Annotated in this window: 39 protein-coding genes and 1 pseudogene (1 of these 40 cut by a window edge); 18 read left to right on the top strand and 22 right to left on the bottom strand. The window is 63.4% G+C overall.

Annotated features, from left to right (window positions below; genetic code table 11):
- The 7 genes and pseudogenes from B0T39_RS14380 to kdpF form a co-directional block, all read right to left on the bottom strand.
- Positions 1–349, bottom strand: a pseudogene (locus B0T39_RS14380) (transposase); the annotation flags it as partial.
- A 200-nt stretch (positions 350–549) separates the two neighbouring features.
- Positions 550–1,245 (bottom strand): two-component system response regulator KdpE, encoded by a 696-nt coding sequence (gene kdpE, locus B0T39_RS14375; RefSeq protein WP_081547756.1) that lies wholly within the window; start codon positions 1,243–1,245, stop codon positions 550–552.
- Positions 1,246–1,264: 19 nt separating this feature from the next.
- Positions 1,265–3,973, bottom strand: a complete 2,709-nt coding sequence (locus tag B0T39_RS14370; protein ID WP_081547754.1) for a sensor histidine kinase — start codon at positions 3,971–3,973, stop codon at positions 1,265–1,267.
- 178 nt (positions 3,974–4,151) lie between these two features.
- On the bottom strand, positions 4,152–4,727 hold the full coding sequence (gene kdpC, locus B0T39_RS14365; RefSeq protein ID WP_081547752.1) for a potassium-transporting ATPase subunit KdpC: 576 nt from the start codon (positions 4,725–4,727) through the stop codon (positions 4,152–4,154).
- A gap of 20 nt (positions 4,728–4,747) precedes the next feature.
- Positions 4,748–6,859: a potassium-transporting ATPase subunit KdpB gene (kdpB, locus tag B0T39_RS14360; RefSeq protein WP_081547760.1), complete on the bottom strand. Its 2,112-nt coding sequence runs from the start codon at positions 6,857–6,859 to the stop codon at positions 4,748–4,750.
- Positions 6,860–6,881: 22 nt separating this feature from the next.
- A complete protein-coding gene (kdpA, locus tag B0T39_RS14355) occupies positions 6,882–8,705 on the bottom strand; it encodes a potassium-transporting ATPase subunit KdpA (protein WP_081547750.1) in 1,824 nt (607 codons plus the stop codon).
- Between the two features lie 2 nt (positions 8,706–8,707).
- Positions 8,708–8,797 (bottom strand): K(+)-transporting ATPase subunit F, encoded by a 90-nt coding sequence (gene kdpF, locus B0T39_RS26505; protein WP_019103745.1) that lies wholly within the window; start codon positions 8,795–8,797, stop codon positions 8,708–8,710.
- 90 nt (positions 8,798–8,887) lie between these two features.
- Here kdpF and B0T39_RS25110 point away from each other — a divergent pair, with 90 nt between their 5' ends.
- Together B0T39_RS25110 and B0T39_RS14345 are read left to right on the top strand one after the other, a co-directional pair.
- Positions 8,888–9,121, top strand: coding sequence for a hypothetical protein (locus B0T39_RS25110; RefSeq protein ID WP_141111232.1), 234 nt, complete (start codon positions 8,888–8,890; stop codon positions 9,119–9,121).
- Between the two features lie 632 nt (positions 9,122–9,753).
- Positions 9,754–10,524 (top strand): sulfite exporter TauE/SafE family protein, encoded by a 771-nt coding sequence (locus B0T39_RS14345; protein ID WP_081547748.1) that lies wholly within the window; start codon positions 9,754–9,756, stop codon positions 10,522–10,524.
- Between the two features lie 417 nt (positions 10,525–10,941).
- On the opposite strand, the gene alaS is transcribed toward B0T39_RS14345, so the two are convergent.
- The 4 genes from alaS to recA form a co-directional block, all read right to left on the bottom strand.
- Positions 10,942–13,575: an alanine--tRNA ligase gene (alaS, locus tag B0T39_RS14340; protein WP_081547746.1), complete on the bottom strand. Its 2,634-nt coding sequence runs from the start codon at positions 13,573–13,575 to the stop codon at positions 10,942–10,944.
- Between the two features lie 76 nt (positions 13,576–13,651).
- A complete protein-coding gene (locus B0T39_RS14335; RefSeq protein ID WP_081547744.1) occupies positions 13,652–14,110 on the bottom strand; it encodes an SRPBCC domain-containing protein in 459 nt (152 codons plus the stop codon).
- Positions 14,111–14,112: 2 nt separating this feature from the next.
- Positions 14,113–14,568, bottom strand: a complete 456-nt coding sequence (gene recX, locus B0T39_RS14330; RefSeq protein WP_081547742.1) for a recombination regulator RecX — start codon at positions 14,566–14,568, stop codon at positions 14,113–14,115.
- A gap of 8 nt (positions 14,569–14,576) precedes the next feature.
- The gene (recA, locus tag B0T39_RS14325; RefSeq protein ID WP_043591738.1) at positions 14,577–15,629 is read right to left on the bottom strand and encodes a recombinase RecA; all 1,053 of its coding nucleotides are present in this window, start codon (positions 15,627–15,629) and stop codon (positions 14,577–14,579) included.
- A 306-nt stretch (positions 15,630–15,935) separates the two neighbouring features.
- Between recA and hrcA the strand changes: the two genes are divergently transcribed.
- The 6 genes from hrcA to recR all read left to right on the top strand — a co-directional run bounded on the left by hrcA (position 15,936) and on the right by recR (position 21,657).
- Entirely contained in the window at positions 15,936–16,958 is a 1,023-nt protein-coding gene (gene hrcA / locus B0T39_RS14320; RefSeq protein WP_081547740.1) for a heat-inducible transcriptional repressor HrcA, read from the top strand.
- 230 nt (positions 16,959–17,188) lie between these two features.
- Positions 17,189–18,199 carry a lytic murein transglycosylase B gene (gene mltB, locus B0T39_RS14315; RefSeq protein WP_081547738.1) on the top strand — a complete coding sequence of 337 codons (1,011 nt, stop codon included), beginning with the start codon at positions 17,189–17,191 and terminating at the stop codon, positions 18,197–18,199.
- A 73-nt stretch (positions 18,200–18,272) separates the two neighbouring features.
- A complete protein-coding gene (gene dnaX / locus B0T39_RS14310; protein WP_081547736.1) occupies positions 18,273–20,177 on the top strand; it encodes a DNA polymerase III subunit gamma/tau in 1,905 nt (634 codons plus the stop codon).
- A gap of 7 nt (positions 20,178–20,184) precedes the next feature.
- Complete coding sequence (locus B0T39_RS14305) at positions 20,185–20,523, top strand: YbaB/EbfC family nucleoid-associated protein (protein ID WP_081547734.1); 339 nt, start codon at positions 20,185–20,187, stop codon at positions 20,521–20,523.
- Positions 20,524–20,593: 70 nt separating this feature from the next.
- The gene (locus B0T39_RS14300) at positions 20,594–21,049 is read left to right on the top strand and encodes a hypothetical protein (protein ID WP_081547732.1); all 456 of its coding nucleotides are present in this window, start codon (positions 20,594–20,596) and stop codon (positions 21,047–21,049) included.
- A gap of 5 nt (positions 21,050–21,054) precedes the next feature.
- Positions 21,055–21,657, top strand: coding sequence for a recombination mediator RecR (recR, locus tag B0T39_RS14295; protein WP_081547730.1), 603 nt, complete (start codon positions 21,055–21,057; stop codon positions 21,655–21,657).
- A 251-nt stretch (positions 21,658–21,908) separates the two neighbouring features.
- Here the strand turns inward: recR and hcnC are convergent, their stop codons facing one another.
- The 4 genes from hcnC to B0T39_RS14275 form a co-directional block, all read right to left on the bottom strand.
- A complete protein-coding gene (gene hcnC / locus B0T39_RS14290) occupies positions 21,909–23,180 on the bottom strand; it encodes a cyanide-forming glycine dehydrogenase subunit HcnC (RefSeq protein WP_081547728.1) in 1,272 nt (423 codons plus the stop codon).
- A 2-nt stretch (positions 23,181–23,182) separates the two neighbouring features.
- The gene (locus B0T39_RS14285) at positions 23,183–24,580 is read right to left on the bottom strand and encodes an NAD(P)/FAD-dependent oxidoreductase (RefSeq protein WP_081547726.1); all 1,398 of its coding nucleotides are present in this window, start codon (positions 24,578–24,580) and stop codon (positions 23,183–23,185) included.
- Positions 24,577–24,855, bottom strand: coding sequence for a (2Fe-2S)-binding protein (locus tag B0T39_RS14280; RefSeq protein ID WP_269473801.1), 279 nt, complete (start codon positions 24,853–24,855; stop codon positions 24,577–24,579). Before B0T39_RS14280 ends, B0T39_RS14285 begins: the two co-directional genes overlap by 4 nt.
- Before the next feature lie 539 nt (positions 24,856–25,394).
- Positions 25,395–26,090, bottom strand: coding sequence for a GntR family transcriptional regulator (locus B0T39_RS14275; protein ID WP_081547724.1), 696 nt, complete (start codon positions 26,088–26,090; stop codon positions 25,395–25,397).
- 374 nt (positions 26,091–26,464) lie between these two features.
- Between B0T39_RS14275 and B0T39_RS14270 the strand changes: the two genes are divergently transcribed.
- The 8 genes from B0T39_RS14270 (at position 26,465) to uhpC (ending at position 36,039) form a co-directional block, all read left to right on the top strand.
- Positions 26,465–27,466 (top strand): 4-hydroxyproline epimerase, encoded by a 1,002-nt coding sequence (locus tag B0T39_RS14270; RefSeq protein ID WP_081547722.1) that lies wholly within the window; start codon positions 26,465–26,467, stop codon positions 27,464–27,466.
- Between the two features lie 2 nt (positions 27,467–27,468).
- Positions 27,469–28,713: an NAD(P)/FAD-dependent oxidoreductase gene (locus tag B0T39_RS14265; protein ID WP_081547720.1), complete on the top strand. Its 1,245-nt coding sequence runs from the start codon at positions 27,469–27,471 to the stop codon at positions 28,711–28,713.
- Between the two features lie 64 nt (positions 28,714–28,777).
- Positions 28,778–30,181, top strand: coding sequence for a Na+/H+ antiporter NhaC (gene nhaC / locus B0T39_RS14260; protein WP_081547718.1), 1,404 nt, complete (start codon positions 28,778–28,780; stop codon positions 30,179–30,181).
- 44 nt (positions 30,182–30,225) lie between these two features.
- Entirely contained in the window at positions 30,226–31,101 is an 876-nt protein-coding gene (gene dapA, locus B0T39_RS14255) for a 4-hydroxy-tetrahydrodipicolinate synthase (RefSeq protein ID WP_081547716.1), read from the top strand.
- Positions 31,102–31,113: 12 nt separating this feature from the next.
- The gene (locus tag B0T39_RS14250) at positions 31,114–32,595 is read left to right on the top strand and encodes an aldehyde dehydrogenase (RefSeq protein WP_081547714.1); all 1,482 of its coding nucleotides are present in this window, start codon (positions 31,114–31,116) and stop codon (positions 32,593–32,595) included.
- 75 nt (positions 32,596–32,670) lie between these two features.
- Positions 32,671–33,804 carry a branched-chain amino acid ABC transporter substrate-binding protein gene (locus B0T39_RS14245; RefSeq protein WP_081547712.1) on the top strand — a complete coding sequence of 378 codons (1,134 nt, stop codon included), beginning with the start codon at positions 32,671–32,673 and terminating at the stop codon, positions 33,802–33,804.
- A 12-nt stretch (positions 33,805–33,816) separates the two neighbouring features.
- Positions 33,817–34,617 carry an inositol monophosphatase family protein gene (locus B0T39_RS14240; protein WP_081547710.1) on the top strand — a complete coding sequence of 267 codons (801 nt, stop codon included), beginning with the start codon at positions 33,817–33,819 and terminating at the stop codon, positions 34,615–34,617.
- A gap of 72 nt (positions 34,618–34,689) precedes the next feature.
- Complete coding sequence (gene uhpC, locus B0T39_RS14235; protein WP_081547708.1) at positions 34,690–36,039, top strand: MFS transporter family glucose-6-phosphate receptor UhpC; 1,350 nt, start codon at positions 34,690–34,692, stop codon at positions 36,037–36,039.
- Positions 36,040–36,045: 6 nt separating this feature from the next.
- Here the strand turns inward: uhpC and B0T39_RS14230 are convergent, their stop codons facing one another.
- The 7 genes from B0T39_RS14230 to B0T39_RS14200 form a co-directional block, all read right to left on the bottom strand.
- Positions 36,046–37,440 (bottom strand): PLP-dependent aminotransferase family protein, encoded by a 1,395-nt coding sequence (locus B0T39_RS14230; protein ID WP_166451801.1) that lies wholly within the window; start codon positions 37,438–37,440, stop codon positions 36,046–36,048.
- 113 nt (positions 37,441–37,553) lie between these two features.
- Positions 37,554–38,915: a cytochrome c oxidase accessory protein CcoG gene (gene ccoG / locus B0T39_RS14225; RefSeq protein ID WP_081547704.1), complete on the bottom strand. Its 1,362-nt coding sequence runs from the start codon at positions 38,913–38,915 to the stop codon at positions 37,554–37,556.
- 288 nt (positions 38,916–39,203) lie between these two features.
- Positions 39,204–39,833, bottom strand: coding sequence for a MarC family protein (locus tag B0T39_RS14220; protein WP_081547702.1), 630 nt, complete (start codon positions 39,831–39,833; stop codon positions 39,204–39,206).
- A gap of 147 nt (positions 39,834–39,980) precedes the next feature.
- Positions 39,981–41,114, bottom strand: a complete 1,134-nt coding sequence (gene dapE / locus B0T39_RS14215) for a succinyl-diaminopimelate desuccinylase (RefSeq protein WP_081547700.1) — start codon at positions 41,112–41,114, stop codon at positions 39,981–39,983.
- Positions 41,111–41,461: an arsenate reductase gene (locus B0T39_RS14210; RefSeq protein WP_081547698.1), complete on the bottom strand. Its 351-nt coding sequence runs from the start codon at positions 41,459–41,461 to the stop codon at positions 41,111–41,113. Before B0T39_RS14210 ends, dapE begins: the two co-directional genes overlap by 4 nt.
- 7 nt (positions 41,462–41,468) lie before the next feature.
- Positions 41,469–42,596 (bottom strand): PilT/PilU family type 4a pilus ATPase, encoded by a 1,128-nt coding sequence (locus B0T39_RS14205; RefSeq protein ID WP_254894561.1) that lies wholly within the window; start codon positions 42,594–42,596, stop codon positions 41,469–41,471.
- A gap of 131 nt (positions 42,597–42,727) precedes the next feature.
- On the bottom strand, positions 42,728–44,410 hold the full coding sequence (locus B0T39_RS14200; protein WP_081547694.1) for a long-chain-fatty-acid--CoA ligase: 1,683 nt from the start codon (positions 44,408–44,410) through the stop codon (positions 42,728–42,730).
- 312 nt (positions 44,411–44,722) lie between these two features.
- Here B0T39_RS14200 and rimP point away from each other — a divergent pair, with 312 nt between their 5' ends.
- Together rimP and nusA are read left to right on the top strand one after the other, a co-directional pair.
- Positions 44,723–45,148, top strand: coding sequence for a ribosome maturation factor RimP (gene rimP, locus B0T39_RS14195; protein ID WP_081547692.1), 426 nt, complete (start codon positions 44,723–44,725; stop codon positions 45,146–45,148).
- A 52-nt stretch (positions 45,149–45,200) separates the two neighbouring features.
- On the top strand, positions 45,201–46,041 hold the 5' portion of the coding sequence (gene nusA / locus B0T39_RS14190; protein WP_081547690.1) for a transcription termination factor NusA. The gene runs 638 nt beyond the window's last position; only the first 841 of its 1,479 coding nucleotides appear in the window; it begins with the start codon at positions 45,201–45,203; the stop codon falls past the right edge of the window.

Below are 46,041 nucleotides of genomic sequence, written 5' to 3'. Positions count from 1 at the left end.
CTTCACGCTTTGTGCGTCCACGATCAAAAAGCTGGTCGAGGATTTGCGCCCCAGTCTGATACGGGCCTCTCCAACCAGATTTTTTGAGGGCCCGCTCCAAGATGCTGACACCATCCTGGCCGGGCTCACTCCAGCGACTAAAGTAGGCATGTACCGTTCGCCACTTGGGAAACTCACTGGGTAACATTCGCCATTGGCAGCCGCTCTTGAGCAAATAGAGCACAGCACACCAGACCTCGAACAGGTCCACTGTCCTTGGCTTGGTTTTCTTGCGCAGGCTTTCCAATAGCGGTCTGATCTGTTCGAACTGTTCACGACTTACGTCGCTTGGATAATGGCTTCTTCGCATTCGGCAATTATCTCAGGACGAAAAGATCGTGAACAGGCTCTAAGAACCTGTTTACGATCTGCTGCGCGTAGTGAGACGTCACACGGTGAGTCCCGCTTCGAAATGCTCATGTTCCACGCGTACATTCCGCTTTCTCAGCCGCAACGCCTTGTCTCGCTCTGGCTCGCGAGACTTTGAACAGGCTCTAAGCGGCGGCCCGCTCAACCCTCCACCAGCCGATAGCCGACCCCGGTCTCGGTGAGGATGTGGCGCGGCATCGCCGGATTGTCTTCCAGCTTCTGCCGCAGATGGCCCATATAGACGCGCAGATACTGGTTGTGCTCGGAGAACGACGGCCCCCACACCGCCAGCAGCAGCTCGCGATGGGTGATCACCTTGCCGGCGCTGCGTATCAAGGTGGACAGCAGCCGATATTCTATCGGCGTCAGATGTACCGCCGCTTCCGCCTTGGCCACCTGGCGGTTGACCAGATCCACCTTGATGTCGCCGAACTGGAACACCTGCTGCGCCGCGGCGCTGCCGTGGATGCGGCGGCGCAGCAGCACGCGGACGCGCGCCAGGCATTCGGCCACGCCGAAGGGCTTGGTCAGGTAGTCGTCGGCGCCGGCGTCCAGCGCGGCAACTTTTTCGGTTTCCTGAGTACGCGCGGACAAGACCAGGATGGGCAGGTCGGTCCATTCGCGTAGCTGCTTGATGGTGTCCTGGCCGTTCATATCCGGCAGGCCCAGGTCCAGTATCACCAGATCCGGCTTGCGGGTGGCCACTTCGATCAGGCCCTGCTTGCCGGTTTCCGCCTCGTGGACGGTCAGGCCTTCCTCTTCCAGCGCCGCGCTCAGAAAGCGGCGGATCGGTTTTTCGTCTTCGATGACGACGATGCTGATCGGTGTGTCTTGCATGATAAGGTTTCGCTCAGGTTTAGGCTCGCGGTTCGGGGAGTTCTTCCGGCAGCGCCGGCGCTTGTCCGGCCGGCAGGCTGAAGCGGAATTCCGCGCCGTGCGGCGAGCGGTTGCGCGCGCTGATGCGGCCGCCGTGGATTTCCACGATGGAGCGGCAGATCGCCAGACCCAGCCCCACGCCGGGGGTGCTGGACTCCGCCGCGCCGCGCGAGAATTTATCGAAGGCGCGTTGTTCCATATTGGGCGGCAGGCCGGGGCCGTCGTCGCTGACCGACACCACCACCTCCGCGCCCTCGCGCCGCGCCGACAGTGTGATATGGCTGCCGGGCGGTGTGTATTTGCCGGCATTTTCCAGCAGGTTGACCAGCACTCGCTCCAGCAGCACCGCGTCGTATTCCAGCACCGGGAGGTCCGGCGCCAGCTCCAGCGTCAGCTCCCGGCCGCGCAGGCCGCGTTCGGCGGCGCGCAGCGCGCTGCCCACCACCTCGTCCAGCATCTGCCATTCCTTGTTCAGCTTCACGCCGGATTGCAGGCGTGCCATGTCCAGCAGATTGGTCACCAGCTTGTTCATGCGCAGCGCCTCGTCCTGGATGGCGGCGGCGATCTCGGCCCGCTGGCTGTCGTCCACATTGGGCGAGCACAGCCGCTCGGACAGGCCGGCCATGGTGGTCAGCGGCGTGCGCAGATCGTGAGACACCACCGACAGCACGCTGTTGCGCAGCCGCTCGGATTCCATCGCCACAATGGCATCCTGCGCCACCTCCACGTAATGCACGCGTTCCAGCGCCAGCGCGATCTGGGCGGCGCAGGTTTCCAGCAGTCGCTGTTGCTCCGGCAAGAAGACCTGATCGGTGACGTCCGGCAGCAGCGCGATCACGCCGCGGTTGCGCATCGGCGCGCGCAACGGCACGTAAAGCGCGGCGTTGGCGGGTAGGGTGTTGGTGCCCAGGCCGGCCGGCTGCTGATGGTCGTAAACCCATTGCGCGACGCCGATATCGGCATCGCCGCGGCCCTCGCCGGCCGGGCGTAGCTCGTCGCCGCTATTGGGCAGGAACAGGCTGACCTTGGCGGCGAACAGCGGTTCCAGCCGGCTGACGGCGGTGTCGACGATCTGCGCGGCGGTCAGCGCGCCGGCCAGTTCGCGGCCCAGGTCGTACAGCGCGCGGGTGCGGCGTTCGCGGTAAGTGGAAATATTGGCTTCGAAGCGCAGCCGGGCGGTGAGCTGGCTGATGATGGAGGCCACCACCAGCATCACCACGAAGGTCATCAGATACTGGGTGTCCGATACCGCGAACGACATATGCGGCGGCACGAAAAAGAAATCGAAGGAGGCCACCGACAGCAGGGAGGCCAACATGCCGGGACCGCGGCCATAGCGCACCGACACTAGCACCACCACCAGCAGGTAGATCATGATGTCGTTGGCCAGCGCCACGTGCGGGATCAGCAGGCCGGCCAGCGCGGTGGTCAGCAGGCAGGCGACGAAGGCGGCGAGGTAGCCGAAGCGCGAGCGCGGGCTGTCCTGGTCTTCGAACAGCAGGCTGCCGCCGGTTTTGGCGTCGGCGGCGGCGGAGGCGGAGGCGTCTTCCTGCTCGTAGGCCACCACGTAGAGATCGACGTCGCTGGAACGGCGGCTCAGTTCGCCGGCCAGCGGGCGGCGCCACAGCCGCGACCAGCCGCCGCGCGCGGATTTGCCCAGCACCAGCTTGGACACATTGCGGCTGCGGGCATAGGCCAGCAGGGTGGGCGCCAATTCGCTGCCGCCCAGCACCGTGGTCTCCGCGCCCAGTTCCTGCGCCAGCTTCAGACCTTTGAGCACGCGGGCGCGCTGCTCCTCGGACAGTTTGCGTTGCTGAGGCGTTTCCACATAGACGGCGATCCAGTCCGCGTCCAGGCTGGCAGCCAGGCGCTTGGCGCTGCGGATCAGCTTGTCGATGCCGGCGCTGGCGCCGACGCAGACCAGCAGCCGCTCGCGCGCATGCCACACCGGATTGATGGCTTGATCGGCGCGGTAGGCGCGCATCTGAGCGTCCACGCGGTCGGCGGTGCGGCGCAGCGCCAGTTCGCGCAGCGCCAGCAGATTGCCCTTGCGGAAGAAGTTTTTCACCGCGCGTTCGGCCTGTTGTGGCAGGTAGACCTTGCCGGCGGCCAGGCGGCCCAGCAATTCATCCGGCGGCAGGTCCACCAGCGCCACTTCGTCGGCGCGGTCGAACACATGGTCGGGCAGGGTTTCGCGCACCACGATGCCGGTGATCTGGCCGACCACGTCGTTCAGGCTTTCCAGGTGCTGGACATTCAGGGTGGTGTAGACGTCGATGCCGGCGGCCAGCAGCTCCTCCACGTCCTGCCAGCGCTTGGGGTGGCGCGAGCCGGGCGCGTTGGAGTGGGCGAATTCGTCCATCAGGATCAGCTGCGGCCGGCGTTCCAGCGCCGCGTCCAGATCGAATTCAGCCAGTTCGTGGCCTTTATAAGCGATCTGTCTTGGCGGCAGGACTTCCAGATCGGCCAGTTGTTCCTGGGTTTCCTTGCGGCCGTGGGTTTCCACCACGCCCACCAGCACCGTCGCGCCGTCCTGGCGCTTGGCGCGGGCCGCCGCCAGCATGGCGTAGGTCTTGCCGACGCCGGCGCAGGCGCCGAAGAAAATCTTCAGCCGGCCGCGCTGGGCGTCCAGTTCTTCGCGTTTGAGCTCATCGAGCAGAGCGTCCGGATCGGGACGGGAGTCGGTCATAGGCGAGCTTTGTTTAAACCTGTTTATGATCTGCTGCGCGTCGGCGATACGGCGCTGAGAACGGTTTGTCTCGCCTTAGCCCGCGAGATCGTAAACAGGCTCTTAGGGTCTGTACGGCTTCATTCATCAGCGCCGGGGGCGGCGCGAGTCCTGCTCCGCCCCCGGCGCCGAAGGTTGATCAGGCTTTGGCGGCCTGGTCCAGCGCCAGGTTCAATTCCAGCACATTGACGCGCGGCTCGCCAAGCAGGCCGAAGGTTTCGCCGGTCACCCGGCTTTCCACCAGCTTGCGCAGCGCGGCCGGCTCCATCTTGCGGGCGGCGGCGACGCGTTCCAACTGGTAGAAAGCCGCGGCGGCGGAAATCTCCGGATCCAGGCCGCTGGCCGAGGCGGTGACCAGGTCCACCGGCACCGGGCCGCTTTGTGCCGGGTGGGCGGCGCGGAGGCGAGCCACATTGGCTTTCACCGCGTCCAGCTGCGCCGGGTTGGTGGGGCCCAGGTTAGAGCCGCCGGACCCGCCGGCATTGTACGGCATTGGGCCGGTGGCGGATGGGCGGCCCCAGAAATATTGCGGGCCGGTGAAGTTCTGGCCTATCAGCCGCGAGCCGACGACCTTGCCGTCGCGTTCGATCAGGCTGCCATTGGCCTGGAACGGAAACAGCGCCTGGGCGGCTCCGGTGGTGAGCAGCGGGTAGGCAAGGCCGGTGATCAGACTCAGGCCGCCGAACACCACCAGCAGGGGACGTAACAGTTTCATTTGGGTTTTCCTTTCGGTGCTCATACCAGGCCCAGCGCGCCCAGCAGCATGTCGATCAGCTTGATGCCGGCGAAGGGCACCAGCAGGCCGCCCAGGCCGTAGACCAGCAGATTGCCGCGCAGCAGCTCCGCCGCGCTCTTGGCTTGGTATTTGACGCCCTTTAGCGCCAGCGGGATCAGGAACACGATGATGACGGCGTTGAAGATCACCGCCGACATGATGGCCGAGGCCGGGCTGTTCAGGCCCATCACGTTCAGCGCGTTCAATTGCGGATAGGTGCTGGCGAAGGCGGCCGGAATGATGGCAAAGTATTTGGCCACGTCGTTGGCGATGGAGAAGGTGGTCAGCGAACCGCGCGTCATCAGCATCTGCTTGCCGATTTCCACAATCTCGATCAGCTTGGTGGGGTTGGAGTCCAAGTCCACCATATTGCCGGCTTCCTTGGCCGCCTGGGTGCCGGTGTTCATCGCCACAGCCACGTCGGCCTGAGCCAGCGCCGGCGCGTCGTTGGTGCCGTCGCCGGTCATCGCCACCAGCTTGCCCTCGGCCTGATGGCTGCGGATCAGCTTGAGCTTGGCTTCCGGCGTGGCTTCGGCCAGGTAGTCGTCCACGCCGGCCTCGGCGGCGATGGCGGCGGCGGTCAGCGGGTTGTCGCCGGTGATCATCACCGTCTTGATGCCCATCTGGCGTAGCTCGGCGAAACGCTCCTTGATGCCGCCCTTGACGATGTCTTTCAGCTCGATCACGCCCAAGGCGCGATTGCCTTCCGCCACCAAGAGCGGGGTGGAGCCGCGGCGAGCCACTTCATCGGCGCTCTTGGCCAGCGCGTCCGGGAACTGGCCGCCCTGATCGGCGATATGGCGGCGAATGGCGTCGATGGCACCCTTGCGGATCTGGCGGCCGTCGTAGTCTATGCCGCTCATCCGGGTTTGCGCGGTGAAGGGGATGAATACGGCTTCATGGCTGGCCAGTTCGCGCTGGCGCAGATTGAACTGCTTCTTGGCCAGCACCACGATGCTGCGGCCTTCCGGGGTTTCGTCGGCCAGCGAGGCCAGTTGCGCGGCGTCCGCCAGCGCCTGCTCGCTGACGCCGGGTGCCGGGATGAAGGTGGAGGCCTGGCGGTTGCCCAGAGTGATGGTGCCGGTCTTGTCCAAGAGCAGCACGTCCACGTCGCCGGCGGCTTCCACCGCGCGGCCGGAGGTGGCGATCACATTGGCGCCCATCATCCGGCTCATGCCGGCCACGCCGATGGCGGACAAGAGGCCGCCGATGGTGGTGGGGATCAGGCAGACCAGCAAGGCCACCAGAGTGGTGATGCTGATCGGCGAGCCGGCCTTGGCCGCTTCCACGCTGAACAGCGAGAAGGGCAGCAGGGTAACGGTGACGATCAGGAACACGATGGTCAGCGCCACCAGCAGGATGGTCAGCGCGATCTCGTTCGGGGTTTTCTGGCGCTTGGCGCCTTCCACCATCGCGATCATGCGGTCGAGGAAGGTTTCGCCCGGGTTGACGGAAATGCGCACCACGATCCAGTCGGACAGCACGCGGGTGCCGCCGGTGACCGAGGAGAAATCTCCGCCGGCCTCGCGGATCACGGGAGCGGATTCGCCGGTGATCGCGGACTCGTCCACCGAGGCCACGCCTTCGATCACCTCGCCGTCCACCGGGATCACGTCGCCGGCTTCCACCAACACATAGTCGCCCTTGCGCAGGCTGCTGCCGTCTATCACGGTCTTGCCGGCGTCGTGGCTGGGGCCGGACAGCTTTTTGGCCACCACGTTTTTCTTGGCGGAGCGCAGGCTGGCCGCCTGGGCCTTGCTGCGGCCCTCGGCCAGCGCTTCGGCGAAGTTGGCGAACAGCACGGTGAACCACAGCCACAGCGCCACCGCCAGGATGAAGCCGGACGGCGCCTCGCCCTGGCCGGCCAGCGACTGAATCCACAGCGCGCTGGTCAAGATGCTGCCGATGTAGACGACGAACATCACCGGATTGCGCCACTGGGTGCGCGGCGACAGTTTCTTGAAAGAGTCGACGATGGCCGGTTTCACCAGGCTGGGGTCCAGCATGGACTTGGCCGCGCTCCGGTGGCCCGCTTGAGCGGGCTGGATATTGGAATGGTTGATATTGTTCATTTTCTGCATCCTCCCGTCAGGCTCAGCGACCGTTGATCATCTGCAACTGCTCGACGACCGGGCCCAGCGCCAGCGCGGGAACATAGTTGAGCGCGCCCACCAGCAACACGGTGCCTATCAGCAGCACCACGAACAGCGGGCCGTGAGTGGGCAGGGTGCCGCCGGTGACGGCCAGACGCTTCTTGGCGGCCAGCGATCCGGCAATGGCCAGGATGGGCACGATCATGAAAAAGCGGCCAAAGAACATGGCCACGCCGGTAGCGATGTTGTAGAAAGGCGTGTTGGCGGACAGGCCGGCGAAGGCGCTGCCATTGTTGTTGGCGGCCGATGTGAAGGCGTACAACACTTCGCTGAAGCCGTGCGCGCCCGGGTTGAGGATGCCGGCTTTGCCGGAGGCGGCCAACACCGCGACGGCGGTCAGCGTCAGCACCAGCACCGGGGTCACCAGAATGGTGATCGCCGTCATCTTCATCTCGTAGGTTTCTATCTTCTTGCCCAGGTATTCCGGTGTGCGGCCCACCATCAGGCCGGCGATGAACACCGCCAGGATGGCGAAGATCAGCATGCCGTACAGGCCGGAGCCGACGCCGCCGAACACCACCTCGCCCAATTGCATCAGGAAGGTGGGCACCAGGCCGCCTATCGGGGTCAAGGAATCATGCATGGCGTTGACCGCGCCGCAGGAGGCGGAGGTGGTCACCGCGATGAACAGCGAGGTGTCGATGACGCCGAAGCGGGTTTCCTTGCCCTCCATATTGCCGCCGGCCTGCAAACGGCTGGCCTGTTGATCCACGCCCAAGGCGGTCAACTGCGGCACGCCGGCCTGTTCCGCGCCGGTGGTCGTTGCCACTGCACAGGCGAACATCAGCGCCATCGCGGCGATGATGGCCCAGCCCTGGCGCTGGTCGCCCACCATGCGGCCGAACATGAAGCACAGCGCCGCCGGGATCAGGAAGATGGCCAGGCATTGCAGGAAGTTGCTCAGCGGGGTGGGATTCTCGAACGGATGCGCGGAGTTGGCATTGAAGAAACCGCCGCCATTGGTGCCCAGCAGCTTGATCGCTTCCTGCGAGGCCACCGGCCCCATAGGCAACGTCTGTTTCTGCGTGCTGGCGTCCACCATCACCGGCTTGCCGTCGGCGCCATTGACCGTATTGCCCTGGGCATCGGTCTTGGCCTGCTGGTAATGGGTGGTTTCCACCGTCTGCACGTCTTTATAGGCGACCAGGTTCTGGATCATGCCCTGCTGGCTGAATACCAGCGCGAACGCGAAGGACAGCGGCAGCAGCACATAGAGGGTGAAGCGGGTGATGTCCACCCAGAAGTTGCCTATCTTGGCCGAGCTGTGGCGGGCGAAGCCGCGCACCAGCGCCAGCACCACCGCGGCGCCAGTGGCGGCGGACAGGAAGTTCTGTACCGTTAGGCCCAGCATCTGTACCAGGTAGCCCATGGTGGACTCGCCGCCATAGCCTTGCCAGTTGGTGTTGGTGACGAAGGAAATCGCGGTGTTGAACGCGGAGTCCGGCGCCACCGCGCCCATGGCCTGCGGGTTGAACGGTAGCCAGCCCTGCAAGCGCTGTAGCAGGTACAGGGCCAGCACGCCCAGCACATTGAACAAGAGCAGCGCCACGGCGTAGCCGCGCCAGCCCATGTCTTCGTCCTGCTTGACGCCGGCCAGCCGGTAAAAGCCGCGCTCCAGGGGAGCGAACAGGCGCAGGGGGCCGATATTGTCGCCCTGCATCACGCGGGCGATATAGGCGCCCAGCGGCCAGGCCAGCGCCAGCAGCACCAGCAGGAACAAGCCCAGCTGCAAGGGTGCGGCCGAGCCGATGAAATTGGCGAACATGATTAAAAATTCTCCGGCTTAAGCAATGCGTAGATTAGATAGCCAAGCAGGCCCAGCGCAATCAGCGCGCTAAGCAGATACCAGACGCTCATTCCTTTTCTCCCAGTTGTTGGCAGCCGACGACGAAGCCGTAGCTCAGCGCGCCAAACAGCAGGACGAGTCCCAGATAGACGACATCCATCATGAAAATCTCCATTCGAATCAGTAATGAGAAGGTACGCAAGCGCACGTCAAAAACCCGACAAAACCCTATGGTAGCCGATAAAAATCGTATAAAAATGTTTGAAAAACTGGCCTTTATTTCATTTTTAAGCGTGTTTTGGCGGAAAAACGGATTTTTTTTATGCGCGGGAATGGGCGGCGTCGCCAATGGTGAGCAAACGACGCGCGGCCGGCGGCCTGCCGGCGGGAGCTAGGAAAAGAGGCGAAATAGTGGGACGGCGGCGCAGGCGGAATTCGGCGCCGCGATTTGCTGGCAGGTAGGGCTGCGGCCTGGCGTCAGGCTGGGTCGCTAGCCGTCATTAGGCGGAAATCCGCCGGGTGGGTGTTCAGAACAGGTCGTCGCAGCGGTCTGCCAGGAACCGGGCATCGTCCCGATCATGTGCGCGTTGACGCACTTTCTGCTGGCGAGATCTCTCAGCATCACTCAACTGAGGCTTGGCGACCGCATAGAGAAAACTCTCGTGCTGGTCTCTAGCCTGCTTTCTGCGAACACTCAGAGGAATACGGGAAGTCATCATCCTTGCACCTCTCGGTCACGTACTTGTGTGAGGTCAGGGCAAACCCTGACCCTTTGACATTGACGCTATTTTGAAGATTTGTAAAGCCCTGCTTGGTTACGGTTAGAAGCAAATGTTGTGTTTGCTCGCCGTCTCTGCCTTTTTACGCTACCGGCGCGATGTTACCGCAGCATGATCCCGCGGATGGTTGAAACAAGTCTTTGAGGCAAATAACTTTTCGAATAATGTTGTTTCAAAACGGTATAAATCGTTATATGAAACTGGCGTAGCATCCCGCTATCGAATGGCTTGGCCAAGGAGCGGGTTTTATGGAGTGGGGGTATGCGATCGCAGGGTTGGCGGTGGGTTTCATTGTCGGTTTGACCGGAGTGGGCGGCGGTTCTTTGATGACGCCTATCTTGCTGTGGTTCGGCATTTCTCCTGCCACCGCGGTGGGTACCGATCTGTTGTACGCGGCCTTGACCAAGATGGGCGGGGTGACGGTACATCATCGGCAGGACCATGTTGATTGGCGTATCGCCGGCTGGCTGACGGCCGGCAGCGTGCCGGCGGCCTTGCTGGTGCTGGCCGGCCTGTCTTATCTGCACTTGCCGGAGAAGATGCTGGACACTCTGTTCAAGCTGGTGCTGGGCGTGGCGTTGTTGCTGACCGCCGTCGCCATCCTGAGCAAGCCCTTGTTGCTCCGCTGGCTGGGTGGCTCCGGCGCGGCGAGCCCGTCGTTCGAGCCGCGGGTCGGGCTGACCGTGGTCACTGGCGTGGTGCTGGGCGTGCTGGTGACGCTCAGTTCCATCGGTGCCGGCGCCCTGGGCACGCTGGCCTTGTTTTTGTTGTATCCGGCCTTGCCGACATCGCGGCTGGTGGGCACCGAAATCGCCCACGCGGTGCCGTTGACCCTGGTGGCGGGCTTAGGGCACGCCGGGCTCGGGAATGTGGATTTTTCGCTGCTGCTTAATCTGCTGGCGGGCTCTCTGCCCGGCATCTGGCTGGGCAGCAAGCTGACGCGGCAGCTGTCGGAGGGCTGGCTGCGGCCGGCGCTGGCGGTGATGCTGGCGCTGATCGGAGCCAAACTGGTGTTTTGAGCGCCGGTTTACGCTTTGGGGAAAGGATGGGAAAAGGGCGGCCTGGCCGCCTTTTTTCATGCCCGCGCGCAAAAAAACGCCCTGATCGGAGAGGCGAGCAGGGCTGAAATGCAAACAACAAAAGGAGAAGCCAAAATTAAGCCTCTCAATATTAGTATTTCGTAATCCTACTTCCCTTGACCTGAAGCAAGAAAGCGCCGGCCAGCCGCCGCCGACGGCGCGGAAGACAAAAAAAGACCGCGCAGCGCGCGGTCTATTGACGAGAGTTGGGAGGCTTAGAACCTGTTTCCGATCTGCTGCGCGTTGGCGATACGGCGTTGAAAACGTTTTCGAAATGCTCATGTACCACGCGTACATTCCGCTTTCTCAGCCGCAACGCCTTGTCTTGCCTTAGCTCGCGAGATCGCAAACACGTTCTTACAGCTTAGCTGCCACCCAGGCCTGCACGCCGGCCAAGGCCGCCGCCAGGTTTTCCGGCTGAGTGCCGCCGGCTTGGGCCATGTCCGGACGGCCGCCGCCCTTGCCTCCCACTTGCAGGGCGACGAAGTTGACCAGCTCGCCGGCCTTGAGTTTGGCGGTCAGGTCGGCGGTGACGCCGGCCACCAGGGCCACTTTGCCGTCGCCCTTGGCTGCCAGTACGATGGCGGCGGAGCCCAGCTTGTCTTTCAGCTTGTCCAGGGTTTCGCGCAGCGCGTTGTTGTCCGCGCCGGGCAGTTCCACCGCCAGCACCTTGACGCCGTTGACGTCGGCGGCGCCGTCGGCCAGGCTGTCGCCGGCGGAAGCGGCCAGCTGGCCCTTGAGCTTGGCCAGCTCTTTTTCCAGGGTCTTGACGTTGTCTTGCAGGCTGCCGATCTTGACGGCCACCTCGTCCAGCGTTTGCGCTTTCAGCGCGCCGGCGGCTTCTTTCAGCAAGGCGTCCTGAGCCTGGATGTGGGCGATGGCGCCTTCGCCGGTGACGGCTTCAACGCGGCGCACGCCGGCGGCGACGCCGCTTTCTGCCACAATCTTGAACAGGCCGATGTCGCCGGTGCGTTGCACGTGGGTGCCGCCACACAGTTCGGCGGAGAAGTCGCCCATGGTCAGCACGCGCACTTCATCGCCGTATTTTTCGCCAAACAGCATCATCGCGCCGGATTTTTGCGCGGCTTCCATGCTCATCACTTCGGCCTTGACCGGCAAGTTGTGGCTGATCACGCGGTTGACCACGCGCTCCAGCTCGGCGATCTGTTCGGCGCTGACTGGTTCGCCGTGGGCGAAGTCGAAGCGGGTGCGCTCCGGATTCACCAGCGAGCCCTTCTGCGCGACATGGTCGCCCAGCACGTGGCGCAGCGCCGCGTGCAAGAGGTGGGTGGCGGAATGGTTGCGGGCGCTGGCGGCGCGCGCGTGCAGGTCGATGGTGGCGGTCACGCTGTCGCCGACGGCGAGGCGGCCGCGGGCCAGCTTGCCCTTGTGGCCGAATACCGCGGCCTGGATCTTCTGGGTGTCGTTGACGTCGAACAGCGCGCCGATGCCGCCTTGCAGCGAAATCTCGCCCACGTCGCCAACCTGGCCGCCGCCTTCGGCGTAGAAGGGGGTGTCGTCCAGCACCACGATGCCTTCTTCGCCGGCTTCCAGCGCGGCGACGGCCTCGGTGCCCTTGAACAGCGCCAATACCTTGGCGTCGGTGCTGGCGGAATCATAGCCGTGGAAGCAGGTGTCGGCGCCGCTGTAGCTGACCTTGCCGGTCATCTTGAAGCTGGAGCCGGCGCGGCCGCGCTCGCGCTGCGCTTCCATCGCGCGCTCGAAGCCTTCCAGGTCGGCGTGGATGTCGCGTTCGCGGCAGATGTCGGCGGTCAGGTCCACCGGGAAGCCGAAGGTGTCGTACAGCTTGAAGATGGTGTCGCCGTCAAGCTCGGTCTTGCCGCCTTCCAGGGCGGAGTCGACCAGACCCATACCGATTTCCAGCGTTTCGGCGAACTTGATTTCCTCTGCGCGCAGCGCGTCTTCGATATGCGCCTGCTTTTCGCGCAGTTCCGGATAGGCGTCGCCCATCTCGGCCACCAGATCGGCGACGATCTTGTGGAAGAACAGGCCTTTCTGGCCCAGCTTGTAGCCGTGGCGGATGGCGCGGCGGGCGATGCGGCGCAGCACGTAGCCGCGGCCTTCGTTGGACGGCAGGATGCCGTCGGCGACCATGAAGCAACAGGCGCGGATGTGGTCGGCGATTACTTTCAGCGACGGCACCTCCTGGCTGTAGGCCACGCCGGTTTCGCGCGCGGCGGCGCGCACCAGGCAGGCCAGCGCGTCGGTTTCATAGTTGGACTTGACGTGTTGCAGCACGGTGGACAGGCGTTCCAGGCCCATGCCGGTGTCGACCGACGGCTTGGGCAGCGGATGCAGGGTGCCGGACTCGTCGCGGTTGAACTGCATGAACACGTTGTTCCAGATTTCCATGAAGCGGTCGCCGTCTTCGTCCGGGCTGCCCGGAGGGCCGCCGGCCACGCTTGGGCCGTGGTCGTAGAAGATCTCGGTGCAGGGGCCGCAGGGGCCGGTGTCGCCCATGGTCCAGAAGTTGTCGGAGGCGTACGGCGCGCCCTTGTTGTCGCCGATACGGATGATCTTGTCAGCAGGCAGGCCCACGCTCTTGTGCCAGATGTCGTAGGCTTCGTCGTCGGAGGCGTAGACGGTGACCAGCAGCTTGTCCTTGGGCAGGTTCAGCCACTGTTCGCCGGTGAGGAATTCCCAGGCGAAGGTGATCGCGTCTTGTTTGAAGTAGTCGCCGAAGCTGAAGTTGCCCAGCATTTCGAAGAAGGTATGGTGGCGCGCGGTGTAGCCGACGTTTTCCAGGTCGTTATGCTTGCCGCCCGCGCGCAGGCATTTCTGGCTGGTGGTGGCGCGGCTGTAATCGCGCTTTTCAAAGCCCAGGAACACGTCCTTGAACTGCACCATGCCGGCGACGGTGAACATCAGCGTGGGATCGTTGCCGGGGATCAGGCTGCTGGAAGGCACCACCTGATGATGTTTGCCGGCAAAGAAATCCAGGAATTTCTGGCGAATTTCAGAGGTTTTCATGTTTGATTTCGTAAGATTGCGAATTCTGGGCCGCTTTGGGGGCTTAAACCCAGAGCGGCGCGGACAGCTGATTGTGTCAAGCCGCGCCCGCGCTGGCAAGGGTTTCGGCGCGGCGCTTGAGCGCCTGGTTCATCAACTCGAAACCCTTGCGGGCATCGGCCAGCAACGCCTGGCCGAACAAGGGGAGGAGCAGACCGCTGAACGTTTCGCCGTGATGCAGGCGGGTGCCGCCGTTTTCCAGCGCTTCCAGGCGAAAACTGTGGCGGCCGTCCAGTAGGCCGGGCAGTAGCGCGCGCCCCAGCCAGACCAGCTCCTCCGCCGTTTGCAAGACTTCCAGCCGCGGGCGGAAGGTCAGCCGCGGCCGGCCGGGCGGGTGGACGCTGACCACCAGGCGAGACCCTATCTGCTGGCGGCCGTGCAGGCCGACGATGAAGGGGTTCCACTCCGGGTAGGCGGCCCAGTCGCACAGCACGCGCCAGACCGCGGACGGCGCGGCGGCTATGTCGATATGGGTGGCGATGCTGCGCGTTTGCATGCTCAGTCCTCGTCGGCGGGAAAGTCGTCGTCGGCGGCGCCGCTAAGCACCTTGCCAATCACCGACATCGGGAAGCCGCGTCCGGCCAGAAAGCGGATCTGGCGCGCGCGTTCCTGCGGCGTGGCCGGTAGTTGGCCGAACTTCTTGCGCCACTGCGCTTGGGCGGCGGCAAGGTCGTCGCGGCCCTGCAGCGTATCGCGGATCAGTTCAGCGTCCACGCCGCGCTGGCGCATTTCCTGCTGCAGGCGGCGGCTGCCGTAGCGTTGTCCCTTGCTGTCGGCGAACTGTTGGGCGAAACGCTGATCGGACTGCCAGCTGTGTTCGGCCAGCTCGTCCAGCAAGGCCGTCAATTGTTCCGGGCTTTCCGCAAACGGAGCGAGCCGCCGCTCCAGTTCCCGCCGCGTGTATTCGCGGCGGGACAGGAGATCGACGGCTCGCGCCCTCAGGCTTTTTTCCATTCAGGGAATCAGGCGTCGAGCGCGTCGTCGGCGAACTCTTCGTCCGGCTGGCCTTCGGTGATTTCCACTTTGATGCCCACCGCGTCGCGGATCTTGCGTTCCACTTCAGCGGCGATTTCCGGGTTGGACTTCAGCCATTCGCGGGTGTTGTCCTTGCCCTGGCCGATCTTCTGGCCGTTGTAGGCGTACCAGGCGCCGGATTTGTCGATGAAGCCGTGCTTGACGCCCAGTTCGATGATCTCGCCCTGGCGGGAGATGCCCTCGCCGTACAGGATTTCGAAATCGGCCTGGCGGAACGGCGGCGACACTTTGTTCTTCACCACTTTGACGCGGGTGTCGTTGCCGATCACTTCCTCGCCCTTCTTGATGCCGCCGGTGCGGCGGATGTCCAGGCGCACGGAGGCGTAGAACTTCAGCGCGTTGCCGCCGGTGGTGGTTTCCGGGTTGCCGAACATCACGCCGATCTTCATGCGGATCTGGTTGATGAAGATCACCAGGGTGTTGGTGCGCTTGATGTTGCCGGTCAGCTTGCGCAGCGCCTGGCTCATCAGTCGGGCTTGCAGGCCCACGTGGCTGTCGCCCATTTCGCCTTCGATTTCCGCCTTGGGCACCAAGGCGGCCACCGAGTCGATCACGATCAGATCGACGCCGCTGGAGCGCACCAGCATGTCGCAGATTTCCAGCGCTTGCTCGCCGGTGTCCGGCTGCGAGATCAGCAGGTCGTCAACCTTGACGCCCAGCTTTTGCGCATATTGCGGGTCCAGCGCGTTTTCTGCGTCGATGTAGGCGCAGGTGCCGCCCAATTTTTGCATCTCGGCTACCGCCTGCAGACACAAAGTGGTTTTACCGGACGACTCCGGGCCGTAGATTTCCACCACGCGGCCGCGCGGCAGGCCGCCGACGCCCAGCGCCAGGTCCAGGCTCAGCGAGCCGGTGGAGACCACCTGCAGGTTTTCGTTGATCTGGTTGTCGCTCATGCGCATGATCGAACCCTTGCCAAATTGCTTTTCAATTTGGGCAAGGGCCGCGGCCAACGCTTTGCTCTTGTCTTCGGATGCCATGCTGTCTCCAGTGTGGGGCGCTACACAAATGAATGCTCGGCCAGCGGCGGCCCGCGTCCATGGCGGCGGGAAAAACCCGATGCTGGACAGGGGTTTGCGCGGCGCGGGGGCGAATCCCGCCGCGCTTGCGCTTGCTGAGCCGATAGCCGAAAAGATGCCGTCGATTATCTCATAAAGCCTTGGCCAACGGCAGGGCCGCTTGCCGGCGCCACCGTCCTTCGGGACGGGGGCGTGGCGATATTGCTTGAAAAAGTTGTGATTGCGACCACTTTTACAAGTGTCCACCCTGTGTACAATGAAACCATCATGATGAACGAACGCGCGCAACACCTGCTCAAGGTCCTGATCGAACGCTATATCGTCGACGGCCAGCCGGTGGGGTCCAAAACCCTGTCCATGCTGCCCGGCGTCGAGCTGTCGTCCGCCTCCATCCGCAATGTGCTGGCGGAGCTGGAGACGATGGGGCTGATCGCGGCGCCGCACACCTCGGCGGGGCGGGTGCCCACCGCGCGCGGCTACCGCCTGTTCGTCGATCGCCTGCTCACCATCCGGCCTTTGGAAGAAGCGGCGCTGCACGAGCTGGAATTGAACCTGCAGCCGGACAGCCCGCAGCGCATCGCCCAGTCGGCGTCGTCTTTATTGTCAGAACTGACTCATTTCGCCGGCGTGATCGTCACGCCGCAGCGTTCCGATATCGCTTTCCGCCAGATTGAATTCCTGCGTCTGTCCGAGCGACGCGTGCTGATGATACTGGTGACGCTGGACGGCGACGTGCAGAATCACTTGCTGACCACTGAGCGCGACTACAAGCCGTCGGAACTGATAGAGGCCGGCAATTTCATCAATCAGCATTACGCCGGTCAGGGGCTGGACCGCATCGCTAGCCGGGTGGCGGAGGAGTTGCATCAGTTGCAGGGCGACATCGCCGAGCTGATGTCGGCGGCGATTCGTCTGGGGCAGAGCTCGATGGCGGCCAGCAGTGCGGCGGTGGTGGTGGCCGGCGGCAACCGGCTGCTGGAGGTGAACGACCTGTCTGATGATTTGTCGCGGCTGCGTCAGCTGTTCAATGTCTTCGAGCGCAAGACCGAGTTGCTGAAATTGCTGAACCAGGGGCGCGATGCGCAAGGGGTGAACATTTTCATCGGCGAGGAGTCAGGCGTAGTGACGCTGGACGAGTGCTCGGTGGTGACGGCGCCTTACCGGATCAACGGCCAGGTGGTCGGCGCGCTGGGCGTTGTCGGCCCCACCCGGATGGCTTACGAGCGCGTGATACCCATCGTCGACATCACCGCGCGTTTGGTGTCCAGCGCCTTGTCGTTCCGGATTTAGGACTTGTTTACGATCGGCTGTGCGTTGGCGGGATGGATTGAGAAGAGTGTTGAAACCAAAGAATGCTCACGTATCGTACGACCATTCCGCCTCTTTAGCCGCCTTGCTCGCAAGACATTTGAACAGGCTTAGCGCGTGGCCGCGAGCTTGCGAGACTTGAGGCTTTGTTTTCGCGCCGCGTTTTTTGAGGAGCGTGGCTAAGTCAAAAACGCTTATTCAGAAACCAGCCCATGAAATCTTTGCTTAAACTGGCCCCGTTGGCGGCCCTGTTCTCCTTCCAGCTGGCGCAGGCCGACGCGGCTTTCCTGGCGCGTCCGGACGTTCAGCGCTACATCGACGAGCAAGTGGCAGGCGGTCAGTTCAACCGTCCGGAGCTGGAGGCGGTGTTCGCCAATGTCGAACTCAAGCCCAATATCATCAAGATACTGGATAAGCCGTCCACCTCGCGGCCCTGGTATCAATTCCGCAATTCCTCGGTGGGGGAAAAGACCATCGCCGACGGCGTGGCGTTCTGGCGCGCCAACGCCGCCGCGCTGACGCGCGCCGAGCAGCAGTACGGCGTGGCGCCTGAGCTCATCGTCGCCATTCTGGGGGTGGAGTCCCATTACGGCCGCAACACCGGATCGTTCCGCCTGGTGGACGCCTTGTCCACCATCGGCTTCGATTACCCGCGCCGCGCGGAATTCTTCCGCAAGGAACTGACAGAGTTCCTGCTGCTGGCCAAGGAGGAGGGCAAGGATCCGCTGACGCTGAAGGGCTCTTACGCCGGCGCGATGGGCTGGCCGCAATTCATGCCGTCCAGCTTCCGAAAATGGGCGGTGGATTTCGACGGCAGCGGTCACCGCGACATCTGGAGCGATCCGGACGACGTGATCGGTAGCGTGGCCAATTACTTCCAGCGCCACGGCTGGCGCCACGGCGACGATGTCATCTTGCCGGCCAGCGTGCAGCCGGGGCCGCAGATTGATCAACTGATCGCCGACAAGTTCAATTTGCATTACACCGTGGGGGAGCTGAAGAAAATGGGCGTGACGCCGCAGTCGCCGGTGGCCGATGACGTGCCGGCGGTGCTGGTGCCGCTGGAAACGGCGCCGGGCGTGACCGAATACTGGCTGGGCCTCAACAACTTCTTCGTGATTACCCGCTACAACCGCAGCACACTGTACGCCAAGGCGGTGCAGGAAATCGCGGATCAGCTGCGCCAACGCTACCTGGCGGGCCAGGCCGCCGCGCAGCCGTGACGCCGCGCGCCGCCCGCCGCGGCGGCGCGAAACCTGTCGCCACGCGCGTCAATTGCCATTAAAATCCGCCCCCATGAGCTATCAAGTCCTTGCCCGTAAGTGGCGTCCCAAGCGCTTTGCCGATTTGGTCGGCCAGGAGCACGTGGTGCGCGCCTTGACCAACGCCCTCAAAGAACAGCGCCTGCATCACGCTTATCTGCTGACGGGGACGCGCGGGGTGGGCAAGACCACCATCGCCCGGATTCTGGCCAAGAGCCTGAACTGCGAAACCGGCACTACCGCCGAACCCTGCGGCGAATGTTCGGCCTGTCGCCAGATCGACACTGGCCGCTTCGTCGATCTGCTGGAGATCGACGCCGCGTCCAATACCGGCATCGACAATATCCGCGAAGTGCTGGAAAACGCCCAGTACGCGCCGACGTCCGGCCGCTTCAAGGTCTACATCATCGACGAAGTGCACATGCTGTCCAAGAGCGCCTTCAACGCGATGCTGAAGACGCTGGAGGAGCCGCCGGCCCACGTCAAATTCATCCTGGCCACCACCGACCCGCAGAAAGTGCCGGTCACGGTGTTGAGCCGCTGTCTGCAGTTCTCCTTGCGCAATATGACGCCGCAGCAAGTGGCCGGCCATCTGGCCCATATGCTGGACGTGGAGGGCATCGCCTACGAGGCGCCGGCGCTGGCTTTGCTGGGCCGCGCGGCCTCCGGCTCCATGCGCGACGCGCAGTCGCTGCTGGACCAGGCCATCGCCTACGGTCTGGGTGAGGTGAAGGAAGACGGCGTGCGCGCGATGCTGGGCGCGGTGGACCGTCGTTACCTGTTCGCCTTGCTGCAGGCGCTGGCGGCCGGCGACGGCCCGCAGCTGATGGCCGAAGCCGACGGCCTGGCCGAGCGCGGCGTCAGCTTCGAAGGCGCGTTGAGCGAACTGGCGGTTTTGTTGCAGCAGTTGGCGCTGATGCAGACCGTGCCGCAGGCGATCGCTCAGGACGAGCCGGAGCGCGACGCCTTGCAGGCGCTGGCGGACGCCATCGCGCCGCAGGACGTGCAGCTGTATTACCAGATAGCTATCCATGGCCGCAAAGACTTGGCGCTGGCGCCGGATGAGCATGCCGGCTTCAGTATGACCCTGCTGCGCATGCTGGCCTTCCACCCGGCAAATGCCGGTGCCGAAGCCGCGCCGTCGCGACCTGCCGCCGTCGCGCCAACGCGTCCGCAACCGCCGCAAGCGCAGCCGGCCCCGGCCGCGCCCGGGGGCATTTCGCCGGCCGCGCGGGCCTTGCAGGCCGCCGGCCTGAGTTCGTCGGCGCCGCGGCAATCCGCGTCGCAACCGGTGCAGGAAAGCGCCCCGGCGGCGGAACCTGACCCCGAGCCTGCCGCGCCGGAAGTCAGGCCGGCCCCGGTGGCCGCGCAGCAAACCGCTCCGGCCCGCCCGGCCGCGCCGCCGGTCCCGCCGGAAGACGCGGACGACGAGGGAAGCGATAGCGACGGCGACGTCAGCCCTGACGATGTACCCTGGGATCAGGGCGTCGCGGCGGATGAGGAGATGCCGTCCTATTTGCAGCAAGAGCCGGAGGAAGCCGTCGATTATCAGTTCGACGGCGACTGGCAGGCCTTGGTGACCGAATTGGGCGTCAAGCTGGGCGCGGCGCGCATGCTGGCCCATAATGCGGTATTGAAGGACTGGGGCCAGGATCGCCTGGCGCTGGCGGTGCCGGAGAGTTTCCGCCACATGACCAGCCGCGATTATCAGGACAAGCTCAAGCTGGCGCTGAGCGAACGCTTCGGCCGGCCGGTGGAACTGGCGGTGACGGTAGAGGAACTGGGCCTGGAAACGCCGGCGATGAAAGACGCCCGCCATAGGCAGGAGCAGTTGAACATCGCGCGCGAGAATATGAAAAACGATCCGGTGGTGCAGCAAATGGTGCGCGAATTCGACGCGACGCTGCTCATCGAAACCATTCAACCCGTGAAGGAGTGAAACGATTATGTTTGGCAAAGGTGGCATCGCCGGCCTGATGAAGCAGGCCCAGCAAATGCAGGACAATATGAAAAAGGCGCAGGAAGAACTGGCCACGGTGGAAGTGGAAGGCCAGTCCGGCGCCGGCATGGTCAAGGTGGTGATGACCTGCTCGCACGACGTTAAGCGCGTGAGCCTGGACGACAGCCTGCTGGACGACGCCAAGGAAGACAAGGAAATGCTGGAAGACCTGATCGCCGCCGCGTTCAACGACGCGGTGCGCAAGGTGGAAGCCACCACCCAGGAAAAGATGTCCGGTTTTTCCGCCGGCCTGAATCTGCCGGCCGGCATGAAGCTGCCGTTCTGATCGCGCCGATTTCGGCATCCGGATGGCTCGGCGCGCGCCGGGCCATTTTTGTGTTGACCCCGGGGTAGCCATGCGCCGATTCGCCCATTTCACCGTGCGCAGCCGGCTGAGCGTGGATGCCGACAGGGTGTGGGCGCACGCGATCAGCGCCGCCGGCGTCAACGACGAATTGTGGCCCTGGCTCGGCATGCGCTTGCCGGGCAAGAAGATGCCCGCCGGACTGAAGCCGCCGGCGCGCATCGGGCCTTGCTGGATTCTGCTGTTCGGCTTGTTGCCGGTGGAGTGCGACGACTTGGAGTTGACGCGCTTGGAGCCGGGGGCTTTCGACGAGCGTTCGACCATGCTGACTCAGCGGCGCTGGTTGCACCGGAGGCGGGTGCGCGCATTGTCCGGCGGCTGCGAAGTGGTGGACCGCATCGGCTTCGCGCCGCGTGTGCCCTGGCTTTTGACATTGCATTACGGCATCTTCCGTCTGGTCTTTGCCTGGCGGCATGCGCGTTTGCGCCGCCGTTTTTACCGATTGTGAAAGCGATGAAGAACCCTCCCGCTCTAGACCATTTGATCTCCGCTCTGAAAGTGTTGCCGGGCGTCGGTCCCAAGACCGCGCAGCGCATGGCCTTCCATCTGCTGCAACGCGACAAGAAGGGCGCGGACAAGCTGGCGCGCGCGCTGGACCGCGCCTTGACCCAGCTGACCCACTGCGAGCGTTGCAATACCTTCAGCGAAACCCCTCTGTGTCCGATCTGCGCCGACGAGGAGCGCCGGCAGGATTTGCTGTGTGTGGTGGAGATGCCGGCGGATCTGCTGACGCTGGAGCAGGCCAAATGCTTCGACGGCTTGTATTTCGTGCTGATGGGCCGCATCTCGCCGCTGGACAATGTCGGCCCGCGAGACATCAATCTGGACAAGCTGCTGGTGAGGGCGGCGGACAGCGGAGTGCAGGAGGTGATCATCGCCACCAATTTCACCGCCGAGGGCGAGGTCACCGCGCATATGATCGCCGAACTGCTGAAGGAGCGTGGTTTGAAGGTGACGCGCATCGCGCGCGGCATGCCGGTGGGCGGCGAGCTGGAATACGTCGATCTGGGCACCTTGGCGCAGGCAGTATATGAGCGTCGCGGCGTCGGTCAGTAAGAAGCTGCTTACAATCTGCTACGCGTCGGCGATACGGCATTGAAAACACCTTCGAAATGCTCATGTACCGTGTGTACACTCCGCTTTCTCCGCGGTTTTCGTCATGTTTCGCTCCTGCGGGCGAGACTTTGAGCGGCTTTGAAGGGCTAGCCCGGAGGGGCAAAAAAAGCAGGCCGGACTAGCCGGCCTGTAACAGAGGAACATCTGAATCAGTGGGAAGGCCTGCACGCATGCGTGCAGGCCTTCGCGTTTTAGGAGAGCGCCAGTTCGACGGCTTCCTGCACCGTCGGCTTGGCGGTCGGGGCGTTGAAACGGTCAGCCAGGAAGGGGGTCACGTCCAGCGGCGGCGTCTCGCCGCGCACCAACGCGTTCAGCATCACGCCGGTGATGGCCGAAGTCAGAATGCCGGTGCGGAAATGGCCGCAGGCGTTCAGGTAGCCGTCAACGCCCTGCATCGGGCCCAGGATGGGCAGCTCGTCCGGCGAACCGGGACGCAGACCGGCCCAGCAGCGCTTGATGTTGATGTTTTGCATTTCAGGCAGGCAGCGGATGGCGCCTTTGACCAGGCCGGCGATTTCCGGATAGGTGTTGGTGACGTCGAAGCCCTTGTCCTCGGTGGTGCTGCCGATCAGGATCTCGCCGTTGTCTTTCTGCGCGATATAGCAATCGCTGGTAGTGATGCAGCCGCGCAGCAGCTTGGGCATTTTTTCCGACAGCACGATCTGACCCTTGACCGGTTTGACCGGAATGTCGATGCCGGTCGCCCATTGGCTCAGCTCGGCGGCCCAGGAGCCGGCCGCGTTGATTAGGGTGTGGCAGTGGAATTCGCCGGCTTCCAGCGTCCGAACGCCGGTGACGCGCGAGCCTTGCTTGAGCACGCCGGTGACATTGGTGTTGAAGAACACGTCGACGCCGTTCTGACGCGCCGCCTCGGTGTAGGCGTCGGTCAAGCGGAAGGGGCTGACCTGATGGTCGCACAGGAATTCCAGCGCGCCGGTGGCTTCGTGGCTGATGTAGGGCTCGTTTTCACGCAACTGAGCCTGGTCCACCCAGCGCACTTGGTCGGACAGGTGGGGAATCTGCGCGGCGATGTGTTCGGCGTAGAGTTGGTCTTCCTCGTCGTAGATCACGAACTTCAGACCGGTCTCCTCGAACTTGAAATCCATGCCGTGGTTTTCGATCAACTCCTGATGCAGGGCCGGATACAGCGCGTTGGAGGCCAGAGCGAAATTGAAGAAAGATTCGGGCAGGATGTGCGGTGTGCTGGCGTCCACGGCGATGGCGGCGCCGGCCGCCTCGCGCTTGTTTTTGGCCGAGGTCATGCGGAAGAAGATCACGCCGCAGCCCAGGCCCACCGATTCGCCGATTGCCCACAGGCCGCCAGCGGAGGCGCGCGAAGCGTTGCCGGGGCGCTTGGCGTCGATCAGCGCGATTTTCAGGTCTTTGCGTTTGGACAGCTGGTAGGCGCAAGAGGCGCCGATCACGCCGCCGCCGGCAATCACGATGTCGTATTGTCTGCTCATGGTCAGGCCTCTTCGGTTTCGGTTTGGAAGGCGGAGAACGGCAAGGGGTCCAGCGGGAAGCGCGGTCGGATCCAGCCCACGTCCGCCTTGCCGGTGTGTTCGCGCAGGCGGTCGCTGCAATAGCCGACGCACATCTTGCCCTGGCAATCGCCCATGCTGACGCGGGTGCGCATCTTCAGGCTGATCAAGTCCTGCACGCCTTGTTCCAGCGCGGAGTCGATATCCTTGCGCAGGGCGTTCTCGCAGCGGCAGATCACCGTGTCTTCCCGCGGCAGCGTCAGCTGCCCGCTGCCGCGCTGAGTAAAGCTGTCGATGCCCACGCGGAAGCGCAGCACCGCTTTCAACTCCGTCAGATAGCGCTGGCGGTTTTTCTCGGCCAGTTCGGCGCTGATCGCGCCGCGTTGCTTGAGCATGGACTGGGCGGCGATGCGGCCGCTCAGCATGGCGGCTTCGCCGCCGCGTAGGCCGCCGATGTCGCCGGCCAGGTGGATGTGGGCTTCGCTGCTTTGCTGCCAGCCGTTGATTTCCGGCTTGAGGAAGCCGTCGGCGTCGTAAGCGTGGCGCAGGCCCATTTGCTGGGTCAGCTGGGTGCGCGGAATGAAGCCGTAGCCCACCGCCAGGGTTTCCGTGGCCAGGCTGACCGCGCGGTTCAGGTCCGGCGTCCAGTTGTCGTCGTAAGGCGCGACGGTTATTTCCTGCACCTCTTGCTGGCCGCTTGCTTCCACGATGCCCCAGCCGTAGTGCAGCGGCACGCCATGGCGCTTCAGGTAGGCCAGCATGCTCAGACCGTCCAGAAACAGCTGCGGCTTGTTCAGCATGGCCAGGGTTTCCTTGGCGATGCGGCCGAAGGAACTGGCTTCGTAGACACCCTGAACGTCGGCGCCGGCGCGGTGCAGTTGACAGGCCACCAGCGGCAGCAGGGGGCCGGTGCCGACGATGGTGGTGCGGCCCAGCGGCTTGACCACGCCGCTCTTGATCTGCAATTGCAAGCCGCCCAGCATGATCACGCCGGGCAGGGTCCAGCCGGGGAAGGGCACGCTGCGTTCGTGGCAGCCGGCGGACAGCAGCAATTGTTCAAAGTCGATCTTTTCGACTTTTTCCTGTTCATTCAGCGCGTACAGCCACTGGCCGGCTTCGCCGCCGACGACGCGGGTGTTCAGCTTGACTTCCACCGCATGGCTGACCTTGGCGAACTCCGCGTGCAGAGCCTGCATGGCATCGCGATAGCGTTCGCCCAGGTAATCCAGAGTCACGCCCTGGCGCAAGGGGCCGCGATAAACCACGCCGCCCAGGCGCGAGGCCTCGTCCAAAAGGGTGCAGGGCTGGCCATGGTTGACCAACTCGATGGCGGCGGCCATGCCGGCGGGGCCTCCACCGATGATGATGGGGCGCGTGCTCATTGCAGGCCCTCCAGTTCGATGCGATTGGCCGCGGTCTCTACGGTCATGCCGGCTTGCACCACCGTCTGGCAGGCGCGGCGCTTGTAGCGGCCGTCGATGCGCACCAGGCAGCAGTGGCATACCCCCATGCCGCAGTAGGAACCCATGGTTTGCTGGCTGTCGTTGCGGCTGACGCGGCGCAAGCCAACGGCGTTGAGCACGCTGAGCACGGTCTCGCCCTGCGCGGCGACGACGGTGTTGCCATTGATGTTGATGGCGATTTGATCTTCATTCAATTTCTGAATGTCATATTTTCTGTCTAGATTTGGCATCGAAATAGCTCGTTCTGGTTCTGCTGACACGAAAGAGGTGCCGGAGAGAGGACAGTCTTTTCCGGCTGCGAGCGATTTTGTCTCGTCTGATTTTGGTCAGACAATCAGACTGGGCAGTGGATGTCGTAGTCTAATTATGATGAATCGCTTTTTAATTGTCGCAAGCATTGTTATCGCATTGTATGGGTACAGGCAATGTACAGATTGCTGTGATCAGATGTGTACAGATTGGCGGGTGCGGCAGGGGCTTGGTGGGCGATGTCTTGCTATTTATTTTTGAAAATCAATGACTTGATTGTATTTTGCACGTGACTAGACCGTTGGAATAATGTATTTTTCTGTTATTTTAATGCGTATAGCATTTTCAAAACTGTGCATTATTTGATTATGATCAAATGGCTACAGGTTTGATGTCATCATCATTATTTTAGCTATTGGATATAGTGTGTCTAAAGACTTTTCTGTTTGAAACCAAGCGCTTGTCGCGTTTGGCTGGGCGAGGTTCAGGCCGGTTTGCGCGCGCCGCGTCCGGTTTCGCTCTGGTGCTCCTGATGCCAGGCCTCCAGAGCCTCTTCCGCGTTCAGAATGTGTTGCCGCAAGAAGGCGGCGGCGCTGATTGCGTCCTTGCGGCGGCACAGTTCGAGCATTTCGCTGTGTTCGCGGTGGGCGCGGTCGCTGAAATTGGTCAGCAGAATCTGCATTCGCGTGTAGCGATCAGTGCGATTGTGAAGCTGCTCTATCAGCGCCAGGGTTTGCGGCCGGTTGGCCGCCTGATACAGCGCCAGGTGGAAGCGTGAATTCAGAATGCCCCAGGCGCCGACATCCCGTTGGCGCAGCGCCTCTTCGAATTGCGTCAGCAGCGCGCCGGCCGCGTCCAGGTCCGCCTGGGTTTGCCGCGGCACGGCCTCTAGCAACATATCGCATTCCAGCAGCACTCTCACCCGCAGCAATTCCATCACTTCCGGCAGCGACAGTTGGGCGATCACCGCGCCGCGCCGCTCGGTGATGGCCACCAATCCCTCTGCCTCCAGTTGGCGCAGCGCCTCGCGCAAGGGAACCCGGCTGACGCCCAATTCCTTGGACAGCGCTTCCTGGCGCAGTTGAGTGCCGGCAGGCCATTCTCCCAGCAAGATGCGCTGTCGCAGCGTGTCGGTCGTGGTGGCGGTGAGGGTTTGGCGCGGGGCGGTGGTTCGAGGCATGGTGGTGTCGACGGTTGGGATTCTCAAATTATCACAGGCGCGGGGTGGGCCGGCAATGGTCAAGGCAACGGTGGCTTGACTGCGGCCGGCTTTGATCTTTGTAGGTGCTGTTTACGGATCAGGCTTTAATTTTGTATTCAATTATCGATGGGTTTTTCGTTGTTTTCACAAGTTGATTTGGCGCTAAATATGTTGCAATGCAAGGTGATCAAAAAACAACAAACAATAACTATTTGATTTTATTGTGTAAAAAATTAATTTTGATGTAAATCAATGCTTTCTCATCGCTGTCGCCTTTCCATTTCATGTTGGCAAAATTGTATTCAAAAAATGATGGAGTTAGAGTGGCCCCATCACAAGCGAGGAGCAAGAACATGGCGGTGCGCGAATTCGAATGTCTCGATGGCCATACCTGCGGCAACCCCGTGAGGCTGGTGGTGAATGGTGGCCCGCAGCTGGAAGGAGAGACGCAGGCGGAGCGGCGTTTGGACTTCATTCGCCGCTATGACTGGATACGCACAGGCTTGATGTTCGAGCCGCGCGGCCATGCGCAGATGTCCGGCGCTTTCCTGTATCCGTCGACGCGGGAGGATTGCGACATCGCAGTGCTCTACATCGAGACCAGCGGCTGTCTGCCGATGTGCGGCCACGGCACCATAGGCGTGGTCACCATGGCGCTGGAGCACGGGCTGGTGACGCCGGCCGAGCCCGGCGTGTTGAACCTGGATACGCCGGCAGGCAAGGTGGCGGCGCAATATCGGATGGAGGGCGGCAAGGTTGCCGCGGTAACGCTGACCAATGTGCCGTCTTTCCTCTATCTGCGCGATGTGGAGGTTGAAGTGTCGGCGCTGGGGCGTTTGCGGGTGGACATCGCCTACGGCGGCAACTTTTATCCCATCGTCGAGGCGCAGCCGGGCTACCGCGACATGGCGGATTATTCGCCGGCGCAATTGGTGGCGATGGGACGTGAGCTGCGCGAATACCTGAACCGGCATTACGACATCGTTCACCCCTTGGACCCGAATATCAGCGGCGTCCGTCATTGCCAGTGGACCGGGGCGGCCAAGAACGCCGGCTCCAGCGCGGCCAACGCGGTGCTGTACGGCGAGTCGGCGCTGGACCGCTCTCCATGCGGCACCGGCACTTCGGCGCGGCTGGCGCAGCGCCATGCGCGCGGCCTGCTCGCCGTCGGCGAGGATTTCATCCACGAGAGCCTGATCGGCAGCCAGTTCGTTGGCCGCGTGCTGGCTGAGACTCAGGTTGGCGATTACCCGGCAATCGTGCCCTCGGTGCAGGGCTGGGCGCGCTTCACCGCTTACAACCGCATCCTGCTGGACGACGCCGATCCCTATGTTCACGGTTTCGAGGTGGCCTGAGCATGAGCGAGCGAATCATTGTCGTCGGCGCCGGCATCGTGGGCATCGCCACGGCGCTGCAATTGCGGCTGGCCGGCCTGGAGGTGTTGTTGCTGGACCGCAGCGAGCCGGCGCGGGAAACCAGCTACGGCAACGCCGGCGCGCTGGCGGTCAGCGATGTGATCCCGCTGGCCGAGCCCGGCGTCTGGCGGCGACTGCCCGGCTGGCTGCTGGATCCGCTGGGGCCGCTGGCGGTGCGTTGGCGTTATCTGCCGACGCTGGCGCCGTGGTTGGCGCGCTTCGCATTGGCCAGCCGGCCGGCGCGGGTGGCTTCGCTGACCCGAGCGCTGGCGGCCTTGTTGAACCGAGCCGCCGCCGACTACGCGCCGCTGGTGGCGCGGGCCGGGCTGGACGGCATGTGGCGGCGGCACGGCGCGCTGACCTTGTACCGCGACGCGGCCGAGCTTGAACAGGCCTTGCCGGCCTGGCGGCGCAAGGCCGAGCACGGCGTGGCCTGGCAGGCGCTGGATCAGGCGGCCGCTCAGGATTGCGAGCCGTCGCTGCGGGATGGATGGGCGCGCGCGGTCAAGGTGGCGGCCTGGTCCCATGTCGACGACCCCTATCTGTTCAGCCGCGGCCTGCTCGATGCCTTCGTCGCCGCCGGCGGCGTCTTCGAACAAGCGGAAGCGGCCGCCTTGAGCGAGCGCGGCGGCAAGGTGGACGGCGTGGTCTGCGCCGACGGCCGCACGCTGGCTGCCGGGCAGGTGATCGTCGCCGCCGGCATTTGGAGCGACCGCTTCACCCGCCAGTGCCGTTACCGGGTGCCGCTGGAAAGCGAGCGAGGCTATCACGTCAACCTGCCCAAGGCCGGGGTGGCTTTGCGCCATTTCATTCAGTGCGCCAGCGAAAGTTTTGTGATCCTGCCGCTGGCCGACGGCGGCCTGCGGCTGGCCGGCACCGTGGAACTGGCTCACCGCGACGCGGCGCCGGACTGGCGGCGCGCCGAGATCCTGCTGGACAAGGCGCGGCGCATCGTCGGCGAATTCTCCACCGAAGGCATGACGTTGTGGATGGGCAACCGGCCGTCGCTGCCGGACACCGTGCCGGTGATCGGCCCGGCGCCGGATCGCCAGGGCCTGTATTTCGCCTTCGGTCACGGCCATCTGGGCCTGACGCTGGCCGCCACCACCGGCGCATTGCTGCGCGACATGGTGTTGCAGCGGCCGGCCAGTCTGGATTTGCATCCTTACCGCTTGGCGCGTTTTTAGCGCCGCGGCCGTGCCGGCTGCTGAGAGCCGCCGGCCGCCCACCCATCCGCAGAGGAGAGACGCCATGCAGCAAACATCGCCGCGCTTGCCGAGCGCGATCCAGGTTGTCGCGGTGATGGCCGGTTTCATCGCCATCATGTTCCTGTTCCTTAACGTGCTGGATCTGCCCATCCAACTGGCGCTGTTCAGCAGCTGGTTTCTGGTGATTGGCCTGGGCGTGTGGCTGGGCCGCAGTTACGACGATATGCAGCAGGGGCTGATCCAGGGCATCCACAACGGCATGGTGGCGGTGCTGGTGTTGATCACCGTGGGCGCGTTGATCGGCGCCTGGATCGCCGGCGGCGTGGTGCCGGCCATCATCTACTACGGCCTGGCCATCATGAGCCCGCAGATATTTCTGGGCGCGGCCTTCGTCATCTGCATGCTGACCTCGCTGGCCACCGGCACCTCCTTCGGCACCGCCGGCACGGCCGGCATCGCGATGATGGGCATAGGCTATAGCTTCGGCATGCCTTTGCCGCTGGTGGCCGGCGCGGTGATTTCCGGCGCTTACGTCGGGGACAAGATGTCGCCGCTGTCGGACACCACGGTGATGACCGCTTCGTTGTGCAAGGTGGATCTGATTGACCATATCCGTTCAATGATGTGGGTCAGCGCGCCGGCCACGTTGTTGACCGCTTTGTTGTTCCTCGGCGTCGGCTTCTTTTATGCGGACGCCGGCCTGGACACCAGTCGCGCAGATCAGGCGATGCAGGCGCTGGCCTCGCACTTCGTCATCAACGGTTGGCTGCTGCTGCCCGCGGCGGCGGTGATCGGGATGCTGGCGATGCGGTTGCCGTCCATTCCTGTGATCACGGCCGGCGCGGTCATGGGCATAGTCTGCGCCTGGTGGGCGCAGGACATGCCCTTGCTGGACGCGGTGCGCACCGCGTATTTCGGCAACCGCACCGCGTCCGACGTGGAGTTTCTCAATACCTTGCTCAATCGCGGCGGCATCGAATCCATGCTCAGCGTGATCGCGCTGATCCTGTTCGCCCTGGGCCTTGGCGGCTTGATGGAGCGCGCCGGCATTCTGGAGGTGATCAGCGCCAATTTTCTGCGCTGGGCCAACAATCCGGGCCGGCTGACCGTCTCCACGCTGCTGGGCGGTTTCTTCGGCAATTTCTTCGGCGGCGCCGCCTATGTGTCGCTGATCACTGCCAGCACCATCACCGAGCGCAATTACGATCTGCAGGGCATTGAGCGCAGGGTGTTGTCGCGCAATGTCGAGGCCGGCGGCACGGTGACCGCGCCCATGGTGCCGTGGAGCGACGGCGGCGTGTTCATGGCGGCGACGCTGGGCGTGTCCACGCTGCAGTATCTGCCCTTTCTTTGGTACCACCTGCTGGTGATCGCCATCAGCGTGTTCTATGGCTACGCCGACATTGCGATCTGGCGCACCCGTTCCGCCGCCGCGACGCCGGTTTGAGCCGCGCGGCTTCCGTCCACCCTCAAGCACAAAGGAAACACCCTATGCAACAACAAGGCATTCTGGTCCCCATCGTCACGCCGTTCGACCGCGACGGCCGTCTGGATTTGGCGGCGCTGCGGCAGCTGGTCGAGCGCTTCATCGAACAAGGCGTCGCCGGCGTCGTCGCCTGCGGCACCACCGGCGAATACTACGCCTTGGACGAAGGCGAGCGCAGACAAGTGCTGGAGTGCGTGGCCAAGACGGGCAAGGGCCGCTTGCGCTTGATCGCCGGCGCCAATGATCTGTCCACCCACGGCGCGATAGCGCGCGCCCGCCAGGCGGCGGAGCTGGGCTACGAGGCGCTGATGCTGGCGCCGCCGGCCTATAGCCTGCCGGATCAGGACGGCATCGTCGCTCACTTCAAGGCGGTGGCCGCCGCCAGCGCGCTGCCCATCATTCTCTACAACTTCCCGGCCCGCGCCGGCGTATCCATCGATGTCGCCAGCGTGATCGAGTTGAGCCGCGTTCCCAATATCGTCGGCATCAAGGAAAGCAGCGGCGATTTCAGCCGCGCGCTGGCGCTGATTCAGGCGCGGCTGCCGGATTTCGAAGTGATCTGCGGTTGCGACGATCAGGCGGCGGATTTCCTGTTTTGGGGCGTGCGCAGCTGGATCAGCGGCGCGGCCAATGTCTTCCCCGGCGAGCAGGTGGCGATGCTGAACGCCGCCAAGGCCGAAGACTGGGCGCGAGTGCGCGCGCTGATGGCGGCGATGTATCCGGCGATCCAGGCGATGGAGTCCGGCGGCTACAACCAGAAGGCCAAGCTGGGCGTGCGCCGCCACGGCGTCGAAGCCGGCGATGTGCGTCTGCCCTTGCTGCCTTTGCCGGGCGCGGAAGCCAAGGCTTTTCTCGACGCGCTGGCCGCGTTCGATCGTTGACGGGAGACTGAGATGCCATTAAGCAAGGAAGCGATATTCGAGAGTGCCCGCGCCGGTCGTTTGTGGGCCGGCTTGCTGATCCCCGGACATGAGGGCTGGGGAGCGCGGCTGGACAATATGACGCCGATGGACAACAGCCTGATCGGCCATGTCGCCGCCGGCGACGCCGCCGACGTCGACGCCGCGGTGGCGGCGGCGCGCGCTTGCTTCGAGTCCGGCGAATGGTCGCGTCGGCCGCCGGCCGAGCGCAAGCAGGCGATGCAACGGTGGGTGGCGCTTTTGCGCGAACACGTGGAGGAACTGGCGGCGCTGGACTGCATCGACGCCGGCAAGCCGATCACCGAATGCCTGAACACCGATCTGCCGGCCACGCTGGACACCTTCGCCTGGTACGCGGAGGCGATAGACAAGTGCTACGGCAAGGTGGCGCCCACAGGGCCGGAAGCGTTGGGTTTTATCGTCAAGGAGCCGATAGGCGTGGTGGGCGCGGTGCTGCCGTGGAACTTCCCGGCGCAAATGTACGCGTGGAAAGTGGCTCCGGCGCTGGCCGCCGGCAATTCAGTGGTGGTGAAGCCGGCCAAGCAGACCTCGCTCAGCGCCTATCGCATCACCCAGCTGGCGCATCAGGCCGGCATTCCCGCCGCGGCGCTGACCCTGGTCACCGGCTCCGGCCTGGCGGTGGGCGAGGCGCTGGGACGGCATCCGGACGTGGACATGGTGTCCTTCACCGGCTCCACCGAAGTGGGCCGCTTGTTCCTGCAATACGCCGCCGAGAGCAATCTGAAGGAAGTGGTGCTGGAGCTGGGCGGCAAGAGCCCGCAGCTGGTGTTCGAGGACGCCGAGCTGGATGACATCGTCGACGACGTGTTGGCCGCGGCGTTCTGGAATATGAGCGAAAACTGCAGCTGCGGCTCGCGCTTGATCGTCGCCGCCGGGGTCAAGGACGTCTTGCTGGAGAAGCTCAAGCGGCGACTGGCCGGCTGGAAGCTGGGCCTGCCCACCGATCCGACAGTGCAGGTGGGCCCGCTGGTGGAACAAGCCCATTTCGAGCGGGTGAAAGCCTATCTGGAAGTGGCCAAGGCCGAGGGCGCGCGGCTGGTCCACGGCGGCCGAATCCACGCCGAGTTGGGCAGCGGCTGGTATATCGAGCCCACCATCTTCGATCAGGTCAGCGCCAAGATGCGTATTTTCCAAGAGGAAATCTTCGGCCCTATCCTGGCGGTGAGCACCTTCGACAGCGAGGAAGAAGCGGTGCGCCTGGCCAATGACAGCGTCTACGGCCTGGCCGCCTCTCTGTACACCCGCGACGTCAAGCGCGCCCAGCGCGTCGCCGCCGCGCTGCGCGCCGGCACGGTGTCGGTCAACGGCTTTTCCGAAGGCGACATCACCACGCCTTTCGGCGGTTTCAAGCAGTCCGGCTTCGGCGGCCGCGACAAAGGCCTGGAAGCGCTGGAGCAATATCAGCAGACCAAGACCATCTGGTACGTGAACTAGAGTCAGGCCCGGCGTCGCCAACGCGGCGCCGGGCTGTCTTCGGCAGCACCCATGTCAAAACAAAGGAGAGACGAGATGAAACCCATTATCCCCTTGCGGGCGGCGCTCGCCGGCGCCGCGTTGCTGATAGGCGCCTGGCCGGCCGCCGCCGAAACTCTGGTCAAGATCGGCTTCGCCTCGCCCTTGTCCGGCCCGCAGGCGCATTACGGCAAGGACAATGAAAACGCCGCTCGGCTGGCGGTGGACGAATTGAACGCGCGCAAGCTGCAGGTCGGCGGCCAGTCGGTGCGCTTCCAGTTGTTGGCGGAGGACGATCAAGCCGATCCGCGCATCGGCACTCAGGTGGCCCAGCGCTTCGTCGACTCCGGCGTCAAGGCGGTGCTCGGCCATTTCAACTCCGGGGTGTCGATCCCGGCGGCGCGCATCTACGCCGCCGCCGGCGTTCCGCAGTTGTCGGTGTCCACCAACCCGGCTTATACCCGGCAGGGCTACCGCACCGCCTTCCGGCTGGTGGGCAGCGACAGCCAGGTGGGGGCGGCGTTGGGCCGCTTCGCGGTGCAGACGCTGAAGGCGGCCAGCATCGTGGTGATAGACGACCGCACCGCCTACGGTCAGGGCATCGCCGACGAGTTCGCCAAGGCGGTGCAGGCCAGCGGCGGCAAGATCGCTCGCCGAGAGTACACCAACGACAAGGCCAGTGATTTCTCCGCCATTCTGACCGCGGTCAAGCCCTTGCGGCCCCAGGTGATCTTTTACGGCGGGGCCGACGCCCAGGCCGCGCCCATGGCCAAGCAGATGAAACGGTTGGGCCTGGACGCCAGGCTGTTGGGCGGCGACATGTTGCAGACGCCTACCTTCCTCAGCCTGGCCGGCGACAGCGCGGGCGGCCACTTCGCCGGCATTCCCGGCGGCCAGTTGAACGACAGGCCAGCGGGCAAGGCTTTCCGCCAGCGTTATCAGGCGCGTTTCAAACAGGATGTGGTGCGGCTGGGTCCGCAGTTCTACGACGGCATGAAGATGGTGGCCGCCGCGATGCAGCAAGCGGGCTCGGTGGAGCCGGCGCGCTTCATGCCGGCCTTGGCCAAGCTCAGCTACGCCGGGGTCAGCACCGATTTTTCCTTCGACGCCAAAGGCGATCTCAACAAGGCGGCGGTGACGATTTCCGAGGTCAAGAACGGCCAGTGGACGACAAGAGCGGTGATGCAGTGAAAGGAGGTTTGAATGATGCGGTATTCCCAAGGGCAGTTGGACGAATGGTTGAGCTTCGCTCGGGAACTGGTGGCGGACAGCCGCGCTTTGCTGGCTTCCCGTTCTGAGTGGAGTTCGCAGTTCAAACCGGACCGCACCCTGGTGACCCAGCTGGATCTGGAGATTGAGCAAAAGCTGCGCGAGCGCATCCTGCTGCGCTATCCGGGCCACGGGGTGCTGGGCGAGGAGTTCGGCGCGCGGGAGCTAGACGCGGAATGGTTGTGGGTGTTGGACCCTATCGACGGCACCGCCTCCTTCATGGCCGGCATGCCGGTCTACGGCACGCTTATCGCACTCTTGCATCAAGGCGCGCCGGTGCTGGGCGTGATAGATCAGCCGGCCACCGACGATTGCTGGATCGGGCGTCGGGGATTGCCCACCTTATTGTTTACGCGCGACGGAGCCCGCGAATGCCGCACCCGCGGCTGCGCCAGCCTAGAGCGGGCTTTCGTCTCGGTCAGCAGCCCGGATTTTTTTCTGCCGGAGGAAAGGCCGGTATGGCAGGGCTTTTGCGAGCGCACGGGCTGGCGGGTCTACGGCGGCGCTTGCCGCAGCTACGGCCTGCTGGCCTCCGGGCGCACCGATCTGGCGTTGGACGCCGGCCTCAAGCTCTACGACTACGCGGCGATGCGGCCCATTATCGAAGGCGCTGGCGGCGTGATCAGCGACTGGGAGGGCAGGGCGATCACATTGGACAGCGGCAGCCGGGTGTTGGCGGCGGGCGACCCGGCCCGCCATCGCGAGGCGCTGGAGTTGATTCAGCGCCTGGGTTGAGGCAAGGCGCGCGGAGACGCGCCAGTAACAACAGCGCCGCCGTCGCAGCGGCGCGGACAGAGGAGAACGCACATGTCCCTGAGAACATGGCTGAGCTGGCTGCGCGCGCAGCCGGAAGCGCCGGTAGACAAGAGCCAGGAAGAAATCAACGCCAGCTACCGCCATTGGCGGCTCCACATCATGCTGGGCTTGTACGCCGGTTATGCCGTTTACTATTTCACCCGCCGCAGTTTCAATTCCATCATGCCGGCGATGCTGGACGACCTGGGCTGGGAACGGGCCGCGGGCGGCGCCATCCTGTCGATGTTCTACATTGTTTACGGCGTGTCGCGTTTCGTGTCCGGCATGATGAGCGACTTCGCCAATCCGCGTTACTTCATGGGCTTGGGGCTGATCGCCACCGGCATCGTCAACATCCTGTTCGGCTTCAGCAGCAGCCTGCTGGCCTTCACCGCGCTGTGGACGCTGAACGCTTTCTTTCAGGGCTGGGGCTGGCCGCCGTGCGCCAAGTTGATGACGGCCTGGTACTCGCGCAACGAGCGCGGTTTCTGGTGGGCGATTTGCAATACCTCGCACAATGTCGGCGGAGCCTTGATCCCGCTGCTGGCGGGCGCCTTGGCGATGGGGTACGGCTGGCGCTACGGCATGATTGTGCCGGGCCTGATCGGCATCGCCGTCGGTCTGGTGCTGTGCGTCCGTTTGCGCGATTGGCCGTCGTCCATGGGTTTGCCGACGGTGGGCGTCTGGCGGGGAGACGAGCTGGAGCTGGAGCAGGAAAAGAACAGCGCCAAGCTGCCGATGGCGCAGGTGCTGCGGCGTTATGTGTTCGGCAACCGCTTCATCTGGCTGCTGGCCGCGTCTTATCTGTTTGTCTATGTGGTGCGCATCGGCATTAACGACTGGGGCAACAAGTATCTGCAGGAGCAGCATGGCTACGCGTTGCTGAAGGCCAACTCGGCGATTTTCTGGCTGGAGGTGGGGGGCTTCATCGGCACCATTGTCGCAGGCTGGGGATCGGATCGTTTTTTCCGCGGCAACCGGGTGCCGATGAACATCATCTTCACGCTGGGCATCTTGCTGTCGGTGCTGCTGCTGTGGACATTGAGCGTCGATCACTACTTATTGATCGCCGGCAGCTTCTTCTTCATCGGCTTCTTTATTTTTGGGCCGCAAATGCTGATCGGCATGGCGGCGGCCGAAGCCGCGCACAAGGAGTCGGCGGGCGCCGCCACCGGCTTTGTCGGCGTGTTCGGCTATTTGGGCGCGGCCTTGTCCGGCTATCCCTTGGCCAAGGTGACCGATGCCTGGGGCTGGGACGGGTTTTTCCTCGCCCTGTCCATCACCACCTTGTTGTCCGCCGTCTTGCTGCTGCCCCTCTTGGGGCAGCGCAAGCGGTTGGAGCCGGCCCGTGGCCGGGCCTGAGGAGACTTAGCGGACGTTGGCCGGGCTGAGCAGCTCGGCCAGCAGGGGGACGCCGGAACGGTGTTGCAGCGGATCGAAGAAGCTGAAGTTCAGCCGCATCGCGTTGCCGGTGTCCTGGCCCGGGGTGTGGAACATCTGGGACGGCGCGAAGTGCAGCCCTTGTTGCATCGCCATCGGCAGCAAGCGGCGACAGTCGACGCCCGGCGGCAGCTCCACCCACAGGAAGTAACCGCCTTGCGGCCGCGCCATCCGGCAGTCGGCGGGGAAGTGAGCGGCGATCTGCTGTTGCAGCGCGGCCAGATTGTTTTGCAGGCGCTGGCGCAGCAGGCTGAGCATGTCCTCGTGATGGCCGCCGGCCAGCAGCCGGGCCAGCGCCATCTGGCTGGGCAGCGGCGTGGCCAGCGAACTGCATAGCTTGAGGCCCAGAATGCTGTCGCGGAAACGTCCGGCGGCGATCCAGCCCACGCGATAGCCGGGGGCCAGCGATTTGCTGAAGGAGGAACAGTGCAGCACGCTGCCGCGCTGGTCGAAAGCCTTGAGCGGCAGCGGCGCGCCTTCGCCGAAGTACAGCTCGCGATAGGTGTCGTCCTCGATGATGGGCACGCGGTGGCGTTCCGCCAGCGCCAGCAGCGCGGCTTTTTGCGAATCGCTCATCACCTGGCCGGTGGGGTGCTGGAAATTGGGCATGGCGATGATGCCGGCCGGCTGGTGCTGGATCAGCAGCGCTTCCAGCCGCTCCAGGTCCAGCGGCTGCCCCGGCGGGCAGTTGAAGCCGACGGCGCGCAGTTCCAGGTGTTCCAATTGCTCGAAGATGGGCGGGAAGGCCGGGGTGATCACCAGCATGCAGTCGCTGCCGCTGAGGCGGGCCACCGAGCGGATCGCCAGGTTCAGCGCCTCCATGCCGCCGCAGGTGATCAGCATTTCCTCGCCGTCCAGCTCCACGCCCTGGGCCAGGTAGCGCAGCGCCAGCTCTCGGCGCAAGCCTTCGTAGCCTTCGCTGTCGGTGCTGGACAGCGCGTAGCGGTAATCGCTGAGCGCGCGGGTCAGCGCGCGGGTCAGCGGCGTGGTGTTGATCAGCACCGGGTTCATGAACGGGCAGCCCCATGGCATGGGCAGCGCCATGGTCAGGTGCTCGGCGCGGAACTCCCCGGGGTGGTCCGGGAGCGGCGGCGCTTGGCGCAGCGACAGCGAAGACAGGCCCAGCACCCGGAAGCCGGAGCGGGGAAGGGATTCGATCAGGCCTTGTTTTTCCAACTCGGCGTAGGCGCGTTGGGCGGTGGTGATGCTGACCTTGTGGTCCAGGCACAGTTTACGCAGCGAGGGCATGCGATCGCCGGGGCGCAGATGGCCTTGCTCGATGGCATGGCGAAAGCGCTGGCTCAGTTGACTGGTCTTGCTCATTGTATTCCTGGCGGTTGGACCGCGGCGGCGTTGCGCCGCGGCTTGACTCCTGATGGACTGCCTAGGATCGCCGACGTTTGCTTGGCGCGGAAAAATGTCGGCGGATCCTAGATTCATTCGCCGATGAAGCTGGATTTTTCCCTGATCATACTACCGTCATGGCTCAGCGAGCTGACCACAAAGTAGATGTCGTGCGCGCCACGGGTGGCGTGCTCGGGTTCGGCCTGTACCCGCACGGTGACGGTCTCGGTTTGGGTGGGCGCGACTTCGACCACCTGTCCGGGCTTGTCCAGCCTCAGGCTGGGCAGGCCTTCCACTTGGATCTTGAAGCGCTGCGCCTGTTCGCTGGTGTTGATCAGCTTCAGGTTGTAGCTGTTTTCCAGCAGGCCGTCGTCGGTGGCGCGCACCAGGACGGCGCGGTCGCGCAGCACATCCACTTTGAACGGTTTTTTCAGGATTAGCGCGGTGGTGGACAGGGCGATGATGCCGGCCAGCAGGCTGGAGTACACGATGACCCGCGGACGATGGCTGCTGCTGGGGCGGTTTGGCTTACCGGCGGCTTCCAGCGCGGCGGCGCTGGTATAGCTGATCAGCCCGCGCGGCGCATGGATCTTGTCCATCACCTGGTCGCAGGCGTCGATACAGGCGGCGCAACCTATGCACTCGTATTGCAGGCCGTTGCGGATGTCGATGCCGGTGGGGCAAACCTGTACGCAGATGCCGCAATCGATGCAGCTGCCGCGCGCCTTGTCCGCGGCCTGCTTGCTTTTGCCGCGCGGTTCGCCGCGGCGGTTGTCGTAGGAGATGATCAGCGTGTCGTTGTCGAACATCGCGCCCTGGAAGCGGGCGTACGGGCACATGTGCAGGCAGACTTTCTCGCGCAGCACGCCGGCCAGCAGCCAGGTGAAGCCGCCGTAGAACAGGATCCAGAAGCTTTCCCACGGGCCGTAGGCCAGGCTGGGCGCGGCGGCGGCCAGTTCGCGCACCGGGGTGAAGTAGCCCACCAGGGTGAAGCCGGTGATCAGCGAGAACAAGCCCATCAGCCCGTGCGACAGCGTTTTGCGCGTGAACTTGTTCACGCTCATCGGCGCCGCGTCCAGTTTGCGGCGCGCGTTGTGGTCGCCTAGCGTCAGCCGTTCTATCCACAACATGATCTGGGTGTAGACTGTCTGAGGGCAGCTGTAACCGCACCAAAGCCGTCCCGCCAGCGCGGTCCACAGGAACAGGCCCAGCGCGCAGATCACCAGCAAGGCGGCGAAAAAGATGAAATCCTGTGGCCAGAAAGTGAGGCCGAAAATCAGGAAGCGGTGTTGTTCCAGGTCCAGGTGCACAGCCTGCCTGCCGTTCCACTGCAACCAAGGCAGGCCGAAGAACACCAGTTGGGTGGCGAGAACCATGAACACCCGAACATTGTTGAAGCGGCCGGTGGTCAGGCGCGGATAGATTTTAATGGGGACGGCTTGCTGGCTAGACATGGCAAAATGACCATTGGATGAAAACCCCTTATTAGTACTGCTTGGGATCGGTACAAACAATGAACAGTTGCTCTTGAAAATGTGTATACAGCGTAATCTGTCTATATACAGATCAGGGCTGGGGCTTGACGGGTATTTAGGGAAACTTCAAGTGAAAACAATGAGTTTCCCGTGCATGAAACGGGTGCTTCCCCTGGCCGGTCCCGCTTCATGCTGTATTGGATGCTTGAGGCTGTGCTGATGGCCTCCACACAATAATCCTGCCGAGTTTGTGGGTTTTACGGGATTTTATCTGGCAAGCTGCGGGAAAAGCCGATAAATCCCGTCCACGATGATTTCCACCGACACCGCCGCCAGCAGCATGCCCATCACCCGGTTGACGATGTTGATGCCGGTTTGCCCCAGCAGGCGCGACAGCGGAGAGGCCAGCACCAGCGCGCCGTAGCAGGTGATGGCCACCAGCAAACTGCTTACCAAAAGGTAAATCACCTGTACCCATGACGACGCCGTGGTCGCATAGATGATCACGGTGGAGATGGTGCCAGGCCCGGTCATCAGCGGAATCGCCAGCGGCACCACGGCGATATTGGTCTTGGTTTCCGCTTCCTCGCGTTCCACCTTGGTGGTTTTGGTGGGGCCCGGCTTGGCGTTCATCAGGGCGATGGCGATCAGCATCACCAGCAGGCCGCCGCCCACCTGGAAGGAGCCGACGCTGATGCCGAGAAAGCGCAGCAAGGTTTCGCCGACGACGGCGAACAGGCAGAGCACGATGGCCACGGAGATGGCCGTGGTCTTGGCGATCTTCTTGCGCTCCAATTGATTGGAGGTGGGCGTCAGGCTGATGAAGATGGGGATGGCGCCCAGCGGATTGACCAGCACCAGCAGCGCGATGAATATTTTTGCGATTTCGACTTCCATGGTTCGGATCATACCTTTCGCTGGGGGTCTGCGCATTCAGGCGGGAGACGGGAAGCGTCGGCACTGCGTCAGACTGGGCCGTCTTCACGTAAAAAACCGGTTGGCCCAATCGGGCGCAACCGGTTTCAGCATAGCCGGAATTTCAGTTCAGTCCGCGTTCAGCAATTGCTCCAGCGTGCGGCGGTAAATTGCGGACAGCGGCTCGATGTCGGCCACTTCCACGCATTCGTTCAGCTTGTGGATGGTGGCGTTGACCGGGCCGAACTCCACCAGCTCGCGCGCGATGCGTTTGATGAAGCGGCCGTCGGAGGTGCCTCCGGTGGTGGACAGTTCGGCCTGGTGGCCGGCGACGGCGACGATGGCGCGGCCGAGGGCCTCGGTAAGCTTGCCCGGCTGGGTCAGGAAGGGTTGGCCGGACAGCTGCCAGTGCAGTTCGTAGCCCAGGCCGTGGCGGTCCAGAATCGCGCAGACGCGTTCCTTCAGCGATTCCGCGCTGCTCTCCGGCGAGAAGCGGAAGTTGAAGCGAATTTCGCAGTGGCCGGGGATGATGTTGCTGGCGCCGGTGCCGGCGTGGATGTTGGAGACCTGCCAGCTGGTGGGTGGGAAAAAGGCGTTGCCCTCATCCCAGCGCGTCGCCGCCAGTTCCGCCAGCGCCGGCGCCATCAGGTGCACCGGGTTTTTGGCCAGATGCGGGTAGGCGATATGGCCCTGGATGCCGTGCACGATCAACTGGCCGGACAGCGAGCCGCGGCGGCCGTTTTTGATGGTGTCGCCCAGGGCTTGGTCCGAGGTGGGTTCGCCGACGATGCAATAGTCTATGGTCTCGCCGCGCGCCTCCAGCGCGTCCACTACCTTAACGCTGCCGTCCACCGCCACGCCTTCCTCGTCCGAGGTGATCAAGAGGGCGATGGAGCCGAGGTGTCCGGGGTGGCGGGCGACGAAGTCTTCGCAGGCGGTGACGAAGGCGGCCAGCGAGGCTTTCATGTCGGCGGCGCCGCGGCCGTAGAGCAGGCCGTTGCGGACGGTGGGTTCGAACGGCGGGCTGTCCCATTGTTCCAGCGGGCCGGTGGGCACCACATCGGTGTGGCCGGCGAAGCAGACCAGCGGGCCGCCGTCGCCGCGGCGCGCCCAGAAATTGTCGACATCGCCGAAGCGCATGCGTTCCACGCGAAAGCCGATGGCTTCCAGCCGGGCTATCATCAGCTCCTGGCAGCCTTGGTCGCGCGGGGTGACCGAGTCCAGCCGGATCAGTTGCCGCGCCAGTTCTAGGGTGTCGCTCATTTCAGCAGGCGCTCCGCCCAGTCGGCTTCGACGAAGCCGACGCTGATCTTGCCGTTTACGTCGAGCACCGGGCGCTTGATCACCGAGGGGTTGGCCTGCATCAAGGCCAGCGCGGCCGGCAGTTGATCGGCGCCGGCCTTGACCTCGTCCGGCAGCCCGCGCCAGGTGGTGCCCTGGCGGTTGATCAGCTTGGCGAGGCCGGCCGCGGCGGCCCAGCGCTCCAGGCTGGCGGCGTCCGCGCCCTGTTTCTTGAAATCATGGAAGTGGTAGTCGAGGCCGTTGTCGCTCAGCCATTGGCGCGCTTTTTTGACGGTGCTGCAGTTGGGAATGCCGTAAAGAGTAATCATGGGTGGGTTACAGGTCCAGTTTGATGCTGTCGAAGCTTGGCGGCTCGCCGCCGGTTTGCTTATCGTCGCCGCTCGCCGCTTTTTCCTTGCTCTGATTGATCAACCAGTACAGGTTGGTGGGCGAGTCGGCGTTTCTCAGGGCCTCGTCCAGGCTGATGCGCCCCGTGCTGTAGAGCCGGTACAACGCCTGTTCGAAGGTTTGCGAACCATCGCTCATGCTGCTTTCGATGGCCTCCTTGATTTTGTCTATCTCTCCGTTGCGGATCAACTCCGAAATGCGAGGGGTGTTGATCAGGATTTCAATTGCCGGCACTCGGGAGCCGTCCACGGTGGGGATCAAGCGCTGCGAAACCACCGCCTTCAGCGCGGCGGAGAGGTCCATCAACAAGGCGGTGCGGCTTTCCGCCGGGAAGAAATTGATGACTCGGCTCAGCATGTGATAGCTGTTGTTGCCGTGCAGCGTGGAAATGCACAGATGGCCGGACTGGGCGTAGGTGACCGCCTGGGTCAGGGTTTCCGGGTCGCGGATCTCGCCTATCATCAGCACGTCCGGCGCCTCCCGCATCGCGTTCTTCAGCGCACGGGCGTAGGAGAGGGTGTCGAAGCCCACCTCGCGCTGGTTGACGATGGATTTATCGTGGCGGAACAGAAACTCAATCGGGTCCTCCACGGTGAGGATGTGGCCGCTCATGCTCTGGTTGCGGGTTTGCAGCATCGCCGCCACGGTAGAGCTTTTGCCGGAGCCGGTGGAGCCGACCACCAGGATCAGACCGCGTTTTAGCTTGATCAGTTCGCAGAGTATCGGCGGCAGCTGCAAGTGATCCAGTGAAGGAATGTTGGGCAGGATGTAGCGCACCACCATGCCCACCGAACCGCGCTGCCAAAAAATATTAATGCGGAAGCTGCCGAGGCCGGGCACGGGATGACCCAGATTCATTTCGCGCTCCTGCTCGAAAACGCTGATCTCCTCTTCGCTCATCAGGCTGTAGGCCAGTTGCTTGACCATGTCCGCGGTCAGCGGTTTTTCATTCAGCGGCAGCAGTTCGCCGTTCTGCTTGATCATCGGCGGAGAAAAGCTGGTGAAGAACAGATCGCTGGCGCGGCGTTCGGCCATCAATTTGAAAAACGGCAGCATCAACATAATCGTGCACCCGGAAGCGACAAGGTTTATCAATAAAGCGGTTTTTTAAAGTGTAGCCGTCCCACGGCCAAAAAAAACGCCGCCCAACAGAACGGGCGGCGGTGATTTCATGGTGTCGGCATGCGTCAGGCGGGTTTGGCGCTGCTGCTCTCGTCCCGCAGCGCGCGGCGCAGAATCTTGCCGACATTGGTCTTGGGCAATTCGTCGCGGAACTCCACCAGCTTGGGCACTTTGTAACCGGTGAGATTGTCGCGGCAATGCTGGATGATGTCCTTTTCCGTCAGCGCGCGGTCCTTGCGCACCACGAAGACCTTGACCACTTCGCCGGACTTGTCGTCCGGCACGCCGATGCAGGCTACTTCCAGCACCCCGGCGTGGCCGGCCACGACGTCTTCGATCTCGTTGGGGTAAACATTGAAGCCGGACACCAGAATCATGTCCTTTTTGCGGTCCACCAGTTTGACGAAGCCGTCCGCGGTCAGCATGGCCATGTCGCCGGTGGCGAGGAAGCCGTCCGGGCTCAACACCTTGACGGTTTCGTCCGGGCGGTTCCAATAACCTTTCATCACCTGAGGACCGCGGATGCACAGCTCGCCCTGTTCGCCAGGGGCCACTTCATTGCCGTTCGCGTCGCGCAGTTGCATCTCGGTGGAGGGCACTGGCACGCCGATGGTGCCGTTGTAGGCGGGGAGGTCCAGAGGGTTCATGCACACGGCCGGGCTGGCTTCGGTCAGGCCGTAAGCTTCCACCAGGGTGACGCCGGTCACTTGCTTCCACTTGTCCGCCACCGCTTTTTGCACCGCCATGCCGCCGCCCAACGCCAGGCGCCAGGTGGAGAAATTCAGCTTGGCGAACTCGGGGTTGTTCAGCAGCGCGTTGAACAGGGTGTTGACCCCCGTCATGCAGGTGACCGGGTACTTGCCCATTTCCTTGATGAAGCCGGGGATGTCGCGTGGATTGGTGATCAGAATGTTGAGCGCGCCCACCTCGGTGAATACCATAAGGTTGGCTGTCAGCGAGAAGATGTGATACAGCGGCAGCGCGGTGACGATGATCTCTTGTCCCGGACGGATAACCGGTTTCACCCATTCGCCGGCCTGCAGCATATTGGCGACGATATTGCGGTGCAGCAGCATTGCGCCCTTGGATACGCCGGTAGTGCCGCCGGTGTATTGCAGGAAGGCGATGTCGTCGTGGCAGAGCTCCACCGGACGATAGGGCGCGCGCGCGCCGCGGGACAGGGCGTCGCTGAAGCGGACATGGCCGGGCAGCTGCCACGGCGGCACCATTTTCTTGACCTTGCGCACCACAAAGTTGACCAGCATGCCCTTGGCGAAGCCCAGCATCTCGCCGATGGAGGCCACGATCACATTCTTGACCTGGGTGCGCGGCAGCACTTGCTCCAGCACATTGGCGAAGTTTTCCAGGATCACGATGGTTTCCGCGCCGGAATCCTTTAGCTGGTGCTCCAGTTCACGAGGGGTGTACAGCGGGTTGACGTTGACCACGGTGCCGCCGGCGCGCAGGGTGCCGAACACCGCAACCGGATATTGCAGCAGATTGGGCATCATCACCGCCACGCGGTCGCCCTTCTGGAGTTTCAACTCATGCTGCAAATAGGACGCGAACTGACCGGAGAGCTGATCCATCTCACGGTAGCTGAGCTCTTTGCCCATGCAGGCCAGAGCGGGGCGGTCATGGAATTTCTTTACGCTGCGGTCGAAAACCTCGACCACGGACTGAAACTGGTTGATGTCGATTTCATGAGCTACGCCCGGCTGGTAGTTTTTGAGCCACACCTTTTCCATAAATCCCGGTTTCTCCATCGTGCTGGTTAACGAGAGTCGCGCCAGCGTGTCGCGCGCCGGCGGGCGTCGTACCTATTTGGTGACTATATATTGTTATGTCGCGGCGGCTTGGCCGCTCATGACGTCAAACTACTGTTTGAGTGCCCGGTAATGTACCGTAACTGGAACCGCTCGCAAAGAAGTCCGGCGCAAACAGCCGCCCGAGTCCGTTGGGGGCGGGTGGTTCGCCGGTTTTCTTTTTCAATGGAATAGGTTACAATCGCGTCGGTTAGGGATGGGCGTTTCGCCCATTTTTTATTTGTGGAAAAAGCAATGGATGTTCGTTTGCTGCTGGACAGCACCCTGCCGGGTCTCGGCTATGAGTTGGTCGATTTCGAAATGACCCCGGGGGGCGGTTTTCGCGTTTTTATCGACAAGCCGGGTGGTATCACCGTGGAAGATTGCGTCCAGGTGAGCAATCACTTCACCCGCCTTTTCATGGTCGAAAACATCGACTACGAGCGACTCGAAGTATCTTCGCCGGGCTTGGACCGTCCGCTGAAGAAAGAGGCTGATTTCGTCCGCTTCGCCGGAAAGCTTGCCAAGATCAAGACGCGCATGCCGATCGAGCAGCAGAAGAAATTTACCGGTCGTCTTGCCGGGGTCGAAGAAGACTCTGTGAAGCTGGATGTGGATGGCCGCATCATGGCGATTCCGTTTGCCAATATCGACAAAGCCAGGCTGGAGCCTGAGTTTTGATGTCTGGACGGCCATAAAGCCACGCAAAAGGACAAAAATCGGAGAGGAATGAATGAGTCGCGAGATTTTGTTGCTGGTGGATGCCCTGGCGAGCGAAAAGAATGTCAGCAAGGATGTGGTGTTCTCCGCCCTTGAGATGGCGCTTGCCTCGGCAACCAAGAAAAAGTTTACCGATGACGAGATGGACGTGCGCGTCGAAATCGACCGTCACAGCGGCCAATACCAGACTTTCCGCCGCTGGTTGGTGGTGGAAGACGAGCTGCTGGAATCGGAAAGCAAGGAAATCGGCGTAATCGACGCGCGTGAGCGCGATCCGCGCATCGAAGTGGGCGCGTTCATCGAAGAGCCGATGGAAGCGGTGGAGTTTGGCCGCATCGGCGCTCAAACCGCCAAACAAGTGATCCTGCAACGCATCCGCGACGCTGAGCGCGAGCAGCTGCTGAACGAGTTCCTGCAGCGCCGCGAGCACCTGGTGACCGGCACCATCAAACGCATCGAGCGCGGCAACGCCATCGTCGAATGCGGCAAGCTGGAAGCGGTGCTGCCGCGCGATCAGATGATCCCCAAGGAAAACCTGCGCGTGGGCGACCGCATCAAGGCCTTCCTGTTGCGCATTGATCGTTTGGGGCGCGGCCCGCAGCTGGTGCTGTCGCGGACCTCTCCGGATTTCCTGACCAAGCTGTTCGAGCTGGAAGTGCCGGAAATCGACGAAGGCCTGCTGGAGATCAAGGCCGCTGTGCGCGATGCCGGCATGCGCGCCAAGATCGCCGTCAAAGCCAACGACGCGCGCATCGACCCGCAGGGCACCTGCATCGGCATGCGCGGTTCGCGCGTTCAGTCGGTCAGCCAGGAGCTGGGCGGCGAGCGCATCGACATCGTGTTGTGGGCGCCGG

The sequence above is a fragment of the Chromobacterium haemolyticum genome (assembly GCF_002081825.1).
Taxonomy (GTDB): Bacteria; Pseudomonadota; Gammaproteobacteria; order Burkholderiales; family Chromobacteriaceae; genus Chromobacterium; species Chromobacterium fluminis.
Note: the sequence above shows the minus strand (reverse complement) of the source record. Positions and strands in the feature narration are given on the sequence as shown.

What these genes read in the sequence shown, in the direction of transcription:
- kdpE (WP_081547756.1), bottom strand. Translation starts at nt 1,245, where the DNA reads ATGCAAGACACACCGATCAGCATCGTCGTCATCGAAGACGAAAAACCG.
- B0T39_RS14370 (WP_081547754.1), bottom strand. Translation starts at nt 3,973, where the DNA reads ATGACCGACTCCCGTCCCGATCCGGACGCTCTGCTCGATGAGCTCAAA.
- kdpC (WP_081547752.1), bottom strand. Translation starts at nt 4,727, where the DNA reads ATGAAACTGTTACGTCCCCTGCTGGTGGTGTTCGGCGGCCTGAGTCTG.
- kdpB (WP_081547760.1), bottom strand. Translation starts at nt 6,859, where the DNA reads ATGAACAATATCAACCATTCCAATATCCAGCCCGCTCAAGCGGGCCAC.
- kdpA (WP_081547750.1), bottom strand. Translation starts at nt 8,705, where the DNA reads ATGTTCGCCAATTTCATCGGCTCGGCCGCACCCTTGCAGCTGGGCTTG.
- kdpF (WP_019103745.1), bottom strand. Translation starts at nt 8,797, where the DNA reads ATGAGCGTCTGGTATCTGCTTAGCGCGCTGATTGCGCTGGGCCTGCTT.
- B0T39_RS25110 (WP_141111232.1), top strand. Translation starts at nt 8,888, where the DNA reads ATGAAAATCTCCATTCGAATCAGTAATGAGAAGGTACGCAAGCGCACG.
- B0T39_RS14345 (WP_081547748.1), top strand. Translation starts at nt 9,754, where the DNA reads ATGGAGTGGGGGTATGCGATCGCAGGGTTGGCGGTGGGTTTCATTGTC.
- alaS (WP_081547746.1), bottom strand. Translation starts at nt 13,575, where the DNA reads ATGAAAACCTCTGAAATTCGCCAGAAATTCCTGGATTTCTTTGCCGGC.
- B0T39_RS14335 (WP_081547744.1), bottom strand. Translation starts at nt 14,110, where the DNA reads ATGCAAACGCGCAGCATCGCCACCCATATCGACATAGCCGCCGCGCCG.
- recX (WP_081547742.1), bottom strand. Translation starts at nt 14,568, where the DNA reads ATGGAAAAAAGCCTGAGGGCGCGAGCCGTCGATCTCCTGTCCCGCCGC.
- recA (WP_043591738.1), bottom strand. Translation starts at nt 15,629, where the DNA reads ATGGCATCCGAAGACAAGAGCAAAGCGTTGGCCGCGGCCCTTGCCCAA.
- hrcA (WP_081547740.1), top strand. Translation starts at nt 15,936, where the DNA reads ATGATGAACGAACGCGCGCAACACCTGCTCAAGGTCCTGATCGAACGC.
- mltB (WP_081547738.1), top strand. Translation starts at nt 17,189, where the DNA reads ATGAAATCTTTGCTTAAACTGGCCCCGTTGGCGGCCCTGTTCTCCTTC.
- dnaX (WP_081547736.1), top strand. Translation starts at nt 18,273, where the DNA reads ATGAGCTATCAAGTCCTTGCCCGTAAGTGGCGTCCCAAGCGCTTTGCC.
- B0T39_RS14305 (WP_081547734.1), top strand. Translation starts at nt 20,185, where the DNA reads ATGTTTGGCAAAGGTGGCATCGCCGGCCTGATGAAGCAGGCCCAGCAA.
- B0T39_RS14300 (WP_081547732.1), top strand. Translation starts at nt 20,594, where the DNA reads ATGCGCCGATTCGCCCATTTCACCGTGCGCAGCCGGCTGAGCGTGGAT.
- recR (WP_081547730.1), top strand. Translation starts at nt 21,055, where the DNA reads ATGAAGAACCCTCCCGCTCTAGACCATTTGATCTCCGCTCTGAAAGTG.
- hcnC (WP_081547728.1), bottom strand. Translation starts at nt 23,180, where the DNA reads ATGAGCAGACAATACGACATCGTGATTGCCGGCGGCGGCGTGATCGGC.
- B0T39_RS14285 (WP_081547726.1), bottom strand. Translation starts at nt 24,580, where the DNA reads ATGAGCACGCGCCCCATCATCATCGGTGGAGGCCCCGCCGGCATGGCC.
- B0T39_RS14275 (WP_081547724.1), bottom strand. Translation starts at nt 26,090, where the DNA reads ATGCCTCGAACCACCGCCCCGCGCCAAACCCTCACCGCCACCACGACC.
- B0T39_RS14270 (WP_081547722.1), top strand. Translation starts at nt 26,465, where the DNA reads ATGGCGGTGCGCGAATTCGAATGTCTCGATGGCCATACCTGCGGCAAC.
- B0T39_RS14265 (WP_081547720.1), top strand. Translation starts at nt 27,469, where the DNA reads ATGAGCGAGCGAATCATTGTCGTCGGCGCCGGCATCGTGGGCATCGCC.
- nhaC (WP_081547718.1), top strand. Translation starts at nt 28,778, where the DNA reads ATGCAGCAAACATCGCCGCGCTTGCCGAGCGCGATCCAGGTTGTCGCG.
- dapA (WP_081547716.1), top strand. Translation starts at nt 30,226, where the DNA reads ATGCAACAACAAGGCATTCTGGTCCCCATCGTCACGCCGTTCGACCGC.
- B0T39_RS14250 (WP_081547714.1), top strand. Translation starts at nt 31,114, where the DNA reads ATGCCATTAAGCAAGGAAGCGATATTCGAGAGTGCCCGCGCCGGTCGT.
- B0T39_RS14245 (WP_081547712.1), top strand. Translation starts at nt 32,671, where the DNA reads ATGAAACCCATTATCCCCTTGCGGGCGGCGCTCGCCGGCGCCGCGTTG.
- B0T39_RS14240 (WP_081547710.1), top strand. Translation starts at nt 33,817, where the DNA reads ATGATGCGGTATTCCCAAGGGCAGTTGGACGAATGGTTGAGCTTCGCT.
- uhpC (WP_081547708.1), top strand. Translation starts at nt 34,690, where the DNA reads ATGTCCCTGAGAACATGGCTGAGCTGGCTGCGCGCGCAGCCGGAAGCG.
- B0T39_RS14230 (WP_166451801.1), bottom strand. Translation starts at nt 37,440, where the DNA reads ATGAGCAAGACCAGTCAACTGAGCCAGCGCTTTCGCCATGCCATCGAG.
- ccoG (WP_081547704.1), bottom strand. Translation starts at nt 38,915, where the DNA reads ATGTCTAGCCAGCAAGCCGTCCCCATTAAAATCTATCCGCGCCTGACC.
- B0T39_RS14220 (WP_081547702.1), bottom strand. Translation starts at nt 39,833, where the DNA reads ATGGAAGTCGAAATCGCAAAAATATTCATCGCGCTGCTGGTGCTGGTC.
- dapE (WP_081547700.1), bottom strand. Translation starts at nt 41,114, where the DNA reads ATGAGCGACACCCTAGAACTGGCGCGGCAACTGATCCGGCTGGACTCG.
- B0T39_RS14210 (WP_081547698.1), bottom strand. Translation starts at nt 41,461, where the DNA reads ATGATTACTCTTTACGGCATTCCCAACTGCAGCACCGTCAAAAAAGCG.
- B0T39_RS14205 (WP_254894561.1), bottom strand. Translation starts at nt 42,596, where the DNA reads ATGCTGCCGTTTTTCAAATTGATGGCCGAACGCCGCGCCAGCGATCTG.
- B0T39_RS14200 (WP_081547694.1), bottom strand. Translation starts at nt 44,410, where the DNA reads ATGGAAAAGGTGTGGCTCAAAAACTACCAGCCGGGCGTAGCTCATGAA.
- rimP (WP_081547692.1), top strand. Translation starts at nt 44,723, where the DNA reads ATGGATGTTCGTTTGCTGCTGGACAGCACCCTGCCGGGTCTCGGCTAT.